General features: G+C 65.9%; 51 protein-coding genes and 2 pseudogenes (2 of these 53 running past the window's edge). 38 read left to right on the forward strand and 15 right to left on the reverse strand.

Annotated elements, in window-relative coordinates; genetic code table 11:
* A protein-coding gene (locus tag HV770_RS16485) for a ribulose-bisphosphate carboxylase large subunit (RefSeq protein WP_175161211.1) crosses the window boundary here: on the reverse strand, positions 1 to 1,247 show its 5' portion. Its footprint begins 247 nt before the window's first position; 1,247 of the gene's 1,494 nt are visible here — the first part of the coding sequence; the start codon lies at positions 1,245 to 1,247; its stop codon lies beyond the left edge, outside the window.
* Between the two features lie 469 nt (positions 1,248 to 1,716).
* On the opposite strand from HV770_RS16485, the gene pqqA reads away from it, so the two are divergent.
* The 3 genes from pqqA to HV770_RS16500 all read left to right on the forward strand — a co-directional run bounded on the left by pqqA (position 1,717) and on the right by HV770_RS16500 (position 3,250).
* Positions 1,717 to 1,791 carry a pyrroloquinoline quinone precursor peptide PqqA gene (gene pqqA, locus HV770_RS16490; RefSeq protein ID WP_113062024.1) on the forward strand — a complete coding sequence of 25 codons (75 nt, stop codon included), beginning with the start codon at positions 1,717 to 1,719 and terminating at the stop codon, positions 1,789 to 1,791.
* 100 nt (positions 1,792 to 1,891) lie between these two features.
* On the forward strand, positions 1,892 to 2,494 hold the full coding sequence (locus HV770_RS16495) for a DUF447 domain-containing protein (protein WP_175161213.1): 603 nt from the start codon (positions 1,892 to 1,894) through the stop codon (positions 2,492 to 2,494).
* 18 nt (positions 2,495 to 2,512) lie between these two features.
* Positions 2,513 to 3,250 (forward strand): (5-formylfuran-3-yl)methyl phosphate synthase, encoded by a 738-nt coding sequence (locus HV770_RS16500; protein WP_175161215.1) that lies wholly within the window; start codon positions 2,513 to 2,515, stop codon positions 3,248 to 3,250.
* 124 nt (positions 3,251 to 3,374) lie between these two features.
* Here HV770_RS16500 and HV770_RS16505 read toward each other — a convergent pair whose 3' ends face one another.
* The 3 genes from HV770_RS16505 to HV770_RS16515 form a co-directional block, all read right to left on the reverse strand.
* Entirely contained in the window at positions 3,375 to 3,965 is a 591-nt protein-coding gene (locus HV770_RS16505; protein ID WP_175161600.1) for an amino acid kinase family protein, read from the reverse strand.
* A gap of 125 nt (positions 3,966 to 4,090) precedes the next feature.
* Positions 4,091 to 5,200: a hydantoinase/oxoprolinase family protein gene (locus HV770_RS16510; protein WP_246290948.1), complete on the reverse strand. Its 1,110-nt coding sequence runs from the start codon at positions 5,198 to 5,200 to the stop codon at positions 4,091 to 4,093.
* Positions 5,197 to 6,246 (reverse strand): ATP-grasp domain-containing protein, encoded by a 1,050-nt coding sequence (locus HV770_RS16515; protein WP_175161219.1) that lies wholly within the window; start codon positions 6,244 to 6,246, stop codon positions 5,197 to 5,199. The genes HV770_RS16510 and HV770_RS16515 overlap by 4 nt, the downstream gene beginning before the upstream one ends.
* Before the next feature lie 14 nt (positions 6,247 to 6,260).
* Between HV770_RS16515 and HV770_RS16520 the strand changes: the two genes are divergently transcribed.
* The 12 genes from HV770_RS16520 (at position 6,261) to HV770_RS16575 (ending at position 17,891) form a co-directional block, all read left to right on the forward strand.
* Positions 6,261 to 7,010, forward strand: coding sequence for a HisA/HisF-related TIM barrel protein (locus tag HV770_RS16520; RefSeq protein ID WP_175161220.1), 750 nt, complete (start codon positions 6,261 to 6,263; stop codon positions 7,008 to 7,010).
* 310 nt (positions 7,011 to 7,320) lie between these two features.
* On the forward strand, positions 7,321 to 8,733 hold the full coding sequence (locus tag HV770_RS16525) for a molybdopterin-binding domain-containing protein (protein ID WP_175161222.1): 1,413 nt from the start codon (positions 7,321 to 7,323) through the stop codon (positions 8,731 to 8,733).
* Positions 8,730 to 10,427, forward strand: a complete 1,698-nt coding sequence (locus tag HV770_RS16530) for a formylmethanofuran dehydrogenase subunit A (protein WP_175161225.1) — start codon at positions 8,730 to 8,732, stop codon at positions 10,425 to 10,427. Before HV770_RS16525 ends, HV770_RS16530 begins: the two co-directional genes overlap by 4 nt.
* Before the next feature lie 41 nt (positions 10,428 to 10,468).
* Complete coding sequence (fhcD, locus tag HV770_RS16535) at positions 10,469 to 11,428, forward strand: formylmethanofuran--tetrahydromethanopterin N-formyltransferase (RefSeq protein ID WP_175161227.1); 960 nt, start codon at positions 10,469 to 10,471, stop codon at positions 11,426 to 11,428.
* On the forward strand, positions 11,425 to 12,249 hold the full coding sequence (locus HV770_RS16540) for a formylmethanofuran dehydrogenase subunit C (protein WP_175161229.1): 825 nt from the start codon (positions 11,425 to 11,427) through the stop codon (positions 12,247 to 12,249). Before fhcD ends, HV770_RS16540 begins: the two co-directional genes overlap by 4 nt.
* Positions 12,250 to 12,325: 76 nt before the next feature.
* On the forward strand, positions 12,326 to 12,904 hold the full coding sequence (locus tag HV770_RS16545) for a cytochrome b (protein ID WP_175161231.1): 579 nt from the start codon (positions 12,326 to 12,328) through the stop codon (positions 12,902 to 12,904).
* On the forward strand, positions 12,901 to 13,917 hold the full coding sequence (locus tag HV770_RS16550; protein ID WP_175161233.1) for an alpha/beta fold hydrolase: 1,017 nt from the start codon (positions 12,901 to 12,903) through the stop codon (positions 13,915 to 13,917). The genes HV770_RS16545 and HV770_RS16550 overlap by 4 nt, the downstream gene beginning before the upstream one ends.
* A complete protein-coding gene (gene pqqB / locus HV770_RS16555) occupies positions 13,914 to 14,852 on the forward strand; it encodes a pyrroloquinoline quinone biosynthesis protein PqqB (RefSeq protein WP_175161236.1) in 939 nt (312 codons plus the stop codon). Before HV770_RS16550 ends, pqqB begins: the two co-directional genes overlap by 4 nt.
* 64 nt (positions 14,853 to 14,916) lie before the next feature.
* Entirely contained in the window at positions 14,917 to 15,687 is a 771-nt protein-coding gene (gene pqqC / locus HV770_RS16560; protein WP_175161238.1) for a pyrroloquinoline-quinone synthase PqqC, read from the forward strand.
* A 5-nt stretch (positions 15,688 to 15,692) separates the two neighbouring features.
* Positions 15,693 to 15,983: a pyrroloquinoline quinone biosynthesis peptide chaperone PqqD gene (pqqD, locus tag HV770_RS16565; RefSeq protein WP_175161602.1), complete on the forward strand. Its 291-nt coding sequence runs from the start codon at positions 15,693 to 15,695 to the stop codon at positions 15,981 to 15,983.
* Positions 15,984 to 15,987: 4 nt separating this feature from the next.
* Positions 15,988 to 17,232, forward strand: coding sequence for a pyrroloquinoline quinone biosynthesis protein PqqE (gene pqqE, locus HV770_RS16570; RefSeq protein WP_175161240.1), 1,245 nt, complete (start codon positions 15,988 to 15,990; stop codon positions 17,230 to 17,232).
* Positions 17,229 to 17,891, forward strand: a complete 663-nt coding sequence (locus HV770_RS16575; RefSeq protein WP_175161242.1) for a response regulator — start codon at positions 17,229 to 17,231, stop codon at positions 17,889 to 17,891. Before pqqE ends, HV770_RS16575 begins: the two co-directional genes overlap by 4 nt.
* Here HV770_RS16575 and HV770_RS16580 read toward each other — a convergent pair.
* Together HV770_RS16580 and HV770_RS16585 are read right to left on the reverse strand one after the other, a co-directional pair.
* A complete protein-coding gene (locus tag HV770_RS16580) occupies positions 17,861 to 18,922 on the reverse strand; it encodes an ATP-binding protein (protein WP_175161243.1) in 1,062 nt (353 codons plus the stop codon). The two genes, HV770_RS16575 and HV770_RS16580, sit on opposite strands and share 31 nt — an antisense overlap.
* A 284-nt stretch (positions 18,923 to 19,206) precedes the next feature.
* Complete coding sequence (locus HV770_RS16585) at positions 19,207 to 20,313, reverse strand: YVTN family beta-propeller repeat protein (RefSeq protein WP_175161245.1); 1,107 nt, start codon at positions 20,311 to 20,313, stop codon at positions 19,207 to 19,209.
* Between the two features lie 304 nt (positions 20,314 to 20,617).
* On the opposite strand from HV770_RS16585, the gene HV770_RS16590 reads away from it, so the two are divergent.
* From HV770_RS16590 to gph, 5 genes are all read left to right on the forward strand, one after another.
* The gene (locus HV770_RS16590; protein WP_246290949.1) at positions 20,618 to 21,361 is read left to right on the forward strand and encodes an energy transducer TonB; all 744 of its coding nucleotides are present in this window, start codon (positions 20,618 to 20,620) and stop codon (positions 21,359 to 21,361) included.
* A 68-nt stretch (positions 21,362 to 21,429) separates the two neighbouring features.
* A complete protein-coding gene (locus HV770_RS16595; protein WP_175161249.1) occupies positions 21,430 to 22,191 on the forward strand; it encodes a MotA/TolQ/ExbB proton channel family protein in 762 nt (253 codons plus the stop codon).
* The gene (locus tag HV770_RS16600) at positions 22,182 to 22,604 is read left to right on the forward strand and encodes an ExbD/TolR family protein (protein WP_175161251.1); all 423 of its coding nucleotides are present in this window, start codon (positions 22,182 to 22,184) and stop codon (positions 22,602 to 22,604) included. Before HV770_RS16595 ends, HV770_RS16600 begins: the two co-directional genes overlap by 10 nt.
* Before the next feature lie 143 nt (positions 22,605 to 22,747).
* Positions 22,748 to 23,560, forward strand: coding sequence for an HAD family hydrolase (locus HV770_RS16605; protein WP_175161253.1), 813 nt, complete (start codon positions 22,748 to 22,750; stop codon positions 23,558 to 23,560).
* Positions 23,557 to 24,249 (forward strand): phosphoglycolate phosphatase, encoded by a 693-nt coding sequence (gene gph, locus HV770_RS16610; protein WP_175161255.1) that lies wholly within the window; start codon positions 23,557 to 23,559, stop codon positions 24,247 to 24,249. The genes HV770_RS16605 and gph overlap by 4 nt, the downstream gene beginning before the upstream one ends.
* Before the next feature lie 54 nt (positions 24,250 to 24,303).
* Here gph and HV770_RS16615 read toward each other — a convergent pair whose 3' ends face one another.
* From HV770_RS16615 to HV770_RS16625, 3 genes are read right to left on the reverse strand one after another with little or no spacing between them, the layout of a single operon-like run.
* Positions 24,304 to 24,966, reverse strand: a complete 663-nt coding sequence (locus tag HV770_RS16615; RefSeq protein ID WP_175161258.1) for an ankyrin repeat domain-containing protein — start codon at positions 24,964 to 24,966, stop codon at positions 24,304 to 24,306.
* Positions 24,967 to 24,981: 15 nt separating this feature from the next.
* A complete protein-coding gene (locus HV770_RS16620) occupies positions 24,982 to 25,599 on the reverse strand; it encodes a c-type cytochrome (RefSeq protein WP_175161260.1) in 618 nt (205 codons plus the stop codon).
* Positions 25,596 to 27,329 (reverse strand): pyrroloquinoline quinone-dependent dehydrogenase, encoded by a 1,734-nt coding sequence (locus HV770_RS16625; RefSeq protein ID WP_175161262.1) that lies wholly within the window; start codon positions 27,327 to 27,329, stop codon positions 25,596 to 25,598. The genes HV770_RS16620 and HV770_RS16625 overlap by 4 nt, the downstream gene beginning before the upstream one ends.
* A 458-nt stretch (positions 27,330 to 27,787) precedes the next feature.
* On the opposite strand from HV770_RS16625, the gene HV770_RS16630 reads away from it, so the two are divergent.
* Positions 27,788 to 28,663 (forward strand): endonuclease/exonuclease/phosphatase family protein, encoded by an 876-nt coding sequence (locus tag HV770_RS16630; RefSeq protein ID WP_175161264.1) that lies wholly within the window; start codon positions 27,788 to 27,790, stop codon positions 28,661 to 28,663.
* A 48-nt stretch (positions 28,664 to 28,711) separates the two neighbouring features.
* Here the strand turns inward: HV770_RS16630 and HV770_RS16635 are convergent, their stop codons facing one another.
* The 4 genes and pseudogenes from HV770_RS16635 to HV770_RS16650 form a co-directional block, all read right to left on the reverse strand.
* Positions 28,712 to 29,380 (reverse strand): hypothetical protein, encoded by a 669-nt coding sequence (locus HV770_RS16635; protein ID WP_175161265.1) that lies wholly within the window; start codon positions 29,378 to 29,380, stop codon positions 28,712 to 28,714.
* Positions 29,377 to 30,783, reverse strand: coding sequence for a selenium-binding protein SBP56-related protein (locus HV770_RS16640; protein ID WP_175161267.1), 1,407 nt, complete (start codon positions 30,781 to 30,783; stop codon positions 29,377 to 29,379). Before HV770_RS16640 ends, HV770_RS16635 begins: the two co-directional genes overlap by 4 nt.
* Before the next feature lie 363 nt (positions 30,784 to 31,146).
* Positions 31,147 to 31,296: pseudogene (locus tag HV770_RS16645) on the reverse strand (amino acid permease); the annotation flags it as partial.
* Between the two features lie 165 nt (positions 31,297 to 31,461).
* A pseudogene (locus tag HV770_RS16650) lies at positions 31,462 to 31,765 on the reverse strand (type 2 periplasmic-binding domain-containing protein); the annotation flags it as partial.
* 434 nt (positions 31,766 to 32,199) lie between these two features.
* Here HV770_RS16650 and HV770_RS16655 point away from each other — a divergent pair.
* The 5 genes from HV770_RS16655 to HV770_RS16675 all read left to right on the forward strand — a co-directional run bounded on the left by HV770_RS16655 (position 32,200) and on the right by HV770_RS16675 (position 41,210).
* Positions 32,200 to 34,704, forward strand: a complete 2,505-nt coding sequence (locus HV770_RS16655; protein ID WP_175161272.1) for a penicillin acylase family protein — start codon at positions 32,200 to 32,202, stop codon at positions 34,702 to 34,704.
* A gap of 73 nt (positions 34,705 to 34,777) precedes the next feature.
* Positions 34,778 to 35,041: a hypothetical protein gene (locus HV770_RS16660; RefSeq protein WP_175161274.1), complete on the forward strand. Its 264-nt coding sequence runs from the start codon at positions 34,778 to 34,780 to the stop codon at positions 35,039 to 35,041.
* A gap of 314 nt (positions 35,042 to 35,355) precedes the next feature.
* A complete protein-coding gene (locus HV770_RS16665; protein WP_175161275.1) occupies positions 35,356 to 36,537 on the forward strand; it encodes an efflux RND transporter periplasmic adaptor subunit in 1,182 nt (393 codons plus the stop codon).
* 10 nt (positions 36,538 to 36,547) lie between these two features.
* On the forward strand, positions 36,548 to 39,751 hold the full coding sequence (locus HV770_RS16670; RefSeq protein WP_175161277.1) for a multidrug efflux RND transporter permease subunit: 3,204 nt from the start codon (positions 36,548 to 36,550) through the stop codon (positions 39,749 to 39,751).
* Positions 39,744 to 41,210 (forward strand): efflux transporter outer membrane subunit, encoded by a 1,467-nt coding sequence (locus HV770_RS16675; RefSeq protein ID WP_175161279.1) that lies wholly within the window; start codon positions 39,744 to 39,746, stop codon positions 41,208 to 41,210. The genes HV770_RS16670 and HV770_RS16675 overlap by 8 nt, the downstream gene beginning before the upstream one ends.
* Positions 41,211 to 41,282: 72 nt before the next feature.
* Here the strand turns inward: HV770_RS16675 and HV770_RS16680 are convergent, their stop codons facing one another.
* Positions 41,283 to 42,704 carry a trypsin-like peptidase domain-containing protein gene (locus HV770_RS16680; protein ID WP_175161282.1) on the reverse strand — a complete coding sequence of 474 codons (1,422 nt, stop codon included), beginning with the start codon at positions 42,702 to 42,704 and terminating at the stop codon, positions 41,283 to 41,285.
* A gap of 331 nt (positions 42,705 to 43,035) precedes the next feature.
* Here HV770_RS16680 and HV770_RS16685 point away from each other — a divergent pair, with 331 nt between their 5' ends.
* The 12 genes from HV770_RS16685 (at position 43,036) to ggt (ending at position 56,406) form a co-directional block, all read left to right on the forward strand.
* On the forward strand, positions 43,036 to 43,557 hold the full coding sequence (locus tag HV770_RS16685) for a 2,4'-dihydroxyacetophenone dioxygenase family protein (RefSeq protein ID WP_175161284.1): 522 nt from the start codon (positions 43,036 to 43,038) through the stop codon (positions 43,555 to 43,557).
* A complete protein-coding gene (locus HV770_RS16690; protein WP_175161286.1) occupies positions 43,554 to 44,303 on the forward strand; it encodes an SDR family NAD(P)-dependent oxidoreductase in 750 nt (249 codons plus the stop codon). The genes HV770_RS16685 and HV770_RS16690 overlap by 4 nt, the downstream gene beginning before the upstream one ends.
* Positions 44,304 to 44,385: 82 nt before the next feature.
* Positions 44,386 to 45,687, forward strand: coding sequence for an MFS transporter (locus HV770_RS16695; RefSeq protein WP_175161288.1), 1,302 nt, complete (start codon positions 44,386 to 44,388; stop codon positions 45,685 to 45,687).
* Positions 45,688 to 45,706: 19 nt separating this feature from the next.
* Positions 45,707 to 46,435 (forward strand): SDR family NAD(P)-dependent oxidoreductase, encoded by a 729-nt coding sequence (locus HV770_RS16700; RefSeq protein ID WP_175161290.1) that lies wholly within the window; start codon positions 45,707 to 45,709, stop codon positions 46,433 to 46,435.
* A gap of 77 nt (positions 46,436 to 46,512) precedes the next feature.
* Entirely contained in the window at positions 46,513 to 47,370 is an 858-nt protein-coding gene (locus tag HV770_RS16705) for an IclR family transcriptional regulator (RefSeq protein ID WP_175161292.1), read from the forward strand.
* A gap of 328 nt (positions 47,371 to 47,698) precedes the next feature.
* Positions 47,699 to 47,869: a hypothetical protein gene (locus tag HV770_RS16710; RefSeq protein WP_168663408.1), complete on the forward strand. Its 171-nt coding sequence runs from the start codon at positions 47,699 to 47,701 to the stop codon at positions 47,867 to 47,869.
* A gap of 318 nt (positions 47,870 to 48,187) precedes the next feature.
* Positions 48,188 to 48,700, forward strand: a complete 513-nt coding sequence (locus HV770_RS16715; RefSeq protein ID WP_175161294.1) for a sigma-70 family RNA polymerase sigma factor — start codon at positions 48,188 to 48,190, stop codon at positions 48,698 to 48,700.
* A 53-nt stretch (positions 48,701 to 48,753) separates the two neighbouring features.
* Positions 48,754 to 49,707, forward strand: a complete 954-nt coding sequence (locus HV770_RS16720; protein WP_175161603.1) for a FecR domain-containing protein — start codon at positions 48,754 to 48,756, stop codon at positions 49,705 to 49,707.
* 129 nt (positions 49,708 to 49,836) lie between these two features.
* Complete coding sequence (locus HV770_RS16725; RefSeq protein WP_175161296.1) at positions 49,837 to 52,323, forward strand: TonB-dependent siderophore receptor; 2,487 nt, start codon at positions 49,837 to 49,839, stop codon at positions 52,321 to 52,323.
* 62 nt (positions 52,324 to 52,385) lie between these two features.
* Positions 52,386 to 53,183, forward strand: a complete 798-nt coding sequence (locus HV770_RS16730) for a hypothetical protein (protein WP_246290951.1) — start codon at positions 52,386 to 52,388, stop codon at positions 53,181 to 53,183.
* Between the two features lie 412 nt (positions 53,184 to 53,595).
* On the forward strand, positions 53,596 to 54,639 hold the full coding sequence (locus tag HV770_RS16735) for a rod shape-determining protein (RefSeq protein WP_121322348.1): 1,044 nt from the start codon (positions 53,596 to 53,598) through the stop codon (positions 54,637 to 54,639).
* 180 nt (positions 54,640 to 54,819) lie between these two features.
* Entirely contained in the window at positions 54,820 to 56,406 is a 1,587-nt protein-coding gene (gene ggt / locus HV770_RS16740) for a gamma-glutamyltransferase (RefSeq protein ID WP_175161312.1), read from the forward strand.
* A 43-nt stretch (positions 56,407 to 56,449) separates the two neighbouring features.
* On the opposite strand, the gene HV770_RS16745 is transcribed toward ggt, so the two are convergent.
* Positions 56,450 to 56,899: the 3' portion of a flavin reductase family protein gene (locus HV770_RS16745; protein WP_121322350.1), read on the reverse strand. Its footprint extends 141 nt past the window's final position; the window shows 450 of its 591 coding nt (coding positions 142-591); its start codon lies off the right edge, out of view — the gene reads right to left on this strand; its stop codon occupies positions 56,450 to 56,452.

Here is a 56,899-nt window from a genome sequence, read left to right on the forward strand (position 1 = left end):
CCGAACTGCAGGATCGCGTCGTCGCCGAACAGGTCGAGCAGTTGATGCATTTGCCCCGCGTGAATCCCGCCCGACGCCACCGGCATCACCTTACGCAAGCCGGCCCACGGCTGATCGAAGAAAATCCCGCGCGACAGATCGACCGCGTTGCGCGCGTCGCGGCAGACGTTGTAGTAACCCTGCACCGACAACGGATCGCCTTCGAGCTTGCCGACCGCCGTGCCCGCGTGCGCATGATCGACGCCCGCCATGCGCAGCCACTTCGCGATCACGCGAAACGAAATGCCGTGATTGCGTTGTCGCGTGTACGTGCTGTGTCCGGCGCGATGCAGATGCAGGATCATGTCGTTGCGGCGGGCCCAGCGCGACATCGACTGGATCGCGGTCCAGCCGATCACGAGGTCGATCATGACGATGCACGAGCCGAGCTCCTTCGCGAATTCGGCGCGCTCGTACATGTCCTCCATCGTGCCGGCCGTGACGTTCAGATAATGACCTTTGACTTCGCCGGTCTCCGCTTGCGCGCGGTTCACCGCGTCCATCGAAAACAGGAAGCGGTCACGCCAATGCATGAAGGCCTGCGAGTTGATGTTCTCGTCGTCCTTGAGGAAATCGAGGCCGCCGCGCAAGCCTTCATAGACGACCCGCCCATAGTTCTTGCCCGAGAGACCCAGCTTCGGCTTGACAGTTGCGCCGAGCAGCGGCCGCCCATACTTGTCGAGCCGTTCGCGCTCGACGACGATGCCCGTCGGCGGTCCCTGGAAAGTCTTCAGATAAGCAACGGGTATGCGCATGTCTTCGAGACGCAGCGCTTTGAGCGGCTTGAAACCGAACACGTTGCCGATGATCGAGGCGGTCAGGTTCGCGACCGAGCCCTCTTCGAACAGATCGAGGTCGTAAGCGATATAGGCGAAGAACTGGGGCTCGTCGACGCTCGAGGCAGGCACCGGCTCGACGCAATAGGCTTTGGCGCGATACATGTCGCACGCGGTCAGCCGGTCGGTCCACACGACCGTCCACGTCGCCGTCGACGATTCGCCGGCCACCGCGGCCGCCGCTTCCTCCGGGTCCACGCCGGGCTGCGGCGTGATGCGAAACAGCGCGATGACGTCGGTTTCCTTCGGCTCGTAGTCGGGTTGCCAGTAACCCATCTCGCGGTATTTCATGACACCTGCTGCGTACCGTTCGCGTGGATTGCGCGGATTGCGTTCGGGCTCGATCACCACCGGTTGACTGAAATCGTTCATGACGTGTCCTCGAATGTGGCAAGCGCGTTGCCGGAAGAACGAAGCGCTTGAGTTGCACTGTAGGCACGGACGACGCTAAGGGGAATTCACGATTTTATTTGGCAGACTTAACCGATCCGTTATCGATTGCATATTGCCAAGCGGATTGCCGGCAGCGTTCGAGGTTTCGGTGCAGAATGTGTTGGAGACGATGCGAGGAATCACGTGACATCGCAATTAGCGTCACCCGATTGCAATGGAACACTTTGCTTCGTTTTCGCCACACCGCGCGGCAGCCCTGCGGGGCAGGCTGTGTGGCCGTGGCGCCGGTGTAATTCGGCAGACGCTGTATTGCGGTCCCGACGCGCGCCGGCGCATCCCTCGGCAGCACGCATAGGCATAAAGCTTGCGTAATGCCGGATGCCGCCGAAGTCCGCCACCAGGCCGGGCCGGCGGCGCAACGCTGTTTCAATCCATGGAGGAAGCACGTATGCAATGGACCACTCCGAGCTACACCGATGTGCGTCTCGGTTTTGAAATCGTGATGTATGTCGCTACGCGTTAAACCCTCAGAAGGGCCGCTTGCCGCGGCCCCTCTGTGGTCCGTCATTGTCGTTAGCTAACCGGCCGGCCTTTCGGCGCTGTCAGGACACGCGTTCTCACTCATGATCCACGAAACGATCGTCACCACGGCAGCGTGCGATGGCCGTCCTCACATCGCCCCGATGGGCGCGCGCTATGAGGGTGACCATGTCATCCTTTCCCCTTTTCGCCCGTCCACCACGCTCGACAATATCGTGGCGTCGCGGGCGGCAGTTCTGAATTTCACCACCGACGTGCGGGTCTTTGCAGGCTGCGTCACGCATTGCATGACCGACTGGCCCACGCTGGCCGCAAGCTGCGTCGCCAGTGTGCGGCTCGCCGAATCGCTCGCGCACGCCGAACTCGAACTCGACGAATTGCGCGACGATGCCGAACGCCCGGTGCTGCGCATGAAATGCGTGTACCGCGAAAATCACGCGCCTTTCGCCGGCTTCAACCGCGCGCAATCGGCAGTGGTCGAAGGCGCGATTCTCGTGAGCCGGCTCTTCATGCTGCCCGCCGACAAGGTCGATCGCGAGATGGCCTACCTGCAGATCGCGATCGACAAAACCGCCGGCGACAACGAGCGCACGGCATGGGGCTGGCTCGTCGCCGCCGTCGCGCGGCATCGTGCGAGCCTCGAATCGTCCGGCGGCCACACCGCCACCGCTGCCGTTCACCACTAGTTTTTCCGGAGATCACCGATGACCGCATTGCTTGCGAGCGTCCGCTCGGATGACGAAGCATTCGACGCCGCTCGCGCCGGCGCCGAACTGATCGACCTGAAGGAGCCGAATGCGGGCGCGCTCGGCGGTCTCGCGATCGGTGAGATTACGAACATCGCCCGGCAACTGCGCGCGCGCTACCCGGTCAAGCCGATCAGCGCGACGATCGGCGACGTGGCCGCCGACGCGTTCGACGAGATCGCCTCGCGTGTGATCGAAGTCAGCGATGCGGGCGTCGACTATGTGAAGGTCGGCGTGGCGCGTGGACCGTCCGCGCGGCGCTGCATCGAGCAACTGGCAAATCTGCCGGCGGCGGTGGTGCCCGTGCTCCTGTGCGACGGCGGCATGGACGACGATGTGGTCACGCACACGGCCTCGCTCGGCTTTGTCGGCGTGATGTTCGATACCGCCGCCAAGGACGGCAGCACGCTGTTCGATCACGTAGATGTCGATACGCTCGCGCGCTGGCTGCGGCTCACGCGCGCGCGCGGCGCGATGGGCGGCATCGCCGGTGCGCTCGGGTGGGCGCAACTGGCGCAGATTCGGGCGCTCGCGCCCGACGTGGCGGGCTTTCGCACCGCGTTATGCGCGGACGGGCGGCGCTCGCGGCTCGATCCGCAGCGCGTCGCGCAATGGGCCAGCGCCTTGCATCGGCCCGGCGAGCGGGGTGTAGGCGGCGCATCGGCGCAAGGCGAGGCGAACGCGGCGCGGCAATAACGAACGCGTGGGGCGCCGGTGAGCCTGGCGCTCCTGGCGTTCTCTTCGCCCTGCGAAGCATGGGTGAAACGACAAGAACGGCCCATGGAATCAATCGAGCCGATAGAACGGGTAAGTCCATCCATCACGTGACCGGGCTGTTAAGCAGCCGGTCACGCATCAACGCCACGCTGTTCTTGTCGAACAGTTCGACCACATAGTTCGCATCCTTCACGTAGTCGACAAAACGGCGATCGACCACCCCCGTCGCGGCCAGCGTTTCGAGCGCGTCGTCGGCGGCGATCGGACAGGACTTCACCACGATCAGCCGCTCCGCGTTGAGCATCGTCGACAGCCAGGCCGCGAGGCTGTCCGAGGTCGTGTCCCAGTTGCTCATCGCATCGGGCGTGTCGCGCATCAGCGCGGTCGGCACCCATACCGCGACGTGCCCGTCGCGCAATGTGCGGCGAATCTTGGCCTCGCTCGACGCCAGCACGAGTTCGGGGAACACGCCCTTCATCAGCAGCGCGTACTGGGTCATCGCGAGCAGCGACATGTTGTGCGCGGCGAGGTCGTCGAAGCGCCACTCGTTCTGGTATTGCCGCACCTTGTCCGCGAAATCGCCGCCGCCCGGCACGATGACGACGCGCCCGCCCCCGATCTCGCATAGCTCGGCGAGCCAGTGGCGCAGCGTCGGCTCGTGACTGAGACTGCCTCCGATCTTGACCACCCACATGACTGTTGTCCTCGCTTCCGGTTGAGTGCCCGTCTGTTCCGTCATGCTGCCAACCTCGTTCATGGGCGCGCGCGGCTGCTTGCGCGTCCTATCGTTGGACGGCGCTGCGCGCTGCCGTTTTCATCTCACGCCACGCGGCGCGCGCCTTGCTCACCGGCGTGGTGTTCGCCGAGCGCGAGCAGCGCGACCGCCACGCTCGGCGCGCAGGTCGCCGCCCACGGCGCGCAACTGTCCGGCACGCCCGCCAGCGTGCCGAAGTCGACATAGCCGCGCGCCTCCTCTCGCGCCAGCGCGGCGACAAGGAAGCGGCCGCAGCCCGCGCCCACCAGCGGCGCTGTGCTCAATCCGGGACGCGCCGCGGCCACCCGCGCGAGGTTCATGCCGATTTCGCGCAACTGCAGCGCGCGCCAGCGCTGCGCGAAGCGGCGCCACTCGATCGCGTCGGCTTCATGCGCGTCGCGCCCGATCATGCGGGCGAGCCGCGCGCTACTCGCGACCTGCGTCTTGGGTCCCTGGTCGGCGCTCGGATGCACGTCGTGCAGCGGGTTCAGCTCGCCGGTCAGCCGGTAGATGTCGGCGCTGGTCGCGAACCATTCGTTCATCACGTTGACCGTGACGCCGCCAAAGTCGATGCGATGCGCGATGCCGCACAACGGCGTGCGCACGACCCCCTGGTACACGAGTTCGCCGGTGGCGAGCCGGCCGGCGTCGGTCGCGGCGCGCGCGACGACGCGGCCGCCGACGATCGGAATGATGTCGGTGGTCGTGCTGCCGATATCGACGAGCACCGCGTTCGGCACGCCAGTGGCGACCCAGCGCGCGGTCGCGAGCCAGTTTGCCGACGCGACGTGGCGCCAGTTGGCCGCGCAAGCGTCGGCGGCGAGCCAGCCGGCATCGCCGCCGTAGAACCTGAGCCGCGCACCGAGCCGGTGAGCGAGCGTGGCGACGATCGCGCGCACGCCTTCGGCGCGGTCCGCGAACAGGTCGACCATCTCGCCGGTCATGGTCACCGCGTGCCGCGCATCGGCCGCGCGAGCCTGCGGCCAGCGCTCGAACACGAGTTCGACGGTGCGCTCCAGATGGTCGAGTCCCTGCCACAGCGGGCAGGCCCATTGCGCGACATCGAGCACAGCGCCGCTGCGATCGGCCATCGACACCTTCACATGCGCGCCGCCGACGTCCCAGCCGAACGCCGTGGCGTCCGGCCCCGCACCGGCGGGATGCGCGGCGCTCAAGGCTGCGCCCCGAGGGTCGGCCGCGACGGACCCGCGCACGTTGCAGCGCATCGCTCGATGGGCACCCCATGCGCCTCCAGCAATGCGCGCGCGAGCTTGCCGCCGCGTGTCGCCGCGAGCCCCGCGTAAGCCACCGTGAGACGCGGATTCACCTCGATTACGACCGGTCCGCGCTGCGGATGCCACACCACGTCGATGCCGACGAAACCACGCAAGCCCGGCAGCGCCATCGCGACGCGCAGCGCGAGCGCGCTCAGCGTGCGGCCCTCGTCGCTGAACCGATCGAACTGATCGACCAGCACGCCGTCGAATTCGACGATCTGCGGTTGCCGGGAAGACCTGCCACCGGCGCTCAACCCAATCTGCTGCCGGTTGATGCTGACGACTTCGGCATGCCGGTCGCGGCAGATCAGCGACAAGCTCAGCGGCTCGCCGTCGACCCATTCCTGCAGCACCGGGTTGCGCGCCGCAGCCGCGCGCGCGTCGTACTCGGCGCAGGCATCGGCGAAGCGGTCGAAGACGAAGGTATCGAGGCCGCCCGCGCCGTCGTCCGGTTTCACGACCCAACGGCCTTGCGCCTGTTCTCCCGCTTGCCCGGGTTCAAGCGCGCGCGTCGCGGCAATGCCGTGCGCGGCGAGACACGCCGCAGTCGCGCTCTTGCTCGACGCCACGCGGATCGCCTCCTTTGCGCAGCCAAGCCAGCGGGCCGCGCCGACCGCATCGTAAAAGCGCAGCAGCAAGCCGTCGCATTCGGGCGCGATGATCCACGCGTAGTCGTGTTCGCGCGCGGCGCGCGCGACGAAGGCCGTCATCGATTCGCCGGGCGCGGCCATACAATGACGCTGCCCCGGCTCGGGCGTTTCGAAACGCGAGGTCGCGAAGGTGACCTGCACGCCGTCGAGTTCGCGCAGATCGGCGACCAGTGCGTCGCGCATTACGCGTCCTTCGACGATCAGCGCGCTCAGGTCGGCGAGACTGCCTGCTCCGGCCAGTGCGGGATCGATGCCCCCGCCGGTGAGATACTCGTAGACAAAGATCTTGGTCAAAGGAACGCGCCCCTATGCAGGTGATACCGGTTCTCGATCTGCTCGACGGCCATGTGGTGCGAGCCGTGCGCGGCGAGCGGACAGCCTATCGGCCCATCCAGTCCCGCCTCGCCGCCGCCAGCGAGCCGCTTCCCCTCGCCCGCGCGCTGCTCGCCGCGAGTGGCGCACGCACGCTGTATATCGCCGACCTCGGCGCGATCCTGCAACAAGGCGCGCATGCCGCCGAACTCGCCGCGTTGCGTGCCGCGCTGCCCGGTGTCGAGCTCTGGCTCGACGCGGGCTATGCGGACTATGCGTCGATGCGCGCGCTGTTCGACCACATCGACGCCATCGGCCAACGCGACGGCCATGCTGCTCACCCCCCATCGCTCGCGACTCTCGTGCCCGTGTTCGGCACGGAGACGCTGCGTGATGTCCACGCACTACCCGCGGCGCAAGCCGCCGGCCTAGCGCCGATCCTCTCGCTCGATCATCGGGCGGGCCGCCTGCTCTCGGTCACGGCGCTCGACCCTTCGTCGGCTTGGTGGCCCTCGCGTGTGATTGCGATGACACTCGATCAGGTCGGCAGTTACGCCGGCCCCGACCTCGACACCTTCGAACGCATCCGCGCCAGCGCCGCGTCGCACACCACGGTGATCGGCGCGGGCGGCATCCGCTATCGCGCCGATATCGACGCCGCGGCCGGCACCGGTGCAACGGCGTGGCTCGTCGCCTCCGCGTTGCACGACGGGCAGATCAACGCCGCGCAACTCGAATCGCTGTAGGCTTGCCATACAATTTCCATGCCACGCGGCGCGCAGGCTCTGCATGTAAACGAACGACAAGCTAATGGCAAGCCAGACGGGCTGCGCGTGACACTCTGCTCCAGCCGCGCACACAACCTGTACGGCGCAGACGCGCTGAACCATGTTGATTGCATCGAGACTGGCTGTTGATCGGACGTTGCCAGCCGATACGCGTCGCTCGTTCGAATCCCGCCGTGCATAAAGCAACACAACAGTGCATGTCAGCCGTGATATGACCGCGCCGGCGCACCGCTGCATCGGTCGGCATGGAGCTTGCTAAAAGTGCGCCATGCACCTTTCGCCCACCGATCCATCGACTTCCCGCACGAGCGCATCGGGCGCCGCCGGCGCACCGGCGATCACCCGCGACTGGACCTGCCCGTTCTGCCCATTGCTCTGCGACGACCTCGTCGTGGGTTCGCACGCTGACGGCACGCTCACGGTGCCGGACACCGAATGCCCGCGGCTGTCGCAGGCGCTCGCGCAGTTCGGTGCGGCGCACATGCAGGGCGGCGCGGTCGTGGACGGCAACGAGGCGGATCGCGATAGCGCATTGGCGCGTGCCGCGCAGATTCTGGCGGACGCGCGGCGTCCGCTATTCGGCGGACTCGCCACCGACGTCGCCGGGGCTCGTGCGCTCTACACACTCGCAGCCGGATGCGGCGCGATGCTCGACCATCTGCACGGCGACGCGCTGAGCGCCGCGACGCTCGCGTTGCAGGACCGTGGTTCGTTCTTCACGACGCTCTCCGAAGTGCGCTCGCGGGCCGACTTGCTGGTGTTCTTCGGATGTCAGCCATCGCGGCGTTATCCGCGGTTTTTCACGCGCACGCTGATGGGCATGGAGACCGAGCGTGAGCTGATCTTCGTCGGCAGCGCGGTGGACCCGGCGGCGGCCGGCCTCACTCATGCGCGCGCGCAAACGCTGCTGCCGCACGCCGATCCCTACGACACGCTCGCCCTCTGGTCCGCGCTTGCTGAGGGACGCGCCCCCGAGGCGCTGCACAACGACAGCAGCAACGTCGACCCCGGCGCTGCGGCGACGCTCGCCGCACTGCAGACGCGCATCGCCGCAGCGCGCTACACAGTGCTCATCTACGAACCGGCCGCCTTGCCCGGCCCGCATGCGGCCCTGCTCATCGAAGCTCTGAACCGGATCGTCAAGGCGGCGAACCGCACGACGCGTGCGGCCTGCCTTGCGCTCGGCGGCGACGACGGCGCGTTGACGGTCAACCAGACGGTGACGTGGCTCTCCGGCATGCCGCTGCGCACGCGCGTGTCGACGCCCGCGCGCCTCGCCGGCACCGCGCCGCTCGACCACGATCCGTACCGCTATCGCACCGCCCGGCTGCTCGCCGACGGCGAAGTGGATGCGCTGCTGTGGGTCGCGAGCTTCACACCGCAGGCATGGCCGGCCTCGCTCGATCCTGCCATTGCGCTGATCGTGCTCGGTCATCCGGCGCTCGCAGCAGCAACGAAGGCGCGCGGCGCGAACACCGTGTTCATTCCGGTCGCGACGCCGGGCATCGACAGCACCGGTCATCTGTTTCGCGTCGACAGTTCGGTCGTGCTGCCGCTTGCCGCCGCGCGTGGCGCCGCGCTGGACACTGTGGCGTCGCTTGCCGCTCAGTTGACCGGGCGGTTGACGGCGCAGCGGACCACGCGCCCCGATGCACAGCACACCGCGCAGGAGCACCCATGACGCTGGTCCGGCTGAAAGGCGGCACGATCTTCGACCCGGCCAACGGCGTGAACGGCGAGCGCCGCGACCTGAGTTTCCGCGACGGACGCATCGTCGACGTACCGGCGAACACGCCGGCCGATCGTGAATACGACGCCACCGGCATGATCGTGATGGCGGGCGGCATCGACCTGCATTCGCATATCGGCGGCGGCAAGACCAATCTGTCGCGGCTACTGCTGCCAGAAGACCATCGCGCCGATCCACTGCGCGACGCCGCTTACGAATCGGTGCAGGACGATGCGGGCCGCTATCTACGTCTGCCGTCGTGCGGCGTCTGCACGCCTGGCACGCTCGCCACCGGCTACCGCTACGCCGAAATGGGCTACACGGCCGCGTTCGAACCGGCGATGATGCCGTCCAACGCGCGCCACACGCACCTCGAAATGGGCGACACGCCGATCATCGATCACGGCGCCTACGTGATGCTCGGCAACGACGAACTGTTCCTGCAGATGCTCGCGGCGCGCGACGACTTCGAGCGCCTGCGCGATTACGTCGGCTGGACGATTCATGCTAGCAAGGCGCTCGGTGTGAAAGTGGTCAACCCGGGCGGTATCTCCGCGTTCAAGTTCAACCAGCGTTCGCTCGACGTCGACGAACCGCACGTGCATTACGGCATCACGCCGCGCGAGGTGCTGCACACGCTGTCGCGCGCGCTGACCGAATTGCGCGTGCCGCATCCGCTGCATGTGCATGCGAGCAATCTCGGCGTGCCCGGCAATCTCGATTCGACGATCGCGACCATGGACGCCGCCGATGGCCTGCCGATCCATCTGACGCACATCCAGTTTCACAGCTACGGTGTGGAAGGACCGCAAAAGTTTTCGTCGGGCGCGCGGCGGATCGCCGATGCAGTGAACGCGCGGCCGAACGTATCGATCGACGTCGGCCAGATCATCTTTGGACAGACCGTCACGGCCTCGGGTGACACGATGATGCAGTTCCGCAACACACCGCTCGCGCGGCCGCACAAGTGGGTGGCCGGCGACATCGAATGCGATGCGGGTTGCGGCGTGGTGCCGTTCCGTTATCGCGAGCAAAGCTACGTGAACGCGTTGCAGTGGATCATCGGCCTCGAGATTTTCCTGCTGGTCGACGACCCCTGGCGCGTCGCGATGACCACCGATCATCCGAACGGCGGCCCGTTCACGAGTTATCCGCATCTGATTCGCCTGCTAATGGACAAGTCCTTTCGCGACGAGCAGCTTGCGAAGCTGCATCCCGACGCGCCGGTGGCGAGCGCATTGCCGGAGCTGAAGCGCGAGTTCTCGCTCTACGAAATCGCGATCATCACGCGCGCCGGTCCCGCGCGGCTGTTGGGTCTGCGCGACCGTGGCCATCTGGGTGCGGGCGCGGCGGCGGACATCGCCGTCTACCGCGACGAGCCGGACCGCGAGCGGATGTTCACGTCGCCCGCGTATGTGTTCAAGGACGGCGAGCTGGTCGCGCGCGACGGCACGCTCGTCGCGACGCCGACCGGCGGCATTCATTTCGTCGCGCCGGAATTCGACCGCGGCATCGAGAAAAGACTGCGCGCCTATAGCGACGCGAACCTCGCGAGCAACTTCGCGCATGCGGCGATCAGCGATGACGAAGTCTGCCTCTGCTGCCGCGGCGGGCGTCTGTTGCCCGTCGACTGTCTGGCTAACTGATTGATCGACGCAAACCCATCAAGGCAATCCACGCGCCCCCAATGAACGCCCCGGCCACTCTCGAGATCAACGGCACCGCGATCGACGCCACCTTCGCGGAGGCCTTTCCGATGAAGGCGACCCGGCTCATCATCACCGCGCATACGCCCGTCTGGGCGATGCACGCGGCGAACTCGCTGACGGGCTTCGCGACGTCGGTGATCGGCTGCGGTTGCGAGGCGGGCGTCGAGCGCGCGCTCTCGCCCGGCGAGACGCCGGACGGCCGGCCCGGCGTCTCGGTGCTGCTGTTCGCGGTGTCGTCGAAGGAACTGGCGAAGCAGATCGGGCGGCGCGTCGGACAGTCCGTGCTCACCTGCCCCACGACCGCCGTGTTCGGCGGCATCGACCCGGCCGTGAGCCGCGCGCCGCTGTCGGATCGCGCGGCGCTCGGCAGCGGCCTGCGTTTTTTCGGCGACGGCTGGCAGATTTCGAAGATGATCGGCGACACCCGTTACTGGCGCGTGCCGGTGATGGACGGCGAGTTCGTCTGCGAGGATACGGCGGCGACCGTCAAGGCGGTCGGCGGCGGCAACCTGCTGTTTCTCGCCCGCGACACCGACGCGGCGCTCGCCGCCGCCGAAGCCGCCGTCGCGGCGATGCGCCGGCTGCCGAACGTGATCATGCCGTTTCCCGGCGGCATCGTGCGCTCGGGCTCGAAGATCGGTTCGCGCTACAAAGGCGCGAGCGCCTCGACCAACGACGCATTCTGTCCGAGCCTGATCGGCCTGTCGGGGCACAGCGAACTCAGCGCGGAGGTGGGCTGTGTGCTGGAGATCGTGATCGACGGCCTCACCGATGCCGATGTCGGCGCGGCGATGACGGCCGGCATCGCCGCGGCCTCGGCGTTGGGTCGGGCGCGCGGCGTGCTGCGCATTTCGGCGGGCAATTACGGCGGCAAGCTCGGGCCGTACCACTTTCATCTGCATGCGCTGGCGGCGGGTCTCGACGGAGGCCGCGCATGAGCACGACGACTTTGCGCCTGACGTGCGCACCCGGTTTTCGCGTCGACGCCGCCGCGCTGCGGCCCACGGCGCTGGCGGCGCTAAGCGTGGCCGACATCGAGCGCATCGTGCTGCCGTCCGGCAACGAGTGCTGCGCGGTCGGCGACGTGTTCCAGGTGTCGCGCGATGAGACGGCCGACGACACGGCCGCGTTGATCATCGAAGACGCCGCCGCGTGGCTCGACCGGCTCGGCGCGCAGATGGACGGCGGCCGCCTCGCCGTGCACGGTGCGGCCGGCGACTACAGCGGTTTCCGAATGACAGGCGGGGTGCTGGAGATCGACGGCGACGTCGGGCATTTCACCGGCTGCGAGATGCGTGGCGGCCGGTTGACGGTCGACGGCGACGCCGGCGATTTCATCGCCGGCGCGCTGCCGGGCGACATGGAAGGCATGAGCGGCGGCACCCTGACGATTCACGGCAACGCAGGCGCGCGCCTCGCCGACCGGATGCGCCGCGGCCTCGTGCTGGTCGGCGGCGACGCGGGCGAATTCGCGCTCTCGCGGCTGGTCGCAGGGACGGTGGGCGTGGCGGGCCGCCTGGGCCCGCATTATGCCTATGGGATGAGGCGCGGCACACTGCTGCTCGCGCAGCGCCCCGCGCATCTGCCGGTGACATTCACCGGCGGCGGCGGCGGTTTCGACGTATTCTGGTCATTGCTCGTGCGCAGTCTCGCCAACGAAATCGCGCCGTTTTCGCAGTGGCGCGCCGAGCACCTGCCGGCTCGCTACACAGGTGACCTGGCGGTCGACGGGAGAGGGGAAATACTGATCGCCGGCTGACCGGCCAGGCCGCGCGAGCCCCGCTCGGACTGAAACGGCGTTGGCAAGAAACAGCCAGACAAAGATGGAGACAGGCATGAGGACAGCGCAATCGCCAGATGCGAAGCCAGCTCCCGGCATCGACGCCGGCGCTCGCGGGCCGCGCTATGCGGGCGAGATGATCGCGCTGCATTGGCTGATCGCGCTCGGCATCCTCGGCCTGCTGGCAGTCGGCTTCTATATGGTCGGATTGCCGAAGGGTTTGCCGGTCAAAGCGACGTTGATCAACCTGCACAAGTCGCTCGGGCTGACTGTTTTCCTGCTGGTGCTTCTGCGCATCGTGGCGCTGGCGGCCTTCAACCGGCCGCCTCTGCCGCCGATGCGAGCGTGGCAACGCGCCGCCGCGCGCATTACGCAGGGTCTTTTATACGTCGGCATGATCGTGATGCCGCTGGCCGGCTATCTCGGCTCGTCGTTCAACCGTTTCGGGACGCGCTTCTGGGGCCTCCCGCTGCCGAAGTGGGGCTGGGAAGACCCGCACCTGCGTGAGCTTTTCTTCGGCATTCACAAAGCCACGGCCTATGTGCTGATCGCTTTGATCGTGGTGCACGTGGCGGGTGCGCTCAAGCATCAATGGATCGATCGCGACAACCTGCTCGCGAGGATGCTGCCATGACGATACGCCGCAGGGAGCCCGCCGCGCGGCAAGCGTCGCCGTCGCTCGAAACCGGTACGCTGCGCACGCGCGACAGTCATCGCGTGTGGTTCGCGGTGGCCGGCGCGGCCGACGGCGTGCCGATCGCGGTATTGCATGGCGGCCCCGGCAGCGGCAGTCAGCCGGGTTCCCTGCGGCTCTTCGATCTGAACCGTTTTCGCGTCGTGCTGATCGATCAGCGCGGCACCGGCGCATCGACGCCGCATGGCAGCGTGCGCCACAACCGCACCGATTATCTGATCGACGATCTCGAAGCGATCCGCGAGCGGCTCGGCTTCGAACGCTGGGGCCTGCTCGGTGGATCGTGGGGCGCGGCGCTCGCGCTCGCGTATGCCGGGCAGCGTCCGCAGTCGGTCACGGGCGTAGTGCTGCGCGGCCTCTTTCTCACTTCCGCACGCGAAGTTCGCGCGCTGTTCGTCACGTCCCGCCGACGCGCGCCGCGCGCGTGGTCCCGGTTGTGGACGGCGGCCGGGTGCGAGCGGCCTGTGGATCTGGCGGCCCGCTGCGGCGCCGGCCTGCAATACGGTGCGAATGGAACGCGGCAACGCGCGCTCGCGCTCGCATGGCGCGGCTATGAAAACGAGGTGCTGGCGAGCGCCGCCACGCGCCGCGCAATGCAGCCTCGCACGCGGCACTCGCTACGGCTCGCCCGCAAGCTGATCGGCAAATACCGGATTCAGAGCCACTATCTCGCGCATCGCTGCTGGCTCGGCGAAACGCGCTTGCTGTCGCTCGCACGGCACGCCGCGTCGGCCGGTGTGCCGCTCGCCGCCGTGCACGGCTCGCGCGACCCGGTCTGTCCCGCGACGAATCTGCGGCGCCTCGCGCGCGCAGTTCCCGCCGCGCAGGTCGAGTGTGTCAACGCGGGTCATCTGGGGAGCGATCCGGCGCTTCACGAACGCGTCGCGCAGACGCTCGCCGCGATGTTCATCCCAACTGTTCAGGAGGGGCGCAGCCTGCGCCACGTCGCATGAAAATCAAGGTGCTCGGCTCATCGGCGGGGGGCGGTTTTCCGCAGTGGAACTGCAACTGCCGCAATTGCGACGGCTTGCGCCGCGGCACGCTGAAGGCCACGCGCCGCACGCAGTCGTCGATTGCGGTGAGCGCGAACGGCGAGGACTGGATGCTCGTCAATGCGTCGCCCGATCTGCTCGCGCAGATCGCCGCGCACCCCGAGCTTCAGCCCGCTCGCCGCGCGCGCGACAGCGGCATTGCCGCCGTGCTCGTGATCGACGCGCAGATCGACCATGTCACCGGCCTGCTGATGCTGCGCGAGCGCGACACGCCGCTGCCGCTCTACGCGACCGACGCCGTGTGGCAAGACCTGCGCTCCGGCTTTCCGGTCGCGCCGATCCTCTCGCACTATTGCGGCGTCGAGCATCGGCGCATTGCGCTCGACGGCGCGCCGCTCGCCGTCGACGCGTTGAAGGGCGTGCGCATCGACGCGCTGCCGCTGTCGAGCAAGGCGCCGCCCTACTCGCCGCATCGCGACGCGCCCGAGCGGGGCGACAACATCGGGCTCATGCTGACCAATCTGGAATCGGGCAAGCGCGTGTTCTACGCGCCGGGACTCGGCGCGATCGAAGACCACGTGCTCGCCGCGATGCGCGAGGCGGACCTGCTGCTGGTGGACGGCACGCTGTGGACGGGCGACGAAATGATCCGCCTCGGCCTGTCAAAGAAGACGGCCGCCGACATGGGGCATCTGCCGCAGACCGGCGCGGGCGGCATGATCGACACACTGGATTCGCTCGAGGCGGACCCGCTGGGCAATGGGCGCAAGGTCCGCAAGGTGCTCATCCATATCAACAACACCAACCCGATTCTGGTCGAGGACGGCCGCGAGCGGCGCGTGCTCGCCGAGCACGGCATCGAGGTCGCTTACGACGGCATGGCGTTCGAACTTTGAAGCATGAATGTATGAAGGAGCACTGACGAGGCGCGGCTGTAATCGATAAAAACACGGAGATGGCATGAACGCGAAAGATACTCATGAGACGCCGCCGATGCGCGACGCGAGTGCAAGTACGGGTACGCAGCGGACCTCGGGCGTCGACGCGCCCGCGTGGAGCCGCGAGGAATTCGAGGCGCAATTGCGCGCGAAAGGCGCGGCCTATCACATTCACCACCCGTTCAACGTGAAGATGAATAGCGGCGGCTGCTCGCGCGAGCAGATTCGCGGCTGGGTCGCGAACCGCTTCTACTATCAGATCAACATTCCGCTGAAGGACGCGGCGGTGCTCTCGAACTGTCCGGATCGCGAGACGCGCCGCCGCTGGGTATTGCGCATTCTCGATCACGACGGCTATGACGGCGCGGAGGGCGGCATCGAAACCTGGGCGCGTCTCGCGGATGCCGTGGGCCTGTCGCGTGACGAACTCTGGTCGCTCGAACACGTGACGCCCGGCGTGCGCTTTGCCGTCGACGCCTACGTGAATTTCGCGCGCCGTGCGCCGTGGCAGGAATCGGTCTGCTCGTCGCTCACGGAGATGTTCGCGCCGCAGGTTCATCGCGACCGGCTCGCGAGCTGGCCGGAACACTATCCGTGGATCGAGCCCGAGGGCCTCGCGTATTTCCGCTCGCGCATTTCGCTCGCGCAGCGCGATGTCGAACACGGGCTCGAAGTCACGCTCACGCATTTCACGCGGCGCGATCAGCAGGAACGGGCGCTCGACATCCTGCAGTTCAAGCTCGACATTCTGTGGACCATGCTCGACTCGATCGAAAAGGCCTTCCCACAATGAACGCCATGAACGACCCCGCACGCGCCGGCGACGCTACCGAAGCCGCCCTTCCGCTGACGATCGCCAGGCCATTCCGCCTGCAGTGGGAACCCGCGCAGAACGCGCACGTGCTGCTCTATCCCGAGGGCATGGTGAAGCTCAATCAAAGCGCCGGGGAAATCCTCAAGCGCTGCGACGGCACCCGGGACATGGCCGCGCTGATCGCCGAACTGGAGCAGGCGTTCAACACCACCGGGCTCGGCGCCGAAGTGCGGGCCTTCATTGCCGACGCGCATACGCGCGGCTGGCTGGAGTAGCGCGATGACCGATCTGTCGCAACCGGTTGCTCAACCCGTCGTCGGGATACAGCCCGACAACCCCGACGCCGTGCCGCCGCCGCTCTGGCTGCTCGCGGAGCTGACCTATCGCTGTCCGCTGCACTGCGCGTTCTGCTACAACCCGCTCGACTATACGGACCACAGCCGCGAACTCAGCACCGCGCAATGGATCGACGTGCTGCGCGACGCGCGCGCGCTCGGCGCGGTGCAGCTCGGCTTTTCCGGGGGCGAGCCGCTGGTGCGCGACGACGTCGAAGTGCTGGTGGAGGAAGCGCACAGACTCGGCTTCTACACGAATCTGATCACCTCGGGTGTCGGCCTCACCGACAAACGGCTCGACGATCTAAAGGCGGCCGGGCTCGACCACATCCAGTTGTCATTTCAGGATTCGACGCAGCAGTTGAACGACTTCCTGAGCAGCACACGCACCTTCGATCTGAAGCAGCGCGTCGCCACGTCGATCAAACAGCATGGCTTTCCGATGGTGCTCAACTGCGTGCTGCATCGCTATAACCTGCCGCACGTCGACAAGATCATCGAGATGGCGCTGGCGATGGGCGCCGAATACCTGGAGCTCGCGAACACGCAGTACTACGGCTGGGCACATGCGAACGAGGCGCAGTTGATGCCGACGCGCGAGCAGCTCGACGAAGCCGAGGCGGTGGTCGCGCGCTATCGCCGCACGCATGGCGAGCGCTGCAAGATTTTCTTCGTCGTGCCCGACTACTTCGAGAACCGCCCCAAACGCTGCATGAACGGCTGGGGCGCGGTCTTTCTCGGCGTCGCGCCGGACGGCGCGGCACTGCCCTGTCACGCGGCGCGCGGGCTGCCCGGCCTCGTGCTGCCGAACGTGAAAGACACGCCGTTGCGTGACATCTGGTACGAAAGCGATGCGTTCAACCGATTCCGCGGCTTGAAGTGGCTCAAGGAGCCGTGCCGCAGTTGCGAAGAAAAGGAACGCGACCTCGGTGGCTGCCGCTGCCAGGCCTATATGCTCACCGGCGACGCGGCCAACGCCGATCCCGTGTGCGACAAGTCGCCGTTTCACGAGACCGTGGTGAAGGTCGTGCAACGCGCGGCCTCGGCGTCGGCTTGCGCTTCTGCAGGAACCGCCGCGCCACGCGAGCAACCGATCCTGTTCCGTAACGATGCCAATTCGCGCAAGCTCGCGAGCGCCGCCCGCGAGCCCGACGTCAGCGGCGGCAGCGGCAGCGGAGCAAAACCATGACTGCGGGAACCATCTCCGTCCTGCTCGTCGACGACCATGCGGTCGTGCGCGAAGGCTATCGGCGTCTGCTCGAACTGAACTCCGACGTGCAGGTGTGCGGCGAGGCCGCCGACGCCGCCCAGGCTTACCAGCGCTTTTGCGCATTGCAGCCCGACGTGGTCGTGATGGACGTGTCGCTGCCCGGCGCGAGCGGCGTCGAGGCGATGCGGCGCATGCTCGCGCGTGAGCCGGATGCGCGCGTGCTGATCTTCAGCGTGCATGAAGAGTCGATCTTCGTGCGCCGCGCGCTCGATGCCGGCGCGCTCGGCTACGTGACGAAAGCCAGCGCGCCCGATGTGCTGGTGGAAGCGGTGCGCGCCATCGCGCGGCGCACGAGCTATCTGAGCCCGGATATCTCGCAGGCGCTCGCGATGCGCACCGCCTTCAGCGAAGGGCCGCCCGGGCGTCAGTTGTCGGCGCGCGAGTTCGAGGTGCTGCGTCTGCTCGTGCAGGGCTATACGCTGCCGAGCATCGCCGAGAAGCTGGGGCTGAGCCAGAAGACGGTGGCCAATCATCAATCCGTGATCCGGCAGAAGTTCGGCGCCGACAACGGCGTGCAGCTTGCGCAGATGGCGAGCCGGCTCGGACTTCAGTTCACGGGTTCGGCCAGCCCGGCATGAGCGGGCACGCGCGCGCAAAACAGAAAGCCGCCTTGCGGCTCGCTTGCCACGTGGAATTCGCCGCCGAGCGCTTCGACGCGCTCGCGCATGCCGATCAGCCCGAGGCCGGCGCGCGGCTTCGTGAGGTCCGTACCGGGGCCGTCATCGGCCATGGTCACGACGATCTCGTCGGTCAGCGGGTTGGTCCCGTCCGCGCTGTGCGTCTCTCGTGGCGCGCGCACCATGAACACCTCCACGCGTGAACCGCGCGCGAATTTCGACACGTTCGTCAGCCCCTCCTGCACGAGGCGGTAGAGCGTGATGGTCAACGCGTCGCTCAGGCCGCTGTAATCCCCTTCGACCGTCAGAGAAAACGAGGCATCGGGCAGCCGCTCGCGCCAGCCGTCGATGCAATGTTCAAGCGCGCTCGGCAAGCCGAACTCGTCCAGACCGATGGGCCGCAGGCGGCGGATCATGTCGCCGATCTGCCGGTACACGTGGCTCGCGCTCTGGATCAGACCGAGCGCGATGCGATGGATCTCCGGGTCGTGGGCGCGGGGGGATGCGGGGGGTTGTGCGCGGCTTTGCGTGTTGTCCTGGCCGCTGGACAGATCGCGGATACGTGCGGCGTCGAGTGCGATCGCGTTCAGGTACTGGCCCAGTTCATCGTGCAGTTCGCGCGCCAGATAACGGCGCTCGAACTCCTGTGCCTGCAGCGCCTGACTGGCGAGCCGCCGGTTGTCGGCGAGCAGCCGTTCGGCCTGTTCTTCCAGCGCGCGGCGGCGGTTCAGTTCGCGGCGCGCATCTCGGTAGCGCCGCCACGCAAACCACGCGAGGCCGATGGAGAGGACGCACAACGTGGTCGGCAATTCGTCGAGCTGGAAGCGCTCCATGCCACGGGTGAACCGGTAGGCCCGTTCGCTGAGATCGAATTCGGCGGCCAAGATGCCGGCGAGCGCGGTCACGGCGAGCACCCATGCGAGATCGCGCCAGATTGTCGAGACTGGCGACGGGCTGCCGGCGGAGGATGGGTGGGTCGGTTCGCTTGACATGACGTCTGCATTCTACCCAGCGCGCTCGTGCGCAGCGGACTTTTGCGAGCCTTTTCGGCGCGTTTGCCTGACAGATCGGGAAAAGCTCCCGCGCAGTTTGAAGGCCTCGTATGCGCGGCTTTCAACGCACCCCGACAGAACGCGCGAGCACCGCGGCGGGCGCCCCGGCACCCGGTCAACGAGCAATTCGTCGGGGCGGGTGCGCCGCGGCGGGGTTTGCGGGTGGGCCTGCGCTATGCCTGGAAAAAGGAGCGCGGAAATGACACCGCGCACGAGCGGATCGCTCAGTGCGACTCGATCGAGCCGTCGCTATGCGGATACGTGACGATGCCCCAGGCGAGCGGCAACTCGCCGATCTGCTTGATCGGCTGATAGCTCTTCGCATCGAGCACATAGACCGCATCGGAGCGTCCGCACGCGACCATCAGTTTCGAGCCGTCGGGCGTAAAGCTGAAGTGCCAGCAGCGCTGTCCGACCGGCACGTCGGCGACGTGTTCGTAAGTGTGGCCGTCGAAAACCTGCACCGCCTTGTCGCGCGAGGCGGCCACGAAAAGCCGCTGGCCGTCCGGGCCGAACGCCACGCCGTATGGTCCCAGTTTGGTGTCGACGGTCTTAAGCACTTCGAAACTGTGCGCGTCGATCACGACGAACTTGCTGAGCGACTCCAGCGTGACCACATAGTGCTTGCCGTCGGGCGACAGACGGATGCCGCGCGGGCGGCCGCCCGCCGCCAGCTTCACGGTCTTCACCGGCGCGCCCGTGCGCACGTGATAGACCGATACGGTGTCGTCGCCTTCATTGGTGACGAGCATCGCCTGGCCGTCGCGCGAGAATTCGATGCCTTCGGTTTCGTGACCGCTCGTCACCGAGCGGATCACGCGCCACGTTTTCATATCGACGATCGCGATTTCGGCAGGAAGCTTGTCGTCATCGTCGTCCGCGCCGGGCTTGCCGGCCTTGCCGGGCGGCGGGCCATCAGGTTTGGCCGCGGCCTGCGCCGGCGGCGGCCCGCCCGACTCGCCGGGCTCGTACGTCACATAGACATAGCCGTTGTGGACCCGCACATACTCCGGATTCTTGCCGATCTTCACGCGCCTGACGACCTTGCCCGACGCCGTGTCGATCACCGACAGATCGCCGGTGTTCTTGTTGGCCACCATCAGACGCGAGCCGTCCGCGTTCAGGCTCAGGCCGCGCGGCCCGTCCGCGCCCACCGGAAACGTTTTGGCCAGCGTCATCTGGTCGAGGTCGATCACGCCGACGCCGGCCTTCTCGCTCGTCACATAGGCAAGCGGCGCCGCTGCATGCGCGGCGCTCATGGCCAGCATGCACACGACGGCCAGCGCGACGCAACGGCGAGGTGTTCGGGTGGGAATCCGTGTCTCCAGCATTGTTGTGCTCCATGGTGAGATCGCTGCGCCGCGAAAGCTCGCGTCATCCATTCAAAGTATCCCACCGGGCGATTGTTTGACAACGCGCATCGGACGGGAGAATTTCCCGAATTGACGCGCGGCGACGGGCGCCGGTTCTAAAACCCCAAGTGCGGGAGGACAATGAACGTGGAGGTGGCCTGGGGTTCGAGCCGTGCCGACGCGCACGCACGCTGCGATTTGCGCGAACGAAGAAATCCTTGTCTGGCCGCGAGCGATGCTGCAAGTTGTCATGGCGAACCCGGCAAAACCCACGATCCCCGCGATGCGATTTCGTCGCGGGGTGATCGTGCTGGGTGTCGTGATCGGCGCGCATGTGCTGTTGCTGTATCTGGCGGTGTCGACGCACGACAGAATGGTCGAGCGGCCGATCGAACCGGTAACGATCACCGCCATGCTATTGAGTCCACAGGCTGAGCCTGTGCCGCCTGCCGCACCGGCTGCTGCGGCACCGCCGGCGACGCCGTCTCCCGCGCGCCCTGCGGTGCGTGCCAAACCCTCGCCGAAGGTGCAGCCGCAGGTGCAGCCGCAAGCGCGATCGCGCGCCTCACGCAGCGCAACGGCAACGCCCGCGCCTGTCGCGCCTCGTGCGCCGCTCACGCCAACCGAAAACGCCGCGCCGTCCGCCACCGCCCAGCCGGCCCCCGCTGTGCCGACACCCTTGCCCGCGACAGCGCCCGCAAACGAGAGCGCGCCCGCCACCGCGCCCACACTCGCGGAGTCGGCCACGCCAAGAAACGTCGCGCATATCGATTGCGCCATCCCGAAGCCCGACTATCCCGACAGTTCAATGCGGCGTGGCGAGAACGGCACCGCGATCGTGCGATTCGTCGTGGGGCTCTCCGGCCGCATCGAGACGACGCAGCTGCAAAAGAGCAGCGGCTATCCGCGGCTCGACGAGGCCGCACTCGCCGCGGTCCATGCGAGCGTCTGCCAGCCGTATAGAGAAAACGGCGCCGCGGTTCGCGCGGCGTACTCGCAATCGTTCGTCTTCGGACTCACCGAATGACCGACTCAACGATTCACCGGCTCACTGATTGACTGCCCCACCCGATCACAGGACAAAGGAAAACAGCCATGCAACATTACGGACTCGCGAATGTCTGGCAAAGCGGCGATGTCGTCACACGCTGCATTCTGAGCGTGCTGGTGATCATGTCGGTGCTGTCGTGGACGGTGATCATCGTCAAGCTCTGGCAGGTGCTGCGGCTCAGGCGCGTGACCGGGCAGAACGACGCGCGGTTCTGGAACGCGGACCGCTTCGAGGACGGCTTGAGCAGTCTCGGCCACCCCGGGCCGGCGTCGTCCGGGAATCCGTTGCTGGCGCTCGCTCTCTCGGGCCACGAAGCGGCGACACACCATCGCCAGACGCAACAGCATCTGCAGGACCGTATCGACGTCTCCGACTGGATCACGCGGCGTCTTCAGGACACGATGGACGAGACGGTTGCGCGCTTGCAGAGCGGCCTCGCGGTCCTCGCGTCGATCGGCAGCACGGCGCCCTTCGTCGGGCTTTTCGGCACCGTGTGGGGCATCTATCACGCGCTGATCGTGATCGGCGAAACCGGCCAGACCTCGATCGAACACGTGGCGGGACCGGTCGGCGAATCGCTGATCATGACGGCGTTCGGGCTCTTCGTGGCGATCCCCGCCGTGCTCGGCTACAACGGCCTGAATCGCGCCAACCGCACCATCGTGGCGCGCCTGAAACGTTTCGCGCACGGCCTGCACGCGTACTTCGTGACCGGCTCGCAATTGCGCTCGAGCGTCGGCGCGCAGATGCACGCGGTGCCGCGTGACAACAACCCGCCCCGCGACGGAGACTTCAGATGGCAATGAACCCCTTCTCCGACGATGACGATCAAGGCCTCATGAACGAGATCAACATGACGCCGCTGGTGGACGTCATGCTGGTCCTGCTGATCATTTTTCTCGTCACCATTCCGGCGATGCAGCATGCGGTGAGGATCGATCTGCCGCACGCAAGCAGCCAGCCCGAAGTGGTCAAAGCCGCGCACATCGACGTCGCGGTGGATGCGGACGGCGCGATCCTGTGGGACGGTCATGCCGTCACCGAAGACGGCTTGCGCGCGCGGATCGCCGAGGCCGCGCACGCGACGCCGCAACCGGAACTGCATTTGCGCGCCGACCGCAAGGTGCCCTATGAACGGGTCGCCGATGTGATGTCGGCCGTTCAGGCGGGCGGTTTGACGAAGATGGGCTTCGTCACCACGCCCAAGCCGAAGCCTTAGCGCGGCGCCTGAGCTGCGCGCCGCCGCGTCGACACCAAAGCGTCGCTTATCTAACGCGAAAGAATCTCTGAATTTGAATCGGCCCGTGGCTCCGCTATCGTGGTGCGTGTCTGAACGGCAACCACCATGACGAGGACCGGACGATGCAAGCCCTTATTTTCGACGTCGACGGCACGCTTGCCGACACCGAGACTGCTCATCTGCAGGCCTTCAATGCGGCTTTTGCGGAGGCCGGGCTCGACTGGTTCTGGGACGAGCCGCTCTACACGCGCCTTCTCAAGGTGGCGGGCGGCAAAGAACGGCTGCTGCATTACTGGCGCACGCTCGAACGCGAGGAAGCGGATGGCGCGAAAGCATGGGAGACCGTCGAGGCGCTCCACGCGCTCAAGACACGCCGTTACACCGGGCGCATACGCGGCGGCCTGCCGCTGCGCCCCGGCATTGCGCGTCTGATCGACGAGGCGCAGGCGCACGACATTCGACTCGCCATCGCGACGACCACCACGCCCGCGAATCTCGACGCCCTGTTGCAGGTCCACTTCGGCACGGCCTGGCGCACGCGCTTCGCGGCGATCGGCGACGCCGACACCACGCACGCGAAGAAGCCCGCGCCCGACGTCTATCATCACGTGCTCGAACAACTCGATCTGCCCGCGAGCGCGTGTCTCGCCTTCGAGGACTCCGGCAACGGTCTGCTCGCGGCCCGCGCGGCGGGTATTCCAACCATCGTCACACCGACCGGCTACACGGCGCAGGACAGCTTCGATGGCGCACTGGCCGTTCTGCCGCACCTCGGTGATCCGCAGATGCCGCTCGTTCAGCCTATGCCCGGCGAACCGCATCGCTGGGTCGACCTGGCAACGCTACGGCGCTGGCATCGGAGTACGCTGCCGCACGCCGGACCGGCTTGGTTCGCGGCGCCGGGCGCGCGCGCATTTGCGGCGAGTTCGCCATGACAGGCGCCTCGTGCCCGGCCGTGCTGATCGATCTGGACGGCACGATGGTCGACACCGCGCCGGACATTGCCGCCGCCGTTGGCCGCATGCTGGAGGATCTCGACGCAGCGCCCTTGCCGTTGGACACGGTGACCGGATTCATCGGCAATGGTGTGGCGAACCTCGTACGGCGTTCGCTGGAAGCGGCGGGCATGAGCGAGCGGTGCGACATCGAAGGGGCGCTGCGGGTATTCGAACGGCACTATGCCGATACGAACGGACAGTTCGGCCGGGTCTTTCCCGGCGTCGTGGCGGGCCTGCGCGCATTGCGCGAAAGCGGCTATCGCTGCGCCTGCGTGACCAACAAGCCACAGGCACTGGCGGCAGCGCTGCTGACGCGCACCGGCCTCGCCCGGTATCTGGATCTACTGGTCGCGGGCGACACGCTGGCGACCATGAAGCCTTCGCCGCAGCCTTACTGGCACGCCTGCCGGCTGCTCGACAGCGAGCCGGCACATTGCGTGGTAGTTGGTGATTCGCCGGTCGATGTCGCTGCGGCACGCGCGGCCGCTTTGCCTGTGTTCATCGTCAGCTATGGCTATGCGGGCGAGAGCGGTGCGCATGCATTGCGCTGCGACGCATTGATCGATTCGTTCGAAGCACTGCCGGCGATGCTCGCGCAGAGGTGGCTTCTGGCCGATTCGGAGTAACAGGCAGGCATCTGCCGATGCTGTGCGCTGCCAGGCGTGCGCACATGTTCGCGACTAGCCGGCGGACAGCACGCCGCTCGCTCTCGCCGACTTCGTCTGCACCGCGATATCCTTCGCCGTCATGCCGCGATTGTCCTTCAGCGCCGGGTTCGCGCCGCGCGCGAGCAGCAATTGAACGGTCTCCGCGCGATCGTATCCCGCGGCCCACATCAGCGCCGTGAGATCGTTCTTGTAGAGGCGATTCACGTCGACCCCGGCATCGAGCAAGCGGCTCACCACTTTCGTTTGTCCCTGCCCGGCCGCGTACTCCATCGCGGTCTTGCCGACGCGATCCGTCGTGAACAGGTCCGCGCCATGCGCGAGCAGCAGCGCGACGATTTCATCGAAACCGCCATAGGCCGCGGCCATTAACGGCGTGACGCCGGGCGCGCTCGCGTGCCCGACGTTCGCGCCGTGCTCGATCAGCGTGCGCGCCATGGCCGTATCGCCTTGCTTGCAAGCGGTGATCAACGCCGTATCGCCGATGCGGTTCATCGCATCCACGGCGGCGCCGCGCTGAAGCGCCGCGAGAAGCGACTGCTGGTCGTCGTCCTTGGCGGCGGCGAGCAGTTGCCGGTTGGTTTCGCCATCGCCTTGCGCTCTCGCGGGCAGGCACGCGCCGAACGCGGCGGCAAGCAGCATCGCGGTCGCGATGAAGCGGGTGAGCGTCTTTTTCATGGTGTCGGTTTCGTGCTATTGGAGATTGTTCACATACGCGGCCAGATTGCGGATGTCCTCGTCGCTCAGATTGCGCGACACGCTGGCCATGTTGCCCGCATCGTTGGTCCGCGTGTGCGCGCGGAAATCCTGCAATTGCTTGACGATGTACGGATACAGCTGACCGGACACGCGCGGAATCTCGTTCTGTCCGGCAAAGCCGCCGAGATGACACATCGTGCACAACACTTCCGCGGACTTCTTGCGGCCCGCTTCGATGCTGGCGCTATCCGATTTGAACGGCACGGTCACTAGCTTTTGCGCGGCGAAGTAGTCGGCGAGGTCCTGCATGTCCTCGCGCGACAGATTGGCCGCCATCGGCGACATGCGCGGGTCGCTGCGCCGCCCTTCCTTGAAGTCCCGCAGTTGCAGATAAATATAGCGTGCGGTTTGTCCGGCGAGAATCGGATAGTCCGGCGTGGTCGAGTTACCCATCGGTCCATGACAGGCCACGCACACCTGCGCTTTCGCCTTGCCCGCTTCGGCATCGGCACGTGCGTTCAGCGGCAGCCAGGCGGCGAACCAGCCGCATAGCAATGCCGCCCACGCACGGCGTGTCGCATGGCACCTTGAACGCAGCATCGGCCCCGTCATGGCAGCGCGAAGACAAGCACCGTGTTGCCGCGCTTGAAATCGATCTGCGTATTGCCGCCCGCCGCGACCGCGACGTACTGCTTGCCATGCACCGAGTACGACACGGCGGGTGCATTGACGCCGGCGCCGCACTGAAACTCCCAGAGCTTCTTGCCGGTGGCGGAGTCGAACGCGCGGAACAGCCCGTTGCCTTCGCCGTTGAAGACGAGGCCGCCCGCCGTCGCGAGCACGCCGCCGATCAGCGGCTGTTCGGTCTTGTAGTCCCACGCGACCTTGCCCGTGTCGACGTTCACCGCGGACAGCTTGCCCCATTGCTGCTCGTTCGCAATCACCTTGAACGCGCCGCCGAGCCACAGCTTGCTGCCGCCCGGATAAGCCGCCTCCTCGACCTGATACGTCATCGGCTGATGCAGATTGGCCGCATAGACGAACCGCGTTTTCGGATCGAAGGCGATCGGCGACCACTCGACCCCGCCGTTCGCACCCGGCAGCATGCGCGCGCCGGCTGCCGTGGGCAGCGTCCACATGTTTTCTTGCGGGATCATCGCTTGCGAATAGCGGATCAGACGTCCGGTGGCGCGGTCGTGAACGTACACGTGGCCGGTCTTGCCGGCATGCACGACGCCCGGAATCATTTTGCCGTCGTTGTCGCGCACGTCGATCAGGATCGGTGGGCTGACCGCGTCGAGGTCCCACACGTCGTGCGGCACGTACTGGTAGTGCCATTTGTATTTGCCGGTGTCGAGATCGATCGCGACGAGCGAGTCGGTATAGAGATTGTCGCCCGGCCTGATCGCGCCATACAGGTCCGGCGACGGATTGCCCACGACGAAGAACACCGTTTTCGTTTGCCGGTCGATGGCGGGCGTCATCCACACGCCGCCGCCGAGCGTCTTGTAGAAGTCGCCGCCCTTCGCGGCGAGCTGCTGCTTCTCCGCGTCGATGTCGCGCTTCTCGTCGCGCCCGGTCGCGTCCTTGGTGGCCCACACGCCTTCCTGGCCGGTTTCCGGAATCGTGTAGAAGGTCCACAGCAACTGGCCGGAATTCGCATCGAACGCCTTGACGAAGCCGCGAATGCCGTACTCCCCGCCGTTCGTGCCGATCAGCACCTTGCCGTCGACGACCGCGGGCGCCATTGTTTCCGAGTAGCCCTGATCGGGATCGGCGATCTCGGTTTGCCACAGCACCTTGCCGGTCTTCGCGTCGAGCGCGACGAGTTTCGAGTCGAGCGTGCCCATGAAAAGGCGGTCGCCCGAGATCGCCACGCCGCGATTGTTAGGCCCGCAGCAAAACGTCGTCACCGGCCCCATCTTGTGCTTGTAATGCCAGAACTCCTTGCCCGTCGCCGCATCGACCGCGTACACGTGATTGAACGACGTGGTGATGAACATCACGCCATTCGAGACGATCGGCGCCGTTTCCATCGACTCGTTGACGGCGGTCTGGAAGATGAACGCGGGTTTGAGCTTCGCTACGTTGGTCCGGTTGATTTGCGTGCCCTGGTAGTAACGCGTCTGCGCGTAGGAACCGTTCGAGTGGAGCCAGTCGGCCGTCGCGGTGGCCGCGCGGTCGAGCTGTTCCTGACTGACGGGCTGAAGCGTCGAGGGCACCGGCGAGGCGGTGGTGGTCGAGGTGTTCTGGACTTCGTCGGCGGCGTGAGCGGCAGGCAAGCCGAGTGCGATGGCGAGCAGGGGCAGGCCGACGACACCCCGGGTGAGTGTGAATGGCATGAGCGTCTCCTTGGATTGTTATCGTTCGAGCTTCTCGACGACGGAATGCGGCATTCATCCACCGGCGGACAGCGTGGAAAAGCAGGATGGCGCAGCCCTCTCAAACAACAAAAGCGTACGATTTTGAACCGTTGATTACTTTGTGCGGACGCGTCGGCTGCGCAGAGGGAAAACGAGGCGATGTGCTCGTCCCCTAAAAGGCCGGCTCGCTTAAGCGTAGGCTATGCGCTTCGGTTTTTCTAGAACGTCGATGCGTTTTTATCACGTGTCGCTCGATACGTATGACCATTTTGTCGCGCAGCTGGTTTGCTGCTTGAGGTCGCAAAACGGCTGCGTTGGCATCGATGGCGCTCGAAGGACCGAGCGCAGCATTCGAAGCACCGACATGTGGGCGCTTCGCCCGCATCACATCCCCGATACAGCGGTAAACTGACCGTCTGCCTGTCAGGGAGAGTGCCATGAAACTCGTCGACTGGAACATTCAGTGGGGTCTGGGCGTGGACGGCCGTGTCGACCTTGGCCGGATCGTGCGGGAGGCGCGCGCGTTGTGCGACTTCGATGTCCTGTGCTTGCAGGAAGTCACGCGCGGATTCAATGACGAGCCGCAGGCCGGCGGATTGAAGGGCCATCCATCGCCCGATCAATTCGCCGAGCTGGCGACATTGCTGCCCGAGATGACGGTGATCGACGCGATCGGCTCCGATCTGCCATCGCTGCGCGATGGCCTGGCGCCTCGTCGGCAGTTCGGCAACGCCATTGCGACCCGCCTGCCGGTGCGTCAAGTGCTTCGGCATTCGCTGCCATGGCCCGCCGATCCCGCCAAACCGTCGATGTTGCGCGTCGCGCTCGAAGCGGTGCTCGACACCGATGTCGGCCCGCTACGCGTCATTAGCACGCACCTGGAGTTCTATTCGGACAAGCAGCGGCTCGCGCAAGTCGAAAGACTGCGTGAGTTGCATCGCGAAGCATGCGATCACGCGCGTCATCCCGCCAAAGCGGAAAAGCCGGACAGCCCGTTCGCCGACACCGCTCGCCCGATGAGCGCCATTCTGTGCGGCGACTTCAACAGCGCGTTCGAAGAAGCGGCGTATTGCCGGATGCTCGAACCGGTCGCCGATGCGCCCGCCTTTGCCGACGCCTGGTCCTGCGCGCATCCAGGGGAGCCGCGCGCCGCGACGGTCGGCCTATACGATCACGAGCAATGGCCCGATGGACCCTTCGCGTGCGATTTCATTTTTGTCACGGACGACCTCGCGCCGCGAGTCGAGGCGTGCGACGTGAATCAGCACAGCCGCGCGTCGGATCATCAACCGATGTGGCTGACGTTGCGCTGAGACGAAGCGGCGTCCAGTACGCGGATTGCAGCGAACACGCAACGACGCTCAGCCAACGCCGGCATTCGTCAACGCGATCGCCCCCACCAGAATCAGGCTCGACGCCCATATCGCATCCAGATTGAACCAGCTGCGCGACACGAACTTCAGTCCCAGATAGCGATAGACGAGCCAGGCCAGCAGCCCGCCCGCCGCGAGCATCGCCGCACCGTGCACGGCGGAGACCCAGAGCGCCATGCGAAGGCTGTCGCCGATCAACGCCTGGGCGGCCCAGTGCGCGTGATCCATGCCGTAAGAGCGGCACAGTCCGAGATAGATCGGCACGAGCATCAACCCCGCGCCGTGCGCAAGCGCAATCGCGAACGACCAGAGCGCGAGCCTCGACGGCGGAATCCGCGCGAGCATGCGCGGGTGGCGTCGGCGGATCAGAAGACAGGCGCCGAAGGCGATCACGAGCACGCTCGCGCCGACCTGTATCGCGCGCTGCCATTCGAGCAGCACCGCCAGCATCGCGAACGGCAGCATCACCACGAACATCGCGAGCACGTGCCCGGCGGCGAGATAGAACAGCGCGGCAAACAGCGCCCGCGCGCGTCGCTGGATCAGTCCGTTCGACACGGCGAGCGGCCAGCCCATCGCCGGGTTGAGCCCGTGATAGAGACCGCTCGCAAGGATGGCTAACCAAAGGCCGAGACGCGGCCAACCTTCCGCGGTCAAACGCCCACCGACGGGTAACAGAACGAATCGGTCGAGCAGTCTCCCCCTTCGAGCCGGATCTGGTGAGCCCGATAGCCATCGGGGAAGCTCACCCAGTAATCTTCGGCCAGCGCGAGGCCGCCGCCCGGTTCAGCCCGCGCCATCACCTTCGCCGCGGGCACGCCGGCCGGGTAGAACTGGTCGTCCCAGGTCGAATAGAGCGAGTTGGTCCAGTACACCCGCTTGCCGTCGCGGCTGATCTCGACCATCTGCGGTCCGCCGGCGAATGCTTCACCGTTCGGATGGGGCGCGCGCCGCACGATCCCGCCGATCTGCACCGTGCCCGTCAGTTTCGGCTTGCGCGGCTCCGTCACGTCGTATTGACGCATCTCGCCGGTGCCCCAGCAGGCGACGTAGAGGAATTTATCGTCGAGCGAGAGATCGATGTCCGTGACGAGTGGCGGCACCGCGCCGAAACCCTGCAACAACGGCGGCAACAGTTCGGCGGCCGCCGGTTCGGGCGGGATGGTCGCCGTCTTCTCGATGTGGAACTGTCCGTCCTCGCGCCACCAGGTCCAGATCGACCCTTCGAGGTTCGTCGTGTCCACCACCACGCCGATGAACCCGTACTCACGGCTCGGATCGTGCGCGGGCCGCACTTCGAGCGCCATCTGGTGATTCGCGCCGAGGTCGATGGTCTGCACGTTGCGTCTTGCCCGCAGATCCCAGAAGTGGACGCGATGTCCGTACCTGTTGGCCAGCAGGTCCTCGGGCACGATGCCGTTCTCGAACTGCGGCGGCAATGCCCACTCGCTCGACACCATGTAATCGCGCGGCAGGTTCCACCAGAAATCGTAGTGCTTCTCCTGCATGCCGCGGTCGATCTCCCAGCGGCCGAGCACGTCGAAGGTCTCGCAGTCCATGATGAAAATACCGGGCGGCCCATCGGTGCCGTCCTGGCCGCCGCCGCCCAGCGTGCTGATGTAAATACCTTCGGGCCCGCAGTGAACCGTATGCGGACGCGAATAGCCGGTCTTGCGGAAGATCTCCTCGGGTTCGATGATCTTGTGAATGCTCGCCTGAGTCGGATCGGGTTGGGTGTCGACAATATAGATGCGCGACGAACGCATGCCTGGAATGATCAGGTAGCGCCGTTCGAGGAAAGCGTGGCCGGTCAGCGGCGACAGCGCCGATGAGCACGCGTTCCAGCCGAAATGATGGAACTCGTCGCCCTTGTTCGGCATTGTCACCGTGTGAACGACCTTGCTGTAGGTCGGCGAGCCGGGCTTCACGTCGATTACGGCGAGCGCATCGGGCTGCGAAAAATCAGGGCTGAGCAGCAGCGTGTACGCGTATTCTTCCGGCGGCGCATCCATCGCGAGTCTCGGCGATGCGTGGAACGTGGAATCTGGGCGCATACCCATGGCGCGGGTCTCCTGTTGTCTGGTTCCGGTCGCAAGAGTGCGGATATTGATTGATCTGTAAGTCGCCGCTCGGCTGCTTGCGAACGGTGCAGGTCGGCGAAATGCGCGGCTAGACGGCGCGTATTACAGACCATGCTCAGCGCACGGGCGTCACGATCTTCCCGTGGCCGTCGGTATCGAAAATGGTCGATGCGATATCTGCGGCGGCGAAGTCGTCGCGCCCATAGCGGCGCTCAATCTAGATTTGTAGTTCACGGCTGCGGTGAGATCAACTGAAAGTTTCGTAACGTTCGGCGCGGCTGGCCGGCGTATTTTTTGAACTGGCATGCAGACGGACGCCACGAGTCACGACTACCGCCTTGCGCCGATGAACGCGAAGAACACCACCGCCGCGCCGCGCAGAATCCCGCTCATTCCGAAGTGGCCGAACTCGCCGGTGTTCGCCGGGACGAACGGATGCCAGTTCTCCGGTTTGATGAAAAACACGCCGAGCGCGATGAAGGCGACCACCAATCCTCGTGCTGCTGTACGGGCAGAGCCGTATTTTCTTCACGATGTCGCTGGACGGCTTGCTGCCACCGCTGTTCGCGCGGGTGCATCCGCGTCTGCAGACCCCAGCGTTGCGATGCGTGCGCGGCGCGCGTGACTGCCGGCCTGACAGCGGTTTACCACCTTACGTCAAACGTCGGCCGCCCGAGCCGGCGCCGGCATCCGCTCGGGCAATTCGCCAATGCCCTTCGGACGCTCGGCCATGAACTCGCGCAGCACGCGCTCCTGGGTCGAGAAGCGCCGGTTCGGCAGATCCGCCATGTAAATCTGCCAGCCGATCAGCGCCTTTTCGAGCCGGTAGTCCGGCAGCGCGACCTCCAGTTCGCCGCTCACCAGCAGATCGCGGACCAGCCAGATCTCGAACTCGGCGATCCCCGAGCGCCGCGCGCGTCGCCTCCAGCAGCAGTTCCGAGTGATCCGACTGCATATTGCCCAACGTGTCTGGAGCGGCTTGAAACCGTCCGCAAGGTGTCGACGCGCGATGGCGCGCTCTCACGACCACCGATCTGTCGACCGGCCAGCGCAAACGGCTTGCGCCGGTGCACGCGTATCTCGAACGGCGCCCGGGAATGGTGCTCGACGAACGGGACGCCGACCAGGACCCGGCGTTCCGCCGCATCTTCTACACTGAAATCTTTCCGGATCGGAAGCGTCAGGGCAAGATGCTGATCGTGATGTCGCACGACGACCGCTACTTCAGCGGGCGAGCGCTACATCCGGCTCGAATACGCTCGTATCGTCGAAGAAGTGCGGCCGCTGCGCGGGCCGCTCGACGCGGGGGTGGCCGCCAGTACGTCGTAAGGCGGCGCGCCCGTTCCCGCTCTGCGTCACGTCCTTCACCGTCTGCAGCCTGCACGTGGATTGCCTATGCCTTTGAACGTTTTTCTGCGCCGCCGGGTCCGTCTGCTTGCCACGCTGCCCTTGCTCGCATGGGGACTGCAGAGCTGCGCCGTGCCGAACGCCGACCTCGACGCGCACACGGGACCGTATCGGGTCGAGATCCGCCGCACCGGGCTGGGCATTCCGCATGTGAAAGCCGCAGACTGGGGCAGCCTGGGCTACGGCTACGGCTACGTGCAGGCGCAGGACAACCTGTGCACGATGGCCGACGCCTTCGTCACCTATCGCGGCGAACGCTCGCGCTACTTCGGCGCGAGCGCGCGCCCCACTGCCGAAGCGACCTTCGGCCAGCCCGACAATCTCGACGCCGATTTCTTCTTCCGTTTCGTCGCCGACGACGCGGCCGTCGCGCGCTATCGACAAAGTCAGACCGCCGACATGCATGCGCTGATCGACGGCTTCGTGGCGGGCTACAACCGCTATGTCGGCGAGCTTGCGCGAGGCGGGTCACCCGGCGCGCATGCGGCTTGCCGTACGGCGCCGTGGGCGGGCGAGATCAGCAGCGCGGATATTTACCGGCGTCTCTACGCGGCCAATCTGGCGGGCAGCGCGGTACGCTTTGCGAGCGCGATCGCGACGGCAAAGCCGCCGGTTGCGGACGGTGCACAACCGGCCGCTTCGCGTGAGCAGCAGCCGGAAGACGTGAGCACAACGGACCAAACCGGACTTGCCGCCACCGCACCGCTCGCCCACCTCGGCGGCCATTCTGGAATCGGCAGCAACGCCCTGGCATTCGGCGCGGACGCGACGCATAACGGCAGCGCGCTGCTGCTCGGCAATCCGCACTGGTTCTGGAGCGGCCCGGACCGCTTCTACCAGGCGCAATTGACGATCCCCGGCAAGCTCAACGTGAGCGGCGTGTCCTTTCTCGGCGTGCCGCTGATCGTGATCGGCTTCAACGAAAACGTCGCGTGGACGCATACGGTCTCCACCGCCAAGCGCTTTGGCCTCTTCAAGCTGACGCTCGTGCCGGGCTCGCCGACGCGCTACGTGGTCGACGGCAGGAGCGAAGCGATGACGCCGACGCAAGTGAAGGTGGACGTGCGCGCGGACGACGGTTCGATCCATAGCGTGTCGCGCACGCTGTATCGCTCGCGTTTCGGCGCGCTCGTGAATCTCGGCGCGATGTCGCCCGCGCTCGCGTGGAATCGGCAGCAGGCTTTCGCGCTGCGCGACATCAACGCCGACAACTTCCGCGTGTTCGAAAACTTTCTCGAATGGAACCAGGCGAGTTCGCTCGACGATTTCATCCGCATCCAGAAGAAGAACGCGGCGATGCCGTGGGTGAATACGCTCGCGATCGGCCGGGGCGATCCGCGCGTGTGGTACGCGGATATCGGCGCGGTACCGGACGTGCCTGATGAACTCGCGCAACGGTGCACGCCGCCGGTCGGCCGCGCCCTCGCGCAGTCGATGCCGGGCGTGCCGTTCCTCGACGCTTCGCGCAGCGATTGCGACTGGCGCAATCAGGCCGGCTCGGTGCAGCCGCACGCACTGCCGGTCGCGCAGATGCCGAGCCTCTTGCGGCGCGATTACGTCGGCAATTTCAATGGCAGCTACTGGCTCAGCAATCCGGCCGAGCCGTTGAGCGGCTACGCGCAGATCATCGGCGCGACGCATACGCCGCAATCGCTGCGCACGCGCCTCGGTCACAGCATCGCGACGCAGCTGCAAAGCGATCCGGCGGGCGTCTCCGCCGATGCGCTCGGCCGCGCCGCGCTCGACAGCCGCTCGATGTCGGCGCTGCTGTTCAAGCAGCCGGTGCTCGATCGCTTGTGCGGCGGCGCAGCGGCCGCTGCGAATGACGCCGCGAATGATGCCGCGGATGACGCCGATAAGCACAACGACCTCGGTCAAGCCTGCAAAGTACTCGCCACCTGGGACGACACCGCTAGTGCCAATGCCGTCGGCGCGACGCTGTGGGACGAACTGTGGCGTCGACTGAGGACGATCCCGCCGGCGCAGTTGTACGCGGTGCAGTTCGATCCCGCCCAACCGCTGACGACGCCCGCGGGCATCGCCGCGGACCCGGCGAAACTCGCCGCCGCGCTGCACGACGCCATCGCCGCCTTGCGTCACGCCGGCATCGCGCTCGATGCGCCGCGCAGCGCCGCGCTCTACGTGCAGCGCAATGGCGAACGCATCCCCCTGTTCGGCGGCTGCGACGCGGGCGGCTACTTCACGGCCGCGTGCGCGGCCCATCCATTCGATACGCGCGGCTATTCGATGGACGTCAACCCGAACGGCGACACCTACCTGCAGCTCGTTTCGTTCGACGGCGATCAGGTGCTTGCGCGGACCTTGCTTGCGTCGTCCGAATCCGGCGACCCGGCCTCGCCCCACTACGCCGATGCGACGCGCGACTATGCCGCGCGGCGCTGGCTGAGCATTCCGTTTTCCGAAGCGTCGATCGCGCGTGATCCCGCGTTGCGCGTGCACACCTTGAGTTCGTCGGATGCGCGAGCGCGCTAATCGCTTCAGGCGTTCGGCTGGCCGAAGCACTGACGCGGCGGTAATCGCTTGAAAGGGCGAGTGGCGATTCGCCATGACCATTCTTCGTGATATCCGCGTGATCAGCGCACCGCCGCTCATTCATGCTCGACCGGCGGCTCCGGCTTTCCGCCCGGCTTTTCATTCATACCGGTTGCGCGCCGTTCAAATCGCCATTGCGATATGCCAGATTGAAAACATAATCGACGATTCGCCCATTATTTCCGGCCACGCCCTTATGCGGTTTATCTGTATTAGATTTTTGCGCGCCCGCTGCCGGCATCGCGTCGCTTTCAATTGCGTTGGCGCGGTTATTTGACAAGCAGGTCAAACCTTGTAAGATCGACGGAAGCTTTTGCCGTGGGCATCAAAAGTATCAAGCTCGTTGTCCGCATGAAAGCGCATTGCTGAAATACCGGATCAAAATGCTGGCCTTCAGTGAGAATACGCATGAAACACCTCTCTTCGATTACAACGTGGGTTCAGGCAACTTGTCATTGGACGCAAGCGTGTAATACGCCGGCTGCAACGGCCGCTCGGAAGCCATAAAAAAACCACTGCCATCACACTGCAAGACCGTCAGACTGCAAGCGATTCAAAGCGAAAAAGAGTGCCTTCACCGAGGAGTTTCTCTTGCCCTGCTCCGCGTCCAGCTTATGTAGTCGTGCCGTATTCGTTGTCGTTACCGGTTTGCCGTTCGTGCTCGCCGCCTGCGGCGACAGGCAGGATGCGCCCGCCGCGGCCATGCCGCCGGTGCCCGTGGTGGTCGAAACGGTGGCCGCGTCGAACGTGCCGGACGTCGTCGAATTGCCTGGCCGGATCGAGGCGGTCCGCACCGCGGAGATCCGCGCGCGGGTCGACGGCATCGTCGAGCGCACGCTTTATCAGGAAGGCACGGACCTGAAGGCCAACGCGCCGCTCTTCCAGATCGACGACCGAGACTACCGCGCACAGTTGCAGCAGGCGCAGGCTGCATTGACGCGCGCGAGCGCCGTGTATAAAAACGCGGCTTCGGTGGTCGATCGCTTCAGGCCGCTGCTCGAGCGGCACGCGGTCAGCGCCCAGGAAAACGACGACGCAGTCGCAACGATGCAGCAGGCCCAAGCCAGCGTCGCCGATGCGCAGGCCGCCGTGACGCTCGCCAATCTGCGGCTCGAACGCTCTGTGGTCCGCACGCCGATCGCCGGACGCGTGGGCCGCGCGCAAGTCACCGAAGGCGCGCTCGTCAGCGCCAGCGCGGCCACGCTGATGGCGCAGGTCAATCAGCTCTCGCCGATCAACGCGGTGTTCACGCAATCGAACACGGCGATGCTCGACGTCGAGCAACAGATCCAGTCGGGCACGCGCAAGGCGATCGATATGAAACACGTCGAGGTCGAACTGCTGCTCGCCAACGGCCAGATCTACGACGAGCGCGGCTTCATCGACTTCGCCGATCTGGTCGTCGACCCGTCGACCGGCACGCAAACGGTGCGCGCCCAGTTTGCCAATCCGTCGCGCACGCTGTTGCCCGGGCAGTTCGTGCGCGGGCGCATCATCACGGCGGGCAACCGGCAAGGCATCCGGATTCCCGAACGCGCGGTGCAACTGGACAACGGCATCGCCAGCGTCGCGCTCGTCGCGGACGACGGCACCGTGGTTCACCGCAACATCGATCTCGGCGAGCAAGGCGAAGGACGCTGGACCGTGCGCGACGGGTTGAAGCCCGGCGAGCGCGTGATCGTCGACGGATGGCAGAAGGTCCAGCCCGGCCAGCGGGTCGATGCGCGGCCTGCCCCCGCAGCGGCGCCGACACCGGCTTCGGCCACGCGCTGACGGGAGCCCGATGAATCGTTTCTTCGTTTCCCGCCCGGTCTTCGCCTGGGTCATCGCACTGTTCACGGTGCTGTTCGGCACGTTGGCCGTCGCGCTTCTGCCGGTCGAACAATATCCGGACGTCGCGCCGCCCTCGCTCAGCATCTCGGCGATCTTCAGCGGCGCCGACGCGCGCACGCTCGATCGCACCGTGACCTCGATCATCGAAGACGAGATGAACGGCATCGAGAATTTTCTCTACATGTCGTCGGTCAGCCGCTCCAACGGCACCGCGCAAATCACCGTGGTGCTCAAGCCGGGCACCAATCTCGACATCGCACGCACCCAGGTGCAGGACCGCCTGAGCCGGGTCGAGCCGCGCCTGCCGCTGGAAGTGCGGCAACGCGGCATCAGCGTGACCAAGGCGTCGTCGGGCTTTCTGATGCTGCTCGCGCTGCAGAACGCCGACGGCTCCACCAACGCGACGGCGATGGGCAACTTCGCGTCCAACAACATCGTCAACGAGTTGCGCCGGATCGACGGGGTCGGCGACGTGCAGCTGTTCGGCTCGTCGTACGCGATGCGCATCTGGCTCGACCCGACCCGGCTCACGGGCTTCGGTTTGTCGGCGAGCGAGGTGTTGCAGGCCGTGCAGGAGCAGAACAGCCAGACGGCAGGCGGCGGACTCGGCGACCAGCCCAACGCGGGCGGCTCGGAATTCACCGCGCAGATCGTCACGCAAAGCCGTTTTTCGACGCCTGAGCAGTTCCGCGAAATCATCGTGCGCGCCAATCCGGACGGCTCGACCGTGCGTCTGGGCGACGTCGCGCGCGTCGAACTCGGCAACGACAGCTACGGCAACCGGTTGAGCGTCAACGGCAAGGAGTCGGCCGGCATCGCGATCCAGCTCGCAAGCGGCGCGAACGCGCTCGCGGTCGCCAATCACGTGCGCCAGCGCATGGCCGAATTGCAGCCGACCTTCCCGCGCGGCGTGACGTGGGCGGTGCCGTTCGATACGACGCCGTTCATCACGACGTCGGTGCACAGCGTGATACGCACGATGATCGAGGCGCTGCTGCTCGTCACCGTCGTGGTCTTCCTGTTCCTGCAGGACTGGCGCGCCACGCTCATTCCGACGCTGGTCGTGCCGGTCGCGCTGATCGGCACCTGTGCGGGGCTGTATCTGTTCGGGCTGTCGATCAACATTCTGTCGCTGTTCGGGATGGTGGTGGCGATCGGTATCCTCAACGACGACGCGATCGTGGTCGTCGAAAACGTCGCGCGCATCATGCGCGAAGAAGGGCTCAGCGCGCCACGCGCCACCGTCAAGGCGGTTGGGCAGATATCCGGCGCGGTGATCGCGAGTACGCTGGTGCTGGTCGCGGTGTTCATTCCGATGGCGTTCTTCCCCGGCTCGACCGGCGGCATCTACCGGCAGTTCTCGGTGACGCTCGCGGTGTCGATCATCCTCTCCACCCTGCTCGCGCTCACGCTCGGCGCGGCGTTGTGTGCCGCGTTGCTACGCAACGAAACCTATAGCGGGACCGCGCCGACAAGCGCGGCCGGCAAACTGTTGCAGCGGGTGTTCGACGGCTTCAACCGCGGGCTCGGCGCGGGCACCGACCGTTATATTCGCGGCGTCGACGCGATGCTGCGCTCGCCGCTGCGCTGGCTGCTGCTGTTCGTGATGGCCTGCGTGATTACCGCCTGGCTTTTCATGCGGCTGCCGGGCGGCTTTCTGCCGACCGAGGACCAGGGGCATCTGTTCATCACCTACACCGGCGCGCCGGGCTCCACCGAGCAGCGCACCCACCAGGCGATCAACCAGGTCGAAGCGTTTTTGCGGCAACAGCCGCAGGTGCGCAACGTGGCGTCGGTCACCGGCTTCAGCTTCTTCGGCCAGGGACAATCGGCGGCGCTCTCCTTCGTCGATCTGAAGCCGTGGGACGAGCGGCCAGGCGAGGCGAACTCCGCGAGCGCGCTGGTGCGCCGCGCCAACGGCGCGTTCCGGCAGATTCCCGAAGCGATGATTTTCGCGCTCGATCCGCCCGCCATCCCCTCGCTCGGCAACGCGACCGGCTTCACGATGAAGATCCAGGACCGCAGCGGCGTCGGCGGCGATGCGTTGCAACAGGCCGCGCGGCGCATCATGATCGAGGCGGCGCAAAGCCCGATCCTCGCGGGCGTGCGCTCCGAGGGCATGCCCGAGGCGCCGCAGCTCTACGTCGAGATCGACCGCGTCAAGGCGCGTGCGCTGGGCCTGCAGATCGGCCAGGTGAATCAGGCGCTGGCGCTATCGTTCGGCTCGAACTACGTGAACGACTTCGTGTTCGAAGGCAATGTGCTGCGCGTCTTTCTGCAAGCGGATGCCGAGCATCGGATGAGAGCGGAAGACGTGAGCGCGCTGCGATTGCGCAACAACCGCAACGAGATGGTGCCGTTCTCGGCGTTCAGCCGCGTGCGCTGGATTTCCGGCCCGCAGCAGCTCGAACGCTATAACGGCTTTCCGTCGGCCACGGTGTCGGGCCAGGCGGCAGCGGGCCGCTCGAGCGGCGCGGCGCTCACTGAAATGGAACGCATCGCTTCGCATGTGCTGACCGGCAACCTCACGTACGAATGGACCGGCACCGCGTTCGAGGAGAAACAGGCCGGCGGCCAGATTGGCCTGCTGCTCGGCCTGTCGCTGGTGGTCGTGTTCCTGCTGCTCGCCGCGCTGTACGAAAGCTGGGCGATTCCGGCCTCGGTGCTGCTGATCATTCCGTTCGGCGTGATCGGCGCGGTGGTGCTGACGATGCTGCGCGGCCTCTCGGCGGACGTCTACTTCAACATCGGGCTCGTGACCATCATCGGGCTCGCGGCGAAGAACGCGATCCTGATCGTCGAGTTCGCGATCAAGGAGGAATCCGAAGGAAAAGACGCGATTGCCGCCGCGAAGAACGGCGCGCAGCAGCGTCTGCGCCCGATCCTGATGACCAGCGTCACTTTCGTGCTCGGCATGATGCCGCTCGTGCTCGCGACCGGCGCGGGCGCCGCGAGCCGGCGCGCGGTCGGCACCGGCGTGATGGGCAGCATGTTGACGGCGACGCTGTTCGGCGTATTCTTCACGCCGCTGTTCTATGTGGCGGCGCGTCGCTGGCTGAGCCGCAAGAAACGCAAGGTCGATCTCGACGACGATGACGTGTCCGCGCCCGCGTCCAGCGGCGGCGAACCGGCGGGAGGCAAGCAAGATGCGTAAGCGCCTGCTCATCCCATTGCTGCCGCTCGTCTGCTCGCTGGCCGCGTGCAATTTCGCGCCGGCCTATCGCCAACCCGAACTGCCGATTGCGGAGCGCTTCGACACATCGGCAACGCCCCATGACGAAGGCACCCACCTCGCAACCGAGGTCGATTGGGAAACGTTTTTCGCCGATCCACACCTGAAACTGCTGATCGCCGCGGCGCTGCAACGCAATCGCGATCTGGCGGCGTCGGTCGCGCGCATCGAACAGGCACGCGCGTTCTATCGCATCCAGAACGCGCAGCGCTTCCCGCAAGTCAACGTGAACGCGGGCGCGACGCGTACCAAAACGCCGCTCAGTTCAATCGAACCGGAACTCCCCGACAACGACACGTCGATCCAGTTCAACCAGTACAACGTGCAGGCGGCGGTGACGTCGTTCGAACTCGACTTCTGGGGCCGGGTGCGCAATCTCAGCGACGCCGCGCGCCTGCGCTATCTCGCAACCGTCGAAGCTCAGCGCGCGTTCCGTTTGTCATTGATCGGCAATGTCGCGGCGAACTACTACGCGATCCGCTCGGGCGAGGAAGGCATCGAGCTTGCCGAACGGACATTGGCCAGCCGCCGCTATGCGCTGGATGTAGCGAAGCTGCGGTTGGATGCCGGCGTCACGTCGATGATCGACTACGAGCAGGCCGCGATTCTCGTCACGCAGGCTCAGACCCAGTTGGCGGAATTGCAAAGGACCACCGCGCAGCAGCGCAATCAACTGGAAGTGGTGATCGGCGGACCGCTGCAGGACACGCTACCCCCGGCTGCGCCGATCGCCGACGCGAAACAGTTCGGCGCGCTGGACCCTGGTCTGCCGTCCGAGTTGCTCGTCAATCGGCCCGACATCGTGCAGGCCGAACAGCAGCTTCGCGCAGCCGACGCGGACATCGGCGCGGCGCGCGCGGACTTCTTTCCGCGCATCGCACTGACGGGAAGTTTCGGTTATGTGTCGGCGGAATTGAGCGACCTCTTCGTGCCGGGAAAACAGGCGTGGTCGGTGGGCGCGCTGGTCGCGATGCCGATCTTCGATGCCGGCCAGCGTCAGGCGCAGCTCGCGCAGACACGCGCACGGCGCGACGAACTGGTCGCCGATTATCAGCGCACCGTGCAGACGGCTTTTCGTGAGGTGTCCGATGCATTGGTCGGACGGCAACGCTATAAGGAGCAGATTACCGCGCAGGAACAGGCGGTCGAAGCGCAGCGGCAACTCGCCGAAACGGCCGAGCTTCGCTATGAGAATGGGATCTCGATCTATCTCGAGGTGGTGGATGCGCGGCGCAATCTTTTTTCTGCCGAGCAGCAGCTGATTCAGCTTCGCGCCACCGCGTTGCAGAACGGCGTGTCGCTTTACGTCGCGCTGGGCGGCGGTCCCGACGCGCCGCCAATGCAACACGTGCAAGCGGTCGGGAACAACCGGCCCAACTGAGACACTGGCGCAACTTGCTGCGCGCAGTGCCGTTTTCGTCGATGTGTGGTTCGTCGATGTAACCCCGGCGGGTTAGCCGAGGTTGACGATCACCGACGCTTCTTCACCATCGCGCACCACCGTCAGCGAAACGCTGTCGTCGGCCTGCGCGATCATCTGCTTGAGTTGCTGGACGCCACGAATCAGCTTGCCATCCACCGCGACGATGATATCGCCGGCCTGAATGCCCGCGGCGGCGGCCGGACCACCGGCCTGTTGCACGAGCACGCCGCCGGGCAGCGAGGCTTCCTGCTGCTCGTCCGCAGTAAGCGGGCGAACCGCCACGCCAAGACGCGGCCGGGACTGCTCCGGCTGCGGCTGTTGTTGCGGTTGGCGCGCACGCGGCGATTCGGATGCAACTTGCGACGACTGCACGCCGACGGTCACCGACAGCTTGCGCTCGGCGCCATTACGCCAGACGCTGAGCGTCGCCGTGCTGCCCGGCGTCAGTTGCGAGACCTGGCCCACCAGTTCGCGCGTGCCCTCGATGCGCGTGCCGTTCACGCTGACGATCACATCGCCCTGGCGCAAACCGGCCGCTTGAGCGGGGCCGCTCGGATCGACCGAGCCGACCAGCGCGCCATGCGTCGAGGCCAGACCCAGCGACTTCGCCTGCTCCGCGCTGACCGGCTGCACACCCACGCCGATGCGGCCGCGGCTCACATGGCCGGTGCTGACGAGCTGGTCTTTCACGTGCATCGCCGCGTCGATCGGAATCGCGAACGACAGGCCCTGGAAGCCACCCGTGCGCGAATAGATCATCGAGTTGATGCCGATCACTTCACCGTTGAGATTGAACAGCGGACCACCCGAGTTGCCCGGATTGACCGGGACGTCGGTCTGAATGAAAGGGATCGGGCTGTCGTCGGAGAACTGGCGCGCTTTCGCGCTGATGATGCCGGAGGTCACCGTGCTGTCGAAGCCATAGGGCGAACCGATCGCCACTACCCATTCGCCGACCTTGCTGTTGGCCGGGTCGCCGATCTTCACGGTCGGCAGGTTCGATGCGTCGATCTTCAGGACGGCGACGTCGGACGTCTTGTCCGTACCCACCACGCGAGCGCGGAATTCGCGGCCGTCGGTCAGCTTCACGGTGACCTTTTCGGCACCTTCGACCACGTGGTTGTTCGTCAGAACGTAGCCGTCCTGGCTGATGATGAAACCCGACCCGAGGGCTTCCCCACCACGCCCGCCTTCACCGTCTTCACCACCGGTAGCGGCGTGCTTGGCGCCGATATGCACGACCGCCGGGCCGTAGCGCGAAACGATGCCGGAGAAGTCCGGCGCCGACGAACGCGTGCCGGTGATGCCTGCCGAAGCGCCCGCGGCGGAGACTTCGCCGTGCGCGTTGCTGACTGATGCGTCGGCTTCGCGGTGGCTGATCGCATAGGTACCGGCGATCGCAAGCACAACGCATGCGGCAGCGCTGCCGCGCCAATGTTTCCTGGTGGTCATAGTCTGAAAGTGTGCGGTGGGTTACTTGGAGGTGGCGTACTGTAGGGGCCTCCTCTTAAAGGAGGCTTAAAGATGGTGAGCGATCACGAGACACGTGCACGCCTTGGCTCGCGGCCGCACACAGGCGCACCTAGGCATTCGTCGATCTGTTCCGCGCGTCGCCGGACGCGTTTGTGGCCGGATACCCGGTCCGCCTGGAAGCACCCGCCGCGCCTTCCGTTTCAGAGCCGGTAAGTGATTTCCCCAGGATTGACCCCGGCTAATGCCCTTCCGATAATAGCCATATCGTGGACTATATGTCCACAATGCGGACATTTCAAAAAGGATTCTCATGCCCGAGGCTAACCACTCCCCGATGACGCCGTACCAGTTGCCTTTCCCCAAGGAAGCGCAGCAGGAGATCGTCGTTCCGTTCGCGATTCCGACCGATGAGCGCGTGTGGGTCCCGCAGGCCGAAAACGTGTCGTTCCGCCCGTTGTGCCTGAACGCGTCGCAGGGCTACTGGATGAACCTGTTGCGGGTTCGCAAGTCGGGCGTGCTGAGCCGCCATCGTCATCCGCAAAGCGTGCACGGCATGGTGCTCAAGGGCCGCTGGCGTTATCTGGAACACGACTGGGAAGCCACCGAAGGCAGCTACGTCTACGAGCCGCCAGGCGAAACGCATACGCTCTACGTGCCCGACGACGTCGAGGAAATGATCACGTACTTCCAGGTCAACGGGGTGATGTTCTACTGCGACCCGTACGGCAACTACACCGGCTACGAGGACGTGTTCACCAAGATCGACATGTGCCGCAAGCACTACGCGACCGTGGGCCTCGGTGAAGACTACGTGGACCAATTCATCCGATGAGCGCGCCCGTCAGCCTCGCCCACTACGATTTCTCCGGGCGTGTCGCGGTCGTGACGGGCGCGGCCGGCGGCATCGGCCGCGCGATCTGCGAAGCGTTCGCGCGCAATGGCGCATCGGCGGTCAACTGGGACCGTGTGCCGGGTGAGGAGGACACGTCTTGCGCGCCGCGCCACTTCCAGGCGGACATCACGCGCCCGGAATCGATCGAGGCCGCGCTCGCGGCAACGCTCGACGCATACGGCCGCATCGACTATCTGGTGAACAACGCGGGTTTCGCAGGACCCACGCTGCCGCTCGACGAATACGATCCACTCGAATGGCAGCGCGTAATCGACGTGAACCTGCTCGGCACATATCACGTAAGCCGCTTCGTCGTGCCGGTGATGCGCCGCGCGAACGCCGGGCGCATCGTCAATGTCGCGTCGCTGGCGGGTAAGGAAGGCACGCCGAACGCGTCCGCGTACAGCGCGGCGAAAGCCGGCGTCATCGCGATGACGAAGTCGCTCGGCAAGGAGCTCGCGCAGACCGGCATCCTCGTGAACGGCATCGCGCCCGCCGCGGTGGAAACCACGCTGCTCGCGCAGATGTCGCCAGCCCACGTGCAGACGATGATCGACAAGAGTCCGCTGCGACGGCTCGGCACCACGGATGAAGTCGCGCAGCTCGCATTGTGGCTTTGTTCGGATTCCTGCTCGTTCAGCACCGGCGCCGTTTTCGATCTCTCCGGCGGACGGGCGACTTATTGACGTCTTCGTTGCAGATCGTGTTTTAACCGTCGTATCCGTACTATTCCAAACATCCGCAAGGCCTCTTGCGCAGGAGACAAACATGCTTCAGAAGTCACAGCGTCTGAAACGTATTCAGGTGGTCGCGGTCGCCTTTCTGACGGTTGCGGGCATCATCAATTACCTCGATCGCAGCACGCTGTCGATCGCGAATCACCTGGTGAGCGAGGAACTTCATCTGTCCGCTTCGCAGATGGGGCTGCTGCTATCGGCGTTCTCGCTGTCCTATGCGTTTGCGCAGTTGCCGGTGGGCGCGTTGCTCGACCGTTTCGGCTCGCGCGTGATGCTCGGGCTCGGCATGCTGGTGTGGTCGATCGCGCAGGTCATGGGCGGCTTCATCCAGTCGCTCAATCATTTTCTGTTCGCGCGGGTCGTGCTCGGCGTGGCCGAGGCGCCGCTGTTCCCGGCGGGCGCGAAGGTCGTCAACGAATGGTTCGCGGTGCGCGAGCGCGGCCGGCCGACCGGCATGTTCATCTCGTCGTCGACCATCGCGCCGATGATCGCCCCGCCGCTGCTCACCGTGCTGATGCTTTCGTTCGGATGGCGAACCATGTTCATCATCATGGGCGTGCTCGGCATTCTGGTGGCGGTGGGCTGGTACATGTTCTATCGCAACCGCGATGAACTCGTGCTCACCGAAGCCGAAACGGCGCACCTCGAAGAAGGCTCGCTGAACTCCGAAGGTCCGAAAGGCCTGAGCTGGTCCGAATGGGGTGCGCTCTTCAAGCTGCGCAACACGTGGGGGATGATTTTCGGCTTCATGGGCGTGATCTACATGGTCTGGCTGTACCTCACGTGGCTGCCCGGCTACCTGGAGAAAGAGCGCCACCTGAGCATCGCGCATACCGGCTGGCTGGTGTCGATTCCGTACATCTTCGGCACCATCGGCATGCTGAGCAGCGGCGTGATCGCCGACTACCTGCTCAAACGCGGCATGGCGCCGATCCGCAGCCGCAAGTGGCCGTTGTGCATCGGCCTGATCGGCGCGGCGGCATTCACGGTGCCTGCCGCGTACACGCCGAGCACCACGCTCGCGATCGTCTACGTGTCTTGTGCGATGTTCTTCGTGAACATGTCGAGCGGCACCGCGTGGGCGCTCGTCAGCGTCGCGGCGCCGCGCCACCTGGTGGCATCGCTCGGCAGCATGCAGAACTTCGGCGGTTACCTGGGCGGCTCGTTCGCGCCGGTGATCACGGGCATCGTCGTCGATCAGACACATTCGTTCGTCAACGCGCTGCTGATCAGCGCGGGGGTCGCGTTCGCCGCCGCCTTCGTCTACCTGTTCGTCGTGAAGGAAGTGGCGCCCGCACCGCTGCCGAACGCCGTCAAAACCCAACCAACCTGAGCACTCGTTGCCAACTCACATGACATTCCAGAACAATCTGCTTGAAGGCAAGGTCGCACTCGTCACGGGTGGCCTCTCCGGAATCGGCGCGGCCATTGCGAACGGGCTCGCGAAGCTCGGCGCGCAAACGGTCGCGGCCGGTTTGCCGCTGCCCGAAGGCGCGCCGGATAGCCTCGATCGCGAAATCCGGCGCGTCACGCTCGACGTGCGTTCGAGTGACGACGTCGCCGCCGCGTTGCAGGCGTTCGAGCGGCTCGACATCGTGGTCAATTGCGCGGGCGTGATCAGCCGCATCGAGGAACACCGCATCGAGGTATTCGAATGGGTGATGGACATCAATCTGAACGGCACCATGCGCGTATGCTCGGCCGCGCGTGAATTGCTGAAGGCGTCGTCGGGCTGCATCGTGAATACGGCGTCGATGCTGAGTTTCTTCGGCGGCGGCCTAGTGCCGGCCTATAGCGCGAGCAAAGGCGCGGTCGCGCAACTGACCAAGTCGCTCGCACTCGCCTATGCAGTCGACGGCATTCGCGTCAACGCGATCGCGCCTGGCTGGATCGTCACGCCGCTGACCCAGGCGTTACAGGACGACGACGGCCGCTCGCAGGCCATTCTGGAGCGCACGCCGATGCGTCGCTGGGGCACACCGGATGAAGTCGCGCAGGTCGCGGCGTTTCTGTGCACGCCGGCCGCGTCATTCATGACGGGTGCGATCGTGCCGGTCGACGGCGGCTATCTGGTCGCGTGACGAACCGGCTTGGTGTCGATGGCATTCTGCCCGGGAAACAAGGGCATAATTGCTCCACTGTGTCCGACCGTAGCCTGATGTCCACCTCCGATTCCAACCCTTCCTCCCACGCCGGCCAGCGCGGCGAAAGCGCTGCCGCCGGCGCGGCCAGTGCCGCCGATGCGAAGACCGTTGCCGGCGCCGCCGCGTTCTCCAAGTTCATTGCCGTGCTGCAACTGGTCGCCGATGCCGAGACGCCGCCTAACGTCGCCAAGCTGAGCGCGGCGAGCGGCTATCCGCGCCCTACCGTCCACCGTATCGTGGCCGCGTTGCAGGCCGAAGGGCTGATCGTCGGCGCGGGGAGCGGCACCACGTTCGGTCTTGGGCCACGCCTCGTCAATCTGGCGAGCCGTAGCTGGGAGCGCTCGGACTTGCGCCTCGCGGCGGTCGATGCGCTGATGGAACTGCGCAATCTCACGTCGGAAACGATCCATCTCGCCGTGCCGAGTCAGGGCGAGATGGTGTACATCGAGAAACTGGAAAGTCCGCACGCAGTGCGCATGGCATCGCGTATCGGCACGCGGGTATCGCTGACGTCGAGCTCGGTGGGTAAAGCCTATCTCGCGACGCTCGGCGTGGCCGAACGCGAAGCGTTGCTGAAAGATGCGCCGCTGCGCCGCTTCACCGAGCACACGCTCACTACGCTCGACGAAGTCCGTACGGAGGTGATCGCCACGCAGCAACGTGGCTACGCCGAGGACCGCGAAGAGAATGAAATCGCGATCTCCTGCTACGGCGCGGCGATTCGCGGCGCTGACGGACGCGCGCTCGGGTGTGTGAGCATCAGCATGCCGACCTTCCGGCTCGAGCGCGACGCGCAAACGCGCTATATCGAGCCATTGCTGGCGGCTTGCCGGACTATCGCGGCGCGTCTCGGGCCGGCTTCGGAGCGCTGAACAGCTGAGCTCGAAGCTGGTCGGCGCACGCGCGCACGGTGCGCTGTTTGTCAATCTCCAGGGCGGCTCGCGTCGCATCGCACGGGTCGGTCGAAGGGACAGCAGAGGCAGCACTCAAGGTCCGCCACGCATGACTGTCCGAGACCAAAGCGGGCGCGGAACCTGCTACTCGATTAACCCGTCGATCGCTTGCCCGATGTGCCACCCAACGGCCCGCTGCCGAGGCGACGCGATTTCAGCGGAAGAATCGGGGCATCCGGTCGCGCTTTTCATGAGCATCAAGAGAAGCAACCGGGGCCATCCGTCGAATCGAACGAGGAGAACCACCATGACCCTGCTCATTTACCTGGCCGGCTGGATCATTCTGATTGCAGGCGTGTCATGGGGACTAGTCACGCTGCACGTCGCTCAACACACAGTCGAAATCGTGGCAGTCATTCTGCTGGGCGTGGCGGTGATTACCGGCGCCACGCGGGCACGCAGCCGCGACAAGACCTAGAAATGCACGCCGTCCCAGCCTGACACCCTTCGGACGGGCGCACGGCACATTGCCCGCCCGCCTCTGCGGCGACCTGTTGCCACCGCCGCCAGCAATCAACTTGCGGCTGCCCGCAACAAACTGCCCCTCGCCGGGGGACGGGAATCGCCGCGCCAAGCCGTCCCCATCAGGACCCAAGCTTCGCGAGCGACCCCGCCAAATTCGGCCCCCCTTGCTACCCGCTCAGCATTTTTCGCCGCCCATTTCCCCATGCTATGATGCGAATAATTCTCATTTATTAAGATGCTGGATCGGTCGATCCAGTGTCCACAGCGGGCCATGGCGGCAAACAATCCGACGCTGCATCGGCAGATGCAGACGCTCTACAGCGATCATCACGGCTGGCTTCACGCGTGGCTGCGCAAGAAGCTCGGCTGCGCGCATCGCGCCGCCGACCTCGCGCACGATACGTTTATGCGCCTGCTCGCCCGCGACGAGCCGCTGCGCCTCGACGAACCGCGCGCGTTCCTGACGACGGTCGCGCAACGCGTGATGGCCAATCACTGGCGCCGCGAGCAGATCGAGCGCGCGTACCTCGACGCGCTCGCGCTCGTGCCCGAGGCATTCGCACCGTCGCCCGAAGAGCGTGCGCTGCTGCTCGAAGCGCTGGTCGAGATCGACAGTCTGCTGGATAGTCTGCCGGTCGCCGTCAAACGCGCCTTCCTGCTGGCCCAGCTCGACGGCCTGACCCACGCCGAAATCGCCGCGCAACTGAAGATCTCGATTGCCACGGTGAAACGTCATCTGCTGCGCGCCGCGGCGCAGTGCTTCTTCGCGTTGAGCCCTGCGTAACGGATGCCCGATTGAACGCGGATACGAGACCCGATGTGCCGCGGCATGTGGCGATGCGCGCGGTCGAATGGTGGATGGAACTGCAATCCGGCAAGGACACGCGCGCGCAGCAATTTGCGCTGGCTCGCTGGCGCGCCGAGCACCCCGATCACGAGCTCGCATGGCGGCACATCTGCAACGTCAGCGGCCGCTTGCGCAGTCTCGCCGACGCAGCCGGCGAGGCAGGCGGCGCAGCTGCCGCACGCGCCGCGCTGACACGCACCGGTTCGGCCCGGCGGCGCGCCAGCGTCAAAGTAGTGGCGACGCTGCTATTCGCCGGTGGTGCGAGCTGGATGGCCAGCGAACATCTGCCATGGCGCGCATGGAATGCCGACGTACGCACCGCGCTCGGCGAGCGCCGCAGCCTCACCCTCGCTGACGACACGCGCCTCACGCTGAACACCGATAGCGCGATCGATATCCGCTTGGACGACACCGAGCGGCGCCTACGCCTGATCAAAGGCGAAATCATGCTCGCGACCGCGCATCGCGATGGCGAACGGCGGCCCTTCATCGTGCAAACCGCACAAGGCAGCCTACAGCCGCTGGGTACGCGCTTCGCGGTCAGACAGCAACGCGGGTTATGCCGCCTCGACGTATTCGAGGGCGCCGTGCGGATCAGTCCGCGCGACGCGACGCACCTTGCACCGGTCGTGCGCGCCGGGCAGCGCGCCCGCTTCACGCGCGACGCCGTCAGCCCGATGGAATCCATCGGCGAGAACGAGGCCGCATGGACAGACGGTCTGATCGTGGCCGGCGGCATGCGGCTCGGCGATTTCATCGACGAACTCGGGCGCTATCGCGCCGGGCACCTGAGCTGCGATCCGGCGGTGGCCGGTTTGCGTCTGTCGGGCACCTACCCGCTCGCGGATACCGACCGCGTGCTCGATACCGTGACCCGCATCCTGCCGGTCGAGGTCGTGTTCATTACCCGCTACTGGGCCACCGTGCGCGCGACGCATTCGTAAGGGTGTGCCGCAAGCGCCCCTCGCAGGGCTCGCCGACATATTTTCCTGCCAGTTGTGAGCTGTTTTCGAATCTCGCGTGACAAGGGAGATGAGAGCAACACATCGTCTATCTTCCTGCGAGCCTTGAACATGGGACAGTATCGAAAGACCGGCACCGGCCGTGGCGCATTGCGCGCAGGGCCGGCGGCGCACTTCGCGCGGCATATCGCAACGGCCGCGCTGATCTCGGCGGGGCTGCCGTCCAACGCGGCGCTCGCCGCCGAGCCTCCGGCCGACACGCGCGCCGCCGAAGCGCCGGTGCGCAAGCGCTACGACATTCCGGCCGGCCCGCTCGAGGGCGCGCTCAATCGCTTCGGCCGCGAAGCCGGGCTGCTGCTGTCGTTTCCGGCTGAGCTGGCAGCCGGTCGCAACAGCGAAGGCCTGCACGGCGAGTACGGCGTGCAACAGGCGATCGACCACCTTCTGCATGACACCGGCCTCGCGGCGCGTCAGCAGTCGAACGGCAGCTACACGCTCATCGAGCAGGAACGGCCAACCGCGGACGGCGCGAGCGGCACCCTCTTGCCCACCGTCGCCGTGACGTCGCGGCTCGTGAAAGCCGGCAGCTATCGCCCGCCCGCCGAGGCGGGCGTGACCCGCTCCGACACGCCGATACTCGACATCGCGCAGGCCGTCGCCGTCGTGCCGTCACAGGTGCTGCGCGACCAGCGTCCGCGAAATCTGGACGACGCGCTCGCGAACGTGAGCGGCATCGTGCAGGGCAATACGCTCGCCGGCACGCAGGACACGCTGCTCAAGCGCGGCTTCGGCGGCAATCGCGACGGCTCGATCATGCACAACGGCATGCCGCTCGTGCAGGGGCGCGGCCTGAACGCGGCCGCCGATAGCGTCGAAGTGCTCAAGGGCCCGACATCGCTGCTGTACGGGATCATGGATCCCGGCGGCGTCGTCAACGTGGTGAGCAAGCAACCGTTGCTCGCGCCTTATCACGCGATTTCCGTGCTCGGCTCGACATACGGGCACGGCCGTAACGGCGCGCAGACGACGCTCGATACGACCGGGCCCCTCGGCGACTCGGGCCTTGCGTACCGGCTCGTCGTCGATCAAACCAATGAACAGTACTGGCGCAATTTCGGCGAGCATCGCGAGACGCTCGTCGCGCCGTCGCTCGCGTGGTATGGACGCGATACGCAGGTGGTGGTCTCGTACGAATACCGGAACTTTCTCTATCCGTTCGACCGTGGCACCGCGCTCGATCCGAAGACCAACGAGCCACTCGCGATTCCGAGCCGCCGGCGTCTCGACGAGCCATTCAACGAGATGGACGGCGAATCGCACCTCGCGCAAATCAGCGTCGATCATCAGATCAGCGCCGACTGGAAGGCGCATGCCGGCTACAGCTACAACCGCGAAACCTACGACGCGAACCAGTTGCGCGTGCAGGGCATCAACAGCACCACAGGCGCCGTGTCGCGCAGCAACGACGCGACTCACGGCGCGCTGGGCACGGATAGTTACGCGATCGCCTATGTGGACGGCCATTTCAACGTCGCCGGATTGCGCAACGATCTGCAGGTGGGCGTCGACGCCGAGTACCGCCGCATTTATCGCCGCGACCTGCTGCGTCAGGCGACGAAATATCCGTTCAACTATTTCGCTCCGGTCTACGGCCTGGAGAGTCCGTCCACCACGGTTTCCGCGAGCGACAGCGATCAGACCGACACGCTGCACGAGCGCTCGCTGTTCTTCCAGGACAGTCTGCATCTGACCGACAAGTGGATACTGATCGGCGGCGCACGTTTTCTGAGCTACAACCAGGTCGCGGGCAAGGGCCGGCCGTTCGTCGCCAACACCGACATCAACGGCACGAGATGGCTGCCGCGTGCGGGTGTGGTCTACAAATGGACCGACACGGTGTCGCTGTACGGCAGCTACACGCAGTCCCTGAAGCCGACCTCGACGATCGCACCGCTCTCGAGCGGCGTGGTGATCGATTCGTCGGTGCAGCCCGAGCAGGCCACCTCATGGGAGCTCGGCGCAAAAATGGCGTTGCCCGCCGGGCTGACCGGCACGCTCGCGCTCTTTAACATCGACAAGAAAAACGTGCTGGTGCAGCAGTACAACGATGCGACCAAACAGACCGACTGGCGCACCGCCGGCAAGGCGCGCTCGCGCGGCGTCGAACTCGACGTCGCGGGTCAGATCGGCGAGCACTGGAGCGTGATCGCGAGTTACGCCTATCTCGATGCGAAGACCACCGAAGACCCGCTCTACGCCGGCAAGCGCTTGTGGAACGCGCCGCAGAACACGGCGTCGTTCGCGGCGGTGTACGACTTCGGCGCGATCCTCGGCGGCGACCAGTTGCGCGTGGGCGCCGGCGCGCATTACGTCGGCGCGCGGCCGGGCGATTCGGCGAACAGCTTCACGCTGCCGTCCTACACGGTCGCCGATGCGTTCGCCACCTACGACACGAAAATCGGCAACCGTCATCTGTCTTTCCAGCTCAACGTGAAGAACCTGTTCAACAGGACGTACTACCCGTCGAGCGTGAACAAGTACTTCGTGTCGATTGGCGACGCGCGCCAGGTGTCGCTGCTCTCGACGCTCGAGTTTTGAACCGCGCAGGCGCGGCACGCGCCGCGGTTCGCACTATCCAACTGAACGAGACTGGAAGGTCCATGAACATTCGTAAGCACCGCACTGACCCCGCCCTCGCGCCGAGTGGGAACCGCAGAACTTTTCTCGCCGCGGCAGCGAGCCTCGGCGCAGGGTTGGCCTTTGGCGCGCCCGCAGCCTACGCGATATCGAACGCCGCCGGCACGGGCAGGAAGGTGGTGATGGTCGTGCAGGCAAACGGGCAAACCGGCGAGAAAGAAAACGGCCCGGGCCAGAGCGCCGATCAGAAGATCGCCGCGCACCTCATCGCGCGCGGCTACAGCGTACGCATGCTCGACCAGGCACAGCCGCCCGAAGCGGCGAGCGACGCCGATCTGGTGCTGATCTCGTCGACAGTGTCGTCGAAACAGATGGCGGGCGGCTGGCGCTATCTGGCGAAGCCGATGCTGACATGGGAAAACGATCTGCTCGACGACTTCGCGATGACCGGCAAGCGCCACGACGTCGACTTCGGCGAAGCGGAGAAAGAGCGCTACCTGTGGCTCGTCAACGCGCCGCACCCAATGGCCGCCGGTTTGCCGGCGGGCGCGACAAACGTCTACGCGAGGCAGGCAGCGATGAGTTGGGGCAAGCCTGGCCTTGGCGCGACGATCATCGCGACGCTGTACGGTCAACCAGAGAAAGCGGCGATTTTCGCGTACGAGAAAGGCGCGACCATGGACTATGAATCGCTGGCACCCGCGCGACGCGTGATGTTCTTTCTGAACAACGACACATTCGGCAATCTGTCGGCGGTGGGTGCGAGCCTGTTCAATGCGGCGGTGGATTGGGCCGCCTCGCCCGTAAGCAATCCGGCCTGAAGCCGTTCTCAATTCGACGCCGTGCGCGATTGCGTGGCAGGTGCGCCCGCCGTGCTTATCGCGCCGGCGCGCGGCTTCAGCCGCCCGCAGCGTTGCGCGTCGCGCCGCTGCACTGTCTTGAGCAGCCCGCACAGGTTCGGTCTGTTCGCCCGCTCGGGCCTCCGTACGGCAAGCCCCGCCAGCGTCGTCCACTTCCTGCGAAGCCCGAGGCTGCTGGTGGACCCGCGTGCCGCGCGCGCGGGTAAGGCCGATCAGGACTGATTTTCCGCCCGCTCAGCCACCGGCGTTGCCGCCGCATCCGAAACTGTTATTCTTCCCTCTCTTCCGACCGTCAACCGGTCGCCTGGCGCCACGGCGCGGCACTCCCCCAGCGGCGCTCACACGCCCCGACCTCACAGAGACAGGAATTTGCATGTTCGGTTTTCTGCGCGGCTATTTTTCCAACGACCTGGCCATCGACCTCGGCACATCGAACACGCTGATCTACATGCGTGGCAAAGGCATCGTGCTCGACGAACCCTCGGTGGTCTCCATTCGCCAGGAAGGCGGCCCGAATGGCAAGAAGATCATTCTGGCCGTCGGCAAGGAAGCGAAACAGATGCTCGGCAAAGTGCCGGGCAACATCGAGGCGATCCGCCCGATGAAAGACGGCGTGATCGCCGACTTCAACATCACCCAGCAGATGATCAAGCGCTTCATCCAGATGGCGCACGAATCGCGGATGTTCGCGCCGTCGCCGCGCATCATCATCTGCGTGCCGTGCGGTTCGACCCAGGTCGAGCGGCGCGCGATCAAGGAAGCCGCCCATAGCGCAGGCGCGTCGCAGGTCTATCTGATCGAGGAACCGATGGCCGCGGCAACCGGCGCGGGCCTGCCGGTCTCGGACGCGACTGGCTCGATGGTGGTCGACATCGGCGGCGGCACGACCGAAGTGGGCGTGATCTCGCTCGGCGGCATCGTGTACAAGGGCTCGGTGCGCGTGGGCGGCGACAAGTTCGACGACGCGATCGTCAATTACATCCGCCGCAACTACGGCATGCTGATCGGCGAACAGACGGCCGAAGCGATCAAGAAGGAAATCGGCTCCGCGTTTCCCGGCTCCGAAGTCAAGGAGATGGAAGTCAAGGGCCGCAATATGTCCGAAGGGATACCGCGCAGTTTCACCGTATCCAGCAACGAAATTCTCGAAGCGCTGACTGATCCGCTGAACCAGATCGTGTCGGCCGTCAAGATCGCCCTGGAACAGACGCCGCCCGAACTCGGCGCCGATATCGCCGAGCGCGGCATCATGCTGGCGGGCGGCGGTGCGCTGCTGCGCGACCTCGACCGCCTGCTGGCGGAAGAAACGGGGCTGCCGGTGTTCGTCGCCGAAGCGCCGTTGACGTGCGTGGTACGCGGCTCGGGCATGGCGCTCGAACGGATCGAGAAGTTCGGCGGCTTCTTCTCCTATGAATGAGCGCGTGCGGCGGCAAGGAATGCCGCCGCGTGTTTGATGGCGAGCTGATCACGCGCTACCTGTACGCGCGCGGCCTCATGCGGGTTGCGGCGTCGCACAGATTATTTTCGGCGCGCCCGCGAACTTATACTTCCGACTCCGGCGCGCTCATGCGCAACTCATCCCCGTAGCGGAGCAAGAATGCACGACTCTCGACTCGCCTGTGCCATCGACGGCATGGTCACCAGCCCTCATGCGTTGGCGAGCGAGGCCGGCCGCGACGTATTGCGTGCGGGCGGCAACGCGATCGAAGCGGCCATCGCGATCGGCGCGGCGCTGTGCGTGACATATCCGCATTTCACCGGACTCGGCGGCGACGCCTTCTGGGTGATCGGCGACCGCACAGGGACATTGCGCACCCTCTCGGGCATCGGCCAGGCCGCGGCCGAACTGCCCGCGTTCGACGCCGCGATTCCCGTACGCGGCGCGGCGTCCGCCCTCACGACTGCCGCCACCGTCGATACCTGGCATCAGGCATACGAGATCAGTCAGAGCACATGGGGCGGCACGCAGTCGTGGTCCTCGCTGTTCGAGCGTGCGCTCGACTATGCGAGCAACGGTTTTCCGGTCACGCCGTCGCAACATTTCTGGCAAAACCTGCGCGCCGGCGAACTGAGCACATTACCCGGCTTCGCGGCGGCCTTCGCGCCGCACGGCAGGATTCCGGCCATCGACGAGCGCTTCGCGCAACCGGCGTTGGCAAAAAGCATCGAACGGATTGCCCGTTTCGGCGCGCGCGAGTTTTATGAGGGCGAGCTGGCCGAGCGGATCGCACACGGTTTGCAGCAGGCCGGCTCGCCGCTCACCGCGAGCGATCTCGCCAGAACCCGCGCGCGCGACGAAGCGCCGTTGCGGGTCGCGTATCGCGGCGGCGAACTCGTGAGTCTGCGTCCGCCCACGCAAGGAGTGACGACGCTGCAGATCATGGGTACGTTGGATCGCTTCGACGTCGCCTCGATTCGCGAAGGCAGCGCCGATTACTACCACCTGCTGGTGGAAGCGGTGAAATGCGCGTTCGTCGATCGCGACCGTTTCGTTTCCGATCCCGAGTTCAACGACGTGCCGCTCGGGCAGATGCTCTCGCGCGCGACACTCGACGCGCATGCCGCTTCGATCGACATGCAGCAGGCACGCGCGTGGCCGCACGTGTTTCGCCCGGGCGACACGGTGTTCATCGGCGCGACGGATCGCGAGGGCCGCAGCGTCAGCGTGCTGCAAACGGTCTACTTCGATTGGGGCAGCGGCGTGGTCGCGGGCGACACCGGCATTCTGTGGCACAACCGCGGCGCGTCGTTCAGCACGCACCCCGCGCATCACAACGTCGTGCAGCCGGGCAAGCGCCCCTTTCATACGCTGAACCCCGGCATGTATCTGAAAGACGGCCGCCCGCAGCTGCTGTTCGGCACGCAAGGCGCCGACGGTCAGCCGCAAACGCTCGCCGCGATTCTCACGCGGCTGATCGACTACGGGATGGACCCGCTCACCGCCCTCGCCCGCCCGCGCTTTCTGCTCGGCAAGACGTTCTCCGACACGCGCGATGCGTTGAAGCTCGAAGAGGACGTGGGCGCCGACGTATTCACGGCGCTGGCTGCGCGCGGCCACGAGGTCAGCACGATCGCGGCGCAGAGTCCGCTCGCGGGTCACCCGGGCGTGATTCGCATCGATGCCGACGGCTCGGTGTCAGGCGCGCACGATCCGCGCAGCGACGGGCGCGCGCTGGGCGTCTGATCGGGATGTTGCTGGGGTTGCGCGATCGAACGGCTGAACGCGGTCACCCGAGCGTAAACCGGTCACGTGTCGTCACATAGTCGCTCGCACCGAATCGGCCCACCGGGAAGTAGTGCTGCAAGCGCACGCGCCACGTCTCGATGTCGATCAATTCGTCGCGCGCATGCAGCCGATGCACGCGGCCGATAAAAATCTGCCGGCTGTTCGTCTCGAGCGTCTCCCAGATCGTGCATTCGAACGCGACCGGCGCTTCGGCGATGCGCGGCGGCGCGACGTGCGAGCTCGGCACCGCTGTCAAGCCGACCTCGGCGAGTTCGCTCACATGAGGCGGCAATCTTTCGCCGCAGCGATGCATTTTTTCGGCGATAGCCTCGTCGGCGAGATGCACGACGAATTCGCCGGTCCGCACGATATTGACCGCCGTGTCCTTGAGCGTGCCGTCCGACCCGCGGTTCACGCTGATCATCACGATAGGCGGCTCTTCGCCGAGCAT

The sequence above is a fragment of the Paraburkholderia fynbosensis genome (assembly GCF_902859935.1).
Lineage (GTDB): Bacteria > Pseudomonadota > Gammaproteobacteria > Burkholderiales > Burkholderiaceae > Paraburkholderia > Paraburkholderia fynbosensis.

Coding starts and splice junctions, on each gene's coding strand:
- HV770_RS16495 (WP_175161213.1), top strand. CDS start 1,892: ATGATCCACGAAACGATCGTCACCACGGCAGCGTGCGATGGCCGTCCT.
- HV770_RS16500 (WP_175161215.1), top strand. CDS start 2,513: ATGACCGCATTGCTTGCGAGCGTCCGCTCGGATGACGAAGCATTCGAC.
- HV770_RS16505 (WP_175161600.1), bottom strand. CDS start 3,965: ATGTGGGTGGTCAAGATCGGAGGCAGTCTCAGTCACGAGCCGACGCTG.
- HV770_RS16520 (WP_175161220.1), top strand. CDS start 6,261: ATGCAGGTGATACCGGTTCTCGATCTGCTCGACGGCCATGTGGTGCGA.
- HV770_RS16525 (WP_175161222.1), top strand. CDS start 7,321: ATGCACCTTTCGCCCACCGATCCATCGACTTCCCGCACGAGCGCATCG.
- HV770_RS16530 (WP_175161225.1), top strand. CDS start 8,730: ATGACGCTGGTCCGGCTGAAAGGCGGCACGATCTTCGACCCGGCCAAC.
- fhcD (WP_175161227.1), top strand. CDS start 10,469: ATGAACGCCCCGGCCACTCTCGAGATCAACGGCACCGCGATCGACGCC.
- HV770_RS16540 (WP_175161229.1), top strand. CDS start 11,425: ATGAGCACGACGACTTTGCGCCTGACGTGCGCACCCGGTTTTCGCGTC.
- HV770_RS16545 (WP_175161231.1), top strand. CDS start 12,326: ATGAGGACAGCGCAATCGCCAGATGCGAAGCCAGCTCCCGGCATCGAC.
- HV770_RS16550 (WP_175161233.1), top strand. CDS start 12,901: ATGACGATACGCCGCAGGGAGCCCGCCGCGCGGCAAGCGTCGCCGTCG.
- pqqB (WP_175161236.1), top strand. CDS start 13,914: ATGAAAATCAAGGTGCTCGGCTCATCGGCGGGGGGCGGTTTTCCGCAG.
- pqqC (WP_175161238.1), top strand. CDS start 14,917: ATGAACGCGAAAGATACTCATGAGACGCCGCCGATGCGCGACGCGAGT.
- pqqD (WP_175161602.1), top strand. CDS start 15,693: ATGAACGACCCCGCACGCGCCGGCGACGCTACCGAAGCCGCCCTTCCG.
- pqqE (WP_175161240.1), top strand. CDS start 15,988: ATGACCGATCTGTCGCAACCGGTTGCTCAACCCGTCGTCGGGATACAG.
- HV770_RS16575 (WP_175161242.1), top strand. CDS start 17,229: ATGACTGCGGGAACCATCTCCGTCCTGCTCGTCGACGACCATGCGGTC.
- HV770_RS16580 (WP_175161243.1), bottom strand. CDS start 18,922: ATGTCAAGCGAACCGACCCACCCATCCTCCGCCGGCAGCCCGTCGCCA.
- HV770_RS16585 (WP_175161245.1), bottom strand. CDS start 20,313: ATGCTGGAGACACGGATTCCCACCCGAACACCTCGCCGTTGCGTCGCG.
- HV770_RS16590 (WP_246290949.1), top strand. CDS start 20,618: ATGCGATTTCGTCGCGGGGTGATCGTGCTGGGTGTCGTGATCGGCGCG.
- HV770_RS16595 (WP_175161249.1), top strand. CDS start 21,430: ATGCAACATTACGGACTCGCGAATGTCTGGCAAAGCGGCGATGTCGTC.
- HV770_RS16600 (WP_175161251.1), top strand. CDS start 22,182: ATGGCAATGAACCCCTTCTCCGACGATGACGATCAAGGCCTCATGAAC.
- HV770_RS16605 (WP_175161253.1), top strand. CDS start 22,748: ATGCAAGCCCTTATTTTCGACGTCGACGGCACGCTTGCCGACACCGAG.
- gph (WP_175161255.1), top strand. CDS start 23,557: ATGACAGGCGCCTCGTGCCCGGCCGTGCTGATCGATCTGGACGGCACG.
- HV770_RS16615 (WP_175161258.1), bottom strand. CDS start 24,966: ATGAAAAAGACGCTCACCCGCTTCATCGCGACCGCGATGCTGCTTGCC.
- HV770_RS16620 (WP_175161260.1), bottom strand. CDS start 25,599: ATGACGGGGCCGATGCTGCGTTCAAGGTGCCATGCGACACGCCGTGCG.
- HV770_RS16625 (WP_175161262.1), bottom strand. CDS start 27,329: ATGCCATTCACACTCACCCGGGGTGTCGTCGGCCTGCCCCTGCTCGCC.
- HV770_RS16630 (WP_175161264.1), top strand. CDS start 27,788: ATGAAACTCGTCGACTGGAACATTCAGTGGGGTCTGGGCGTGGACGGC.
- HV770_RS16640 (WP_175161267.1), bottom strand. CDS start 30,783: ATGGGTATGCGCCCAGATTCCACGTTCCACGCATCGCCGAGACTCGCG.
- HV770_RS16655 (WP_175161272.1), top strand. CDS start 32,200: ATGCCTTTGAACGTTTTTCTGCGCCGCCGGGTCCGTCTGCTTGCCACG.
- HV770_RS16660 (WP_175161274.1), top strand. CDS start 34,778: ATGACCATTCTTCGTGATATCCGCGTGATCAGCGCACCGCCGCTCATT.
- HV770_RS16670 (WP_175161277.1), top strand. CDS start 36,548: ATGAATCGTTTCTTCGTTTCCCGCCCGGTCTTCGCCTGGGTCATCGCA.
- HV770_RS16675 (WP_175161279.1), top strand. CDS start 39,744: ATGCGTAAGCGCCTGCTCATCCCATTGCTGCCGCTCGTCTGCTCGCTG.
- HV770_RS16680 (WP_175161282.1), bottom strand. CDS start 42,704: ATGACCACCAGGAAACATTGGCGCGGCAGCGCTGCCGCATGCGTTGTG.
- HV770_RS16685 (WP_175161284.1), top strand. CDS start 43,036: ATGCCCGAGGCTAACCACTCCCCGATGACGCCGTACCAGTTGCCTTTC.
- HV770_RS16690 (WP_175161286.1), top strand. CDS start 43,554: ATGAGCGCGCCCGTCAGCCTCGCCCACTACGATTTCTCCGGGCGTGTC.
- HV770_RS16695 (WP_175161288.1), top strand. CDS start 44,386: ATGCTTCAGAAGTCACAGCGTCTGAAACGTATTCAGGTGGTCGCGGTC.
- HV770_RS16700 (WP_175161290.1), top strand. CDS start 45,707: ATGACATTCCAGAACAATCTGCTTGAAGGCAAGGTCGCACTCGTCACG.
- HV770_RS16705 (WP_175161292.1), top strand. CDS start 46,513: ATGTCCACCTCCGATTCCAACCCTTCCTCCCACGCCGGCCAGCGCGGC.
- HV770_RS16710 (WP_168663408.1), top strand. CDS start 47,699: ATGACCCTGCTCATTTACCTGGCCGGCTGGATCATTCTGATTGCAGGC.
- HV770_RS16715 (WP_175161294.1), top strand. CDS start 48,188: ATGGCGGCAAACAATCCGACGCTGCATCGGCAGATGCAGACGCTCTAC.
- HV770_RS16720 (WP_175161603.1), top strand. CDS start 48,754: ATGCGCGCGGTCGAATGGTGGATGGAACTGCAATCCGGCAAGGACACG.
- HV770_RS16725 (WP_175161296.1), top strand. CDS start 49,837: ATGGGACAGTATCGAAAGACCGGCACCGGCCGTGGCGCATTGCGCGCA.
- HV770_RS16730 (WP_246290951.1), top strand. CDS start 52,386: ATGAACATTCGTAAGCACCGCACTGACCCCGCCCTCGCGCCGAGTGGG.
- HV770_RS16735 (WP_121322348.1), top strand. CDS start 53,596: ATGTTCGGTTTTCTGCGCGGCTATTTTTCCAACGACCTGGCCATCGAC.
- ggt (WP_175161312.1), top strand. CDS start 54,820: ATGCACGACTCTCGACTCGCCTGTGCCATCGACGGCATGGTCACCAGC.